The sequence below is a fragment of the Amycolatopsis sp. lyj-112 genome (genome assembly GCF_046549055.1).
Taxonomy (GTDB): domain Bacteria; phylum Actinomycetota; class Actinomycetes; order Mycobacteriales; family Pseudonocardiaceae; genus Amycolatopsis.
Genome location: NZ_JAJPWS010000003.1, coordinates 387,716 through 444,475, shown reverse-complemented (window position 1 = coordinate 444,475; position 56,760 = coordinate 387,716). Strand labels below are relative to the sequence as shown.

General features: G+C 69.3%; 55 protein-coding genes (2 of these 55 only partly in view). 41 read left to right on the top strand and 14 right to left on the bottom strand.

The features are described from left to right. From ACLJRL_RS14125 to truA, 11 genes are all read left to right on the top strand, one after another. Positions 1-348, top strand: partial view of an adenylate kinase gene (locus tag ACLJRL_RS14125; protein WP_410656585.1) — the 3' portion only. Its footprint begins 207 nt before the window's first position; 348 of the gene's 555 nt are visible here — the last part of the coding sequence; its start codon lies off the left edge, out of view; it ends in the stop codon at positions 346-348. A 44-nt stretch (positions 349-392) separates the two neighbouring features. Continuing rightward, positions 393-1,169: a type I methionyl aminopeptidase gene (gene map, locus ACLJRL_RS14120; protein WP_410656584.1), complete on the top strand. Its 777-nt coding sequence runs from the start codon at positions 393-395 to the stop codon at positions 1,167-1,169. A gap of 458 nt (positions 1,170-1,627) precedes the next feature. Beyond that, complete coding sequence (gene infA, locus ACLJRL_RS14115) at positions 1,628-1,849, top strand: translation initiation factor IF-1 (RefSeq protein WP_005166804.1); 222 nt, start codon at positions 1,628-1,630, stop codon at positions 1,847-1,849. 36 nt (positions 1,850-1,885) lie between these two features. Then, entirely contained in the window at positions 1,886-1,999 is a 114-nt protein-coding gene (rpmJ, locus tag ACLJRL_RS14110) for a 50S ribosomal protein L36 (RefSeq protein WP_004558882.1), read from the top strand. Between the two features lie 205 nt (positions 2,000-2,204). Continuing rightward, on the top strand, positions 2,205-2,585 hold the full coding sequence (gene rpsM, locus ACLJRL_RS14105; RefSeq protein WP_005166805.1) for a 30S ribosomal protein S13: 381 nt from the start codon (positions 2,205-2,207) through the stop codon (positions 2,583-2,585). Continuing rightward, on the top strand, positions 2,582-2,767 hold the full coding sequence (locus tag ACLJRL_RS14100; RefSeq protein ID WP_004558884.1) for a hypothetical protein: 186 nt from the start codon (positions 2,582-2,584) through the stop codon (positions 2,765-2,767). The genes rpsM and ACLJRL_RS14100 overlap by 4 nt, the downstream gene beginning before the upstream one ends. Before the next feature lie 18 nt (positions 2,768-2,785). Further along, positions 2,786-3,193 carry a 30S ribosomal protein S11 gene (gene rpsK / locus ACLJRL_RS14095; protein ID WP_020643222.1) on the top strand — a complete coding sequence of 136 codons (408 nt, stop codon included), beginning with the start codon at positions 2,786-2,788 and terminating at the stop codon, positions 3,191-3,193. A gap of 23 nt (positions 3,194-3,216) precedes the next feature. Beyond that, on the top strand, positions 3,217-3,822 hold the full coding sequence (gene rpsD, locus ACLJRL_RS14090) for a 30S ribosomal protein S4 (protein WP_410656583.1): 606 nt from the start codon (positions 3,217-3,219) through the stop codon (positions 3,820-3,822). Between the two features lie 127 nt (positions 3,823-3,949). Further along, the gene (locus tag ACLJRL_RS14085) at positions 3,950-5,023 is read left to right on the top strand and encodes a DNA-directed RNA polymerase subunit alpha (protein WP_005166811.1); all 1,074 of its coding nucleotides are present in this window, start codon (positions 3,950-3,952) and stop codon (positions 5,021-5,023) included. A gap of 75 nt (positions 5,024-5,098) precedes the next feature. Further along, positions 5,099-5,662 (top strand): 50S ribosomal protein L17, encoded by a 564-nt coding sequence (gene rplQ, locus ACLJRL_RS14080; RefSeq protein ID WP_410656582.1) that lies wholly within the window; start codon positions 5,099-5,101, stop codon positions 5,660-5,662. A gap of 73 nt (positions 5,663-5,735) precedes the next feature. Next, a complete protein-coding gene (truA, locus tag ACLJRL_RS14075) occupies positions 5,736-6,572 on the top strand; it encodes a tRNA pseudouridine(38-40) synthase TruA (RefSeq protein WP_410656581.1) in 837 nt (278 codons plus the stop codon). Positions 6,573-6,588: 16 nt separating this feature from the next. Here truA and ACLJRL_RS14070 read toward each other — a convergent pair whose 3' ends face one another. The 3 genes from ACLJRL_RS14070 to eccE form a co-directional block, all read right to left on the bottom strand. Continuing rightward, entirely contained in the window at positions 6,589-7,500 is a 912-nt protein-coding gene (locus ACLJRL_RS14070) for an endonuclease domain-containing protein (RefSeq protein ID WP_410656580.1), read from the bottom strand. A gap of 263 nt (positions 7,501-7,763) precedes the next feature. Continuing rightward, complete coding sequence (locus tag ACLJRL_RS14065; protein ID WP_101612183.1) at positions 7,764-8,486, bottom strand: hypothetical protein; 723 nt, start codon at positions 8,484-8,486, stop codon at positions 7,764-7,766. Continuing rightward, positions 8,483-9,664 carry a type VII secretion protein EccE gene (gene eccE, locus ACLJRL_RS14060; protein ID WP_410656924.1) on the bottom strand — a complete coding sequence of 394 codons (1,182 nt, stop codon included), beginning with the start codon at positions 9,662-9,664 and terminating at the stop codon, positions 8,483-8,485. The genes ACLJRL_RS14065 and eccE overlap by 4 nt, the downstream gene beginning before the upstream one ends. A gap of 597 nt (positions 9,665-10,261) precedes the next feature. On the opposite strand from eccE, the gene eccB reads away from it, so the two are divergent. The 3 genes from eccB (at position 10,262) to ACLJRL_RS14045 (ending at position 13,396) form a co-directional block, all read left to right on the top strand. After that, complete coding sequence (gene eccB, locus ACLJRL_RS14055) at positions 10,262-11,815, top strand: type VII secretion protein EccB (RefSeq protein ID WP_410656579.1); 1,554 nt, start codon at positions 10,262-10,264, stop codon at positions 11,813-11,815. 70 nt (positions 11,816-11,885) lie between these two features. Next, a complete protein-coding gene (locus ACLJRL_RS14050) occupies positions 11,886-12,200 on the top strand; it encodes a hypothetical protein (RefSeq protein ID WP_410656578.1) in 315 nt (104 codons plus the stop codon). 5 nt (positions 12,201-12,205) lie between these two features. Further along, positions 12,206-13,396: a WXG100 family type VII secretion target gene (locus tag ACLJRL_RS14045; protein WP_410656577.1), complete on the top strand. Its 1,191-nt coding sequence runs from the start codon at positions 12,206-12,208 to the stop codon at positions 13,394-13,396. Positions 13,397-13,493: 97 nt separating this feature from the next. On the opposite strand, the gene ACLJRL_RS14040 is transcribed toward ACLJRL_RS14045, so the two are convergent. After that, entirely contained in the window at positions 13,494-15,140 is a 1,647-nt protein-coding gene (locus ACLJRL_RS14040) for a S8 family serine peptidase (RefSeq protein ID WP_410656576.1), read from the bottom strand. A gap of 23 nt (positions 15,141-15,163) precedes the next feature. Continuing rightward, a complete protein-coding gene (eccD, locus tag ACLJRL_RS14035; RefSeq protein WP_410656575.1) occupies positions 15,164-16,528 on the bottom strand; it encodes a type VII secretion integral membrane protein EccD in 1,365 nt (454 codons plus the stop codon). 462 nt (positions 16,529-16,990) lie between these two features. Between eccD and eccCa the strand changes: the two genes are divergently transcribed. The 5 genes from eccCa (at position 16,991) to ACLJRL_RS14010 (ending at position 24,268) form a co-directional block, all read left to right on the top strand. Continuing rightward, on the top strand, positions 16,991-20,998 hold the full coding sequence (gene eccCa / locus ACLJRL_RS14030; RefSeq protein WP_410656574.1) for a type VII secretion protein EccCa: 4,008 nt from the start codon (positions 16,991-16,993) through the stop codon (positions 20,996-20,998). A 68-nt stretch (positions 20,999-21,066) separates the two neighbouring features. Next, entirely contained in the window at positions 21,067-22,995 is a 1,929-nt protein-coding gene (locus ACLJRL_RS14025) for a type VII secretion-associated protein (protein ID WP_410656573.1), read from the top strand. An 18-nt stretch (positions 22,996-23,013) separates the two neighbouring features. Further along, a complete protein-coding gene (locus tag ACLJRL_RS14020; RefSeq protein ID WP_410656572.1) occupies positions 23,014-23,376 on the top strand; it encodes a hypothetical protein in 363 nt (120 codons plus the stop codon). Positions 23,377-23,607: 231 nt separating this feature from the next. Then, positions 23,608-23,928, top strand: coding sequence for a WXG100 family type VII secretion target (locus tag ACLJRL_RS14015; protein ID WP_410656571.1), 321 nt, complete (start codon positions 23,608-23,610; stop codon positions 23,926-23,928). A gap of 55 nt (positions 23,929-23,983) precedes the next feature. Next, entirely contained in the window at positions 23,984-24,268 is a 285-nt protein-coding gene (locus ACLJRL_RS14010; RefSeq protein ID WP_410656570.1) for a WXG100 family type VII secretion target, read from the top strand. Positions 24,269-24,402: 134 nt separating this feature from the next. Here the strand turns inward: ACLJRL_RS14010 and ACLJRL_RS14005 are convergent, their stop codons facing one another. Continuing rightward, positions 24,403-25,143 (bottom strand): DUF4333 domain-containing protein, encoded by a 741-nt coding sequence (locus ACLJRL_RS14005; protein ID WP_410656569.1) that lies wholly within the window; start codon positions 25,141-25,143, stop codon positions 24,403-24,405. 47 nt (positions 25,144-25,190) lie between these two features. Continuing rightward, positions 25,191-26,084: a hypothetical protein gene (locus ACLJRL_RS14000; protein WP_410656568.1), complete on the bottom strand. Its 894-nt coding sequence runs from the start codon at positions 26,082-26,084 to the stop codon at positions 25,191-25,193. A gap of 275 nt (positions 26,085-26,359) precedes the next feature. Here ACLJRL_RS14000 and rplM point away from each other — a divergent pair, with 275 nt between their 5' ends. From rplM to ACLJRL_RS13970, 6 genes are all read left to right on the top strand, one after another. Then, positions 26,360-26,812 (top strand): 50S ribosomal protein L13, encoded by a 453-nt coding sequence (gene rplM / locus ACLJRL_RS13995; protein WP_101612195.1) that lies wholly within the window; start codon positions 26,360-26,362, stop codon positions 26,810-26,812. Between the two features lie 110 nt (positions 26,813-26,922). Beyond that, positions 26,923-27,375 carry a 30S ribosomal protein S9 gene (gene rpsI, locus ACLJRL_RS13990; protein ID WP_410656923.1) on the top strand — a complete coding sequence of 151 codons (453 nt, stop codon included), beginning with the start codon at positions 26,923-26,925 and terminating at the stop codon, positions 27,373-27,375. A 250-nt stretch (positions 27,376-27,625) separates the two neighbouring features. Further along, positions 27,626-28,960, top strand: coding sequence for a phosphoglucosamine mutase (glmM, locus tag ACLJRL_RS13985; protein WP_410656567.1), 1,335 nt, complete (start codon positions 27,626-27,628; stop codon positions 28,958-28,960). Positions 28,961-29,096: 136 nt separating this feature from the next. Beyond that, on the top strand, positions 29,097-29,405 hold the full coding sequence (locus ACLJRL_RS13980) for a type VII secretion target (RefSeq protein WP_410656566.1): 309 nt from the start codon (positions 29,097-29,099) through the stop codon (positions 29,403-29,405). Further along, entirely contained in the window at positions 29,405-31,687 is a 2,283-nt protein-coding gene (locus ACLJRL_RS13975; RefSeq protein ID WP_410656565.1) for a hypothetical protein, read from the top strand. Before ACLJRL_RS13980 ends, ACLJRL_RS13975 begins: the two co-directional genes overlap by 1 nt. A gap of 18 nt (positions 31,688-31,705) precedes the next feature. Then, positions 31,706-32,185, top strand: a complete 480-nt coding sequence (locus ACLJRL_RS13970) for a hypothetical protein (RefSeq protein WP_410656564.1) — start codon at positions 31,706-31,708, stop codon at positions 32,183-32,185. Between the two features lie 4 nt (positions 32,186-32,189). Here ACLJRL_RS13970 and ACLJRL_RS13965 read toward each other — a convergent pair whose 3' ends face one another. Continuing rightward, complete coding sequence (locus ACLJRL_RS13965; protein WP_410656563.1) at positions 32,190-33,122, bottom strand: cytochrome P450; 933 nt, start codon at positions 33,120-33,122, stop codon at positions 32,190-32,192. Between the two features lie 39 nt (positions 33,123-33,161). Between ACLJRL_RS13965 and ACLJRL_RS13960 the strand changes: the two genes are divergently transcribed. The 5 genes from ACLJRL_RS13960 to ACLJRL_RS13940 all read left to right on the top strand — a co-directional run bounded on the left by ACLJRL_RS13960 (position 33,162) and on the right by ACLJRL_RS13940 (position 38,655). After that, positions 33,162-34,847 (top strand): fatty acyl-AMP ligase, encoded by a 1,686-nt coding sequence (locus tag ACLJRL_RS13960; protein ID WP_410656562.1) that lies wholly within the window; start codon positions 33,162-33,164, stop codon positions 34,845-34,847. After that, positions 34,837-35,142 carry an acyl carrier protein gene (locus tag ACLJRL_RS13955; RefSeq protein ID WP_410656561.1) on the top strand — a complete coding sequence of 102 codons (306 nt, stop codon included), beginning with the start codon at positions 34,837-34,839 and terminating at the stop codon, positions 35,140-35,142. The genes ACLJRL_RS13960 and ACLJRL_RS13955 overlap by 11 nt, the downstream gene beginning before the upstream one ends. Positions 35,143-35,337: 195 nt before the next feature. Then, positions 35,338-35,595 (top strand): hypothetical protein, encoded by a 258-nt coding sequence (locus ACLJRL_RS13950; RefSeq protein WP_410656560.1) that lies wholly within the window; start codon positions 35,338-35,340, stop codon positions 35,593-35,595. Further along, entirely contained in the window at positions 35,595-38,024 is a 2,430-nt protein-coding gene (locus ACLJRL_RS13945; protein ID WP_410656559.1) for a hypothetical protein, read from the top strand. The genes ACLJRL_RS13950 and ACLJRL_RS13945 overlap by 1 nt, the downstream gene beginning before the upstream one ends. Before the next feature lie 28 nt (positions 38,025-38,052). Beyond that, positions 38,053-38,655 carry a hypothetical protein gene (locus ACLJRL_RS13940; RefSeq protein WP_410656558.1) on the top strand — a complete coding sequence of 201 codons (603 nt, stop codon included), beginning with the start codon at positions 38,053-38,055 and terminating at the stop codon, positions 38,653-38,655. 173 nt (positions 38,656-38,828) lie between these two features. On the opposite strand, the gene ACLJRL_RS13935 is transcribed toward ACLJRL_RS13940, so the two are convergent. Continuing rightward, positions 38,829-39,656: a dienelactone hydrolase family protein gene (locus tag ACLJRL_RS13935; protein ID WP_410656557.1), complete on the bottom strand. Its 828-nt coding sequence runs from the start codon at positions 39,654-39,656 to the stop codon at positions 38,829-38,831. Between the two features lie 183 nt (positions 39,657-39,839). On the opposite strand from ACLJRL_RS13935, the gene glmS reads away from it, so the two are divergent. The 8 genes from glmS (at position 39,840) to tsaE (ending at position 49,460) form a co-directional block, all read left to right on the top strand. Continuing rightward, positions 39,840-41,702 (top strand): glutamine--fructose-6-phosphate transaminase (isomerizing), encoded by a 1,863-nt coding sequence (gene glmS, locus ACLJRL_RS13930; protein WP_410656556.1) that lies wholly within the window; start codon positions 39,840-39,842, stop codon positions 41,700-41,702. A 14-nt stretch (positions 41,703-41,716) separates the two neighbouring features. Next, positions 41,717-43,162, top strand: coding sequence for an NAD(P)H-hydrate dehydratase (locus ACLJRL_RS13925; protein ID WP_410656555.1), 1,446 nt, complete (start codon positions 41,717-41,719; stop codon positions 43,160-43,162). A 233-nt stretch (positions 43,163-43,395) separates the two neighbouring features. Beyond that, entirely contained in the window at positions 43,396-44,211 is an 816-nt protein-coding gene (locus ACLJRL_RS13920) for a DeoR/GlpR family DNA-binding transcription regulator (RefSeq protein ID WP_410656554.1), read from the top strand. Next, a complete protein-coding gene (gene xylB / locus ACLJRL_RS13915) occupies positions 44,201-45,637 on the top strand; it encodes a xylulokinase (protein WP_410656553.1) in 1,437 nt (478 codons plus the stop codon). The genes ACLJRL_RS13920 and xylB overlap by 11 nt, the downstream gene beginning before the upstream one ends. A 4-nt stretch (positions 45,638-45,641) precedes the next feature. Next, positions 45,642-46,733 carry an ABC transporter ATP-binding protein gene (locus ACLJRL_RS13910; RefSeq protein ID WP_410656552.1) on the top strand — a complete coding sequence of 364 codons (1,092 nt, stop codon included), beginning with the start codon at positions 45,642-45,644 and terminating at the stop codon, positions 46,731-46,733. A gap of 29 nt (positions 46,734-46,762) precedes the next feature. Next, on the top strand, positions 46,763-47,902 hold the full coding sequence (gene alr, locus ACLJRL_RS13905) for an alanine racemase (protein ID WP_410656551.1): 1,140 nt from the start codon (positions 46,763-46,765) through the stop codon (positions 47,900-47,902). Beyond that, positions 47,899-48,996: an alpha/beta fold hydrolase gene (locus ACLJRL_RS13900; RefSeq protein WP_410656550.1), complete on the top strand. Its 1,098-nt coding sequence runs from the start codon at positions 47,899-47,901 to the stop codon at positions 48,994-48,996. The genes alr and ACLJRL_RS13900 overlap by 4 nt, the downstream gene beginning before the upstream one ends. Next, entirely contained in the window at positions 48,996-49,460 is a 465-nt protein-coding gene (gene tsaE / locus ACLJRL_RS13895) for a tRNA (adenosine(37)-N6)-threonylcarbamoyltransferase complex ATPase subunit type 1 TsaE (protein WP_410656549.1), read from the top strand. Before ACLJRL_RS13900 ends, tsaE begins: the two co-directional genes overlap by 1 nt. A gap of 63 nt (positions 49,461-49,523) precedes the next feature. Here the strand turns inward: tsaE and ACLJRL_RS13890 are convergent, their stop codons facing one another. Both ACLJRL_RS13890 and ACLJRL_RS13885 read right to left on the bottom strand, forming a co-directional pair. Continuing rightward, positions 49,524-50,855, bottom strand: coding sequence for a carboxyl transferase domain-containing protein (locus ACLJRL_RS13890; protein ID WP_410656548.1), 1,332 nt, complete (start codon positions 50,853-50,855; stop codon positions 49,524-49,526). After that, positions 50,852-52,273 carry an acyl-CoA synthetase gene (locus ACLJRL_RS13885; protein WP_410656547.1) on the bottom strand — a complete coding sequence of 474 codons (1,422 nt, stop codon included), beginning with the start codon at positions 52,271-52,273 and terminating at the stop codon, positions 50,852-50,854. The genes ACLJRL_RS13890 and ACLJRL_RS13885 overlap by 4 nt, the downstream gene beginning before the upstream one ends. A gap of 233 nt (positions 52,274-52,506) precedes the next feature. On the opposite strand from ACLJRL_RS13885, the gene tsaB reads away from it, so the two are divergent. From tsaB to tsaD, 3 genes are read left to right on the top strand one after another with little or no spacing between them, the layout of a single operon-like run. Next, a complete protein-coding gene (tsaB, locus tag ACLJRL_RS13880) occupies positions 52,507-53,172 on the top strand; it encodes a tRNA (adenosine(37)-N6)-threonylcarbamoyltransferase complex dimerization subunit type 1 TsaB (protein ID WP_410656546.1) in 666 nt (221 codons plus the stop codon). Next, on the top strand, positions 53,169-53,651 hold the full coding sequence (gene rimI / locus ACLJRL_RS13875; protein WP_410656545.1) for a ribosomal protein S18-alanine N-acetyltransferase: 483 nt from the start codon (positions 53,169-53,171) through the stop codon (positions 53,649-53,651). The genes tsaB and rimI overlap by 4 nt, the downstream gene beginning before the upstream one ends. Further along, positions 53,651-54,697, top strand: coding sequence for a tRNA (adenosine(37)-N6)-threonylcarbamoyltransferase complex transferase subunit TsaD (gene tsaD / locus ACLJRL_RS13870; RefSeq protein ID WP_410656544.1), 1,047 nt, complete (start codon positions 53,651-53,653; stop codon positions 54,695-54,697). The genes rimI and tsaD overlap by 1 nt, the downstream gene beginning before the upstream one ends. On the opposite strand, the gene wecB is transcribed toward tsaD, so the two are convergent. The 3 genes from wecB to ACLJRL_RS13855 form a co-directional block, all read right to left on the bottom strand. Then, the gene (wecB, locus tag ACLJRL_RS13865) at positions 54,694-55,848 is read right to left on the bottom strand and encodes a non-hydrolyzing UDP-N-acetylglucosamine 2-epimerase (protein ID WP_410656543.1); all 1,155 of its coding nucleotides are present in this window, start codon (positions 55,846-55,848) and stop codon (positions 54,694-54,696) included. The two genes, tsaD and wecB, sit on opposite strands and share 4 nt — an antisense overlap. Positions 55,849-55,955: 107 nt before the next feature. Then, positions 55,956-56,135, bottom strand: coding sequence for an LPXTG cell wall anchor domain-containing protein (locus tag ACLJRL_RS13860; protein WP_044855691.1), 180 nt, complete (start codon positions 56,133-56,135; stop codon positions 55,956-55,958). Between the two features lie 21 nt (positions 56,136-56,156). Beyond that, positions 56,157-56,760, bottom strand: partial view of a choice-of-anchor P family protein gene (locus ACLJRL_RS13855; protein ID WP_410656542.1) — the 3' portion only. It continues 173 nt past the right edge of the window; the window shows 604 of its 777 coding nt (coding positions 174-777); the start codon falls outside the window, past its right edge — the gene reads right to left on this strand; the stop codon is at positions 56,157-56,159.

The following is a 56,760-nucleotide window of genomic DNA, read 5'->3' as shown; positions in this document are numbered from 1 at the left end:
CGCGAGCGCTTGGCCGAGCCGGACGCCAAGGTCGGCTTCCTGCTGGACGGTTTCCCGCGCAACACGAAGCAGGCCGAGGTTCTCGGCGAGATCCTGGGCGAGGCCGACACCGAGCTCAACGCCGTCATCCAGCTTCAGGTCTCCGAAGACGTCGTCGTCGAGCGGCTGCTGTCCCGCGGCCGCTCGGACGACACCGAAGAGGTCATCCGCCGCCGTCAGCAGATCTACGTGTCGGAGACGGCTCCGCTGCTCGAGTACTACGTGGAGATCCTGGTCAGGGTCGACGGCGTCGGCACGGTCGACGAGATCTCCGCCCGCGTGCTGGAAGCGCTGCGCGACCGCACGTGAATCTCGGAGGACTGCGTGTACTGCAACGGCTTCGTCGTGGACGCATGATCGAGCTCAAGACACCGGGTGAGCTGCAGGCGATGCGGGCCGCCGGTCTGGTGGTCTGGCGCACCCTGACAGCGGTGCGCGAGATCGCCAAGCCCGGGGCCACGACGGCCGATCTCGACGAACTCGCCGAGCAGACGATCAGGTCGGCGGGCGCGGTGCCCTCGTTCAAGGGGTACCACGGCTTCCCGGCATCGATCTGCGCTTCGGTGAACGAGCAGATCGTTCACGGCATCCCGTCGAACACGAAGGTCCTCAACGAGGGCGACATCATCTCCGTGGACTGCGGGGCGATCCTCGACGGCTGGCACGGCGATTCCGCGGTGACTCTCGCGATCGGCGAGGTGTCGAAAGCGGATCTCGCGCTCTCGGCGGCCACTGAGGCCGCCATGTGGGCCGGGATCGCCGCGGTGTCGTCAGGTGGACGGCTCACCGACATTTCGCATGCCGTGCAGACGGCGGCCGAGAAGGCCGGCCAGGACGACGGCATCGAGTACGGGATGATCGTCGAGTACGGCGGCCACGGCATCGGCCGCCAGATGCACATGGACCCGTTCCTGCCGAACCTCGGCAAGCCGGGCAAGGGTCCGCGGCTCAAGACCGGGATGGCGCTCGCGATCGAGCCCATGCTGACCGGTGGCGGCGGCGAGACCGTCGAACTCGACGACGGCTGGACCGTGGTGACCGCGGACGGCTCACGCGCCGCGCACTGGGAACACACCGTCGCGATCACCGACGACGGCCCCTGGGTGCTCACCGCCCCCGAAGACGCCTGACCGCCGGATCGCGATTAGCCCCCTGAACGCAAGTGGGCGCCGGAGCGCACTTAGGCCGCTAAACGCAGGTCCGCCCGCTGGTCGGCGTAGTGCCCGCCCCGCTGATGGGGCCCCCGGCTGTTGCCCCCATCGGGTGCAGTCCGGCCGCCGGACGCGCCAGGTCACAGGCCGAACAGATCGCGTTTAGGCCGCTAAACGCAGGTCGGGCAGGCGTAGGATGGAAGACGTCGCTACAGGCGGGCTTCGGGGGCATCTAACACAGTCACCCCCCGTTTGGGGCTCACGACACGGGTTGCGTACACTGTCAAGTCGGTGTACTCATCGCGCCCGGATCCTGCGCGCTCGTGAATTCTCGCGAACGGACATTGGACCCGGGGACGAGTGTGCCGAAGCACCACCCAGCCAAGCACTCAAGCTCTGACTGATAACACAGCGTAGCGACAGGAAATGCGGAGGACATGGGCAAGAAAGACGGGGCCATCGAGGTCGAAGGCCGCGTAGTCGAGCCGCTCCCCAACGCGATGTTCCGCGTCGAGTTGGAGAACGGCCACAAGGTCCTTGCACACATCAGCGGCAAGATGCGGCAGCACTACATCCGCATCCTGCCCGAGGACAGGGTTGTCGTGGAGCTCTCGCCCTACGACTTGTCTCGTGGTCGCATCGTCTACCGCTACAAGTGATCACGACGAGTTAGCACAAGCAGGAGAGCAGGAGACGTGAAGGTCCAGCCGAGCGTCAAGAAAATCTGCGACAAGTGCAAGGTGATCCGCCGTCACGGCCGGATCATGGTGATCTGCGAAAACCTGCGGCACAAGCAGCGGCAGGGCTGATCACTCGCACTCGTTCAGAGTGGATTGACGGCTAAAGAATCTCCCCGCACCTGCCGGGCCGTGAGAACGGTCCGGTTCACCCCCGGGCTTCAGGCCGGGGCCGGGACACCCGAAGCGCGAGCCAAGGGCACGACAGGCGAGTCGGTCCCGGGACCGGACGGGGAGCAGACCTGAAGATGAATTCTATGAAGGAGCATCAACGCCAATGGCACGACTCGCTGGCGTAGACCTCCCCCGCGAAAAGCGGTTGGAGATCGCGCTGACTTACATCTACGGCATCGGCCGTACCCGCTCGAAGCAGCTCATCGCTGCTGCCGAGCTCAACGCGGACACTCGGGTCAAGGATCTGAGCGATGACGACCTCGCCAAGCTGCGGGTCTACATCGAAGAGAACTTCAAGGTCGAGGGTGACCTTCGCCGTGAGGTGAACGCCGACATCCGTCGGAAGATCGAGATCGGGTGCTACGAGGGCCTTCGTTGGCGTCGCGGACTTCCCGTCCGTGGTCAGCGCACCAAGACGAACGCCCGCACCCGCAAGGGTCCGAAGAAGACGGTCGCCGGCAAGAAGAAGGCTGGCAAGAAGTGAGCGTCCAGGGCAAGAAGGTCGTGCAGATGGGCGGCGTTCACCGTCGCGGCTCGGCTTGTGTCTCGCCCAAGGCGCTCTACGCCCGCCCGATGGCGCTGCGGAACCTGTACACCGACGCCGGTTCGATCATCCGGCGCGGCCAGGCCGAAGCAGTCGCCGCTCACCAAGAGAACGCGCGCTAACAGGAGAACCCTCAGAACATGCCACCGAAGTCTCGTACTGCGGCGGGGGCCAAGAAGGTCCGCCGCAAGGAAAAGAAGAATGTCGCGCACGGCCACGCGCACATCAAGAGCACCTTCAACAACACCATCGTCTCGATCACGGACCCGACCGGTGCCGTGATCGCGTGGGCGTCGAGTGGACACGTGGGCTTCAAGGGCTCGCGTAAGTCCACCCCGTTCGCCGCGCAGATGGCCGCCGAGAGCGCTGCCCGCAAGGCTGCCGAGCACGGCATGAAGAAGGTCGACGTCTTCGTGAAGGGCCCGGGTTCGGGTCGCGAGACGGCGATCCGCTCACTGCAGGCAGCCGGCCTCGAGGTCGGCACCATCCAGGACGTGACCCCGCAGCCTCACAACGGCTGCCGCCCGCCCAAGCGGCGCCGGGTCTGAGGAACGGGGAGGAGTAAGAAGAAATGGCTCGTTACACCGGCCCCGCGACGCGTATTTCGCGTCGCCTCAAGGTTGACCTCATCGGCGGCGACCAGGCTTTCGAGCGTCGCCCTTATCCGCCCGGCCAGCACGGCCGTGGCCGGATCAAGGAGTCCGAGTACCTCCTGCAGTCGCAGGAGAAGCAGAAGGCTCGCTACACCTATGGCGTTCTCGAGCGCCAGTTCGTCCGGTACTACAAGGAAGCCGTCCGGCGTCCCGGTAAGACCGGTGAAAACCTGCTGCAGATCCTCGAGTCCCGTCTGGACAACGTGATCTACCGCGCCGGCATCGCCCGCACCCGCCGTCAGGCGCGGCAGCTGGTGAGCCACGGCCACTTCGTGGTCAATGGCGTCAAGGTCAACGTGCCCTCGTTCCAGGTCAGCAAGTGGGACATCATCGACGTTCGGCCGAAGTCGTTCGCGATGCTGCCCTTCGTCGCTGCCAAGGAGTCGTTCGGCGAGCGTCCGATCCCCGCGTGGCTGCAGGTCGTTTCGTCCAACCTCCGTGTGCTGGTCCACCAGCTCCCGGAGCGCGCTCAGATCGACGTTCCCGTCCAGGAACAGCTGATCGTCGAGCTCTACTCGAAGTGATCCATCACCGGGCCGGAGATCCTCCGGCCCGGTATGGGTACGAGCGGCGGCGTCCTGAGTGCGTCGCCGCTTCGCCATCCCTTTCGGTGTCATATGGCGGGCGCCGTTTGGAAAGGAATTAGGAAAGATGCTGATTTCCCAGCGGCCGGCTCTCGGTGAAGAGACGGTCAACGAGACTCGTTCCCGGTTCACCATCGAACCGCTGGAGCCCGGCTTCGGTTACACGCTCGGCAACTCGCTGCGGCGCACACTGCTGTCGTCCATTCCGGGCGCGGCCGTGACGAGCATCCGCATCGACGGCGTGCTGCACGAGTTCACCACCGTTCCCGGGGTGAAGGAAGACGTCACCGACATCATCCTGAACCTCAAGGAGCTCGTGGTCTCCTCGGAAGAGGACGAGCCGGTCACCATGTACCTGCGCAAGCAGGGCCCTGGTGAGGTCACCGCTGCCGACATCGTGCCCCCGGCCGGTGTCACCGTGCACAACCCGGATCTGCACATCGCGTCGCTGAACGGCAAGGGCAAGCTCGAGATCGAGCTCGTCGTCGAGCGCGGTCGCGGTTACGTTCCGGCCCTGCAGAACAAGCAGGCGGGCGCGGAGATCGGCCGGATCCCGGTCGACTCCATCTACTCCCCGGTGCTGAAGGTGACCTACAAGGTCGAGGCGACTCGTGTCGAGCAGCGCACCGACTTCGACAAGCTGATCCTGGACGTGGAGACGAAGCCGTCGATCACGCCGCGGGACGCTGTCGCGTCGGCCGGTAAGACGCTGGTGGAGCTGTTCGGTCTCGCGCGCGAGCTGAACGTCGACGCCGAGGGCATCGAGATCGGCCCGTCGCCGCAGGAGGCGGACACCATCGCCGCCTACGCGATGCCGATCGAGGACCTGGACCTCACCGTCCGGTCGTACAACTGCCTCAAGCGCGAGGGCATCCACACCGTCGGCGAACTGGTCTCGCGCAGCGAGGCCGACCTGCTGGACATCCGCAACTTCGGTGCGAAGTCGATCGACGAGGTCAAGCTCAAGCTCGTCGGTCTCGGCCTCGCGCTGAAGGACAGCCCGCCCGGGTTCGACCCGACCGCGGCCGCGGCCAGCTACGACGGTGAAGGCTGGTCCGAGGGCGTCGACAGCATCACGGACGGAATTTCGGACAACGGTCACGACGATGGCCAGGATTACGCAGAGACGGAGCAGCTGTAAGGCCAGCTTCGGCTCCCTCCCCGGTAGGGGTGGGGGAGCCCCGGCCTCCAGCTGTGAGCTGAACGAGGAGAACCGATGCCCACCCCCACAAAGGGACCCCGTCTCGGCGGGTCGCCCGCGCACGAGCGACTGATCCTGGCCAACCTGGCCACGCAGCTGTTCGAGCACGGCAAGATCACGACGACCGAGGCGAAGGCCCGGCGGGTGCGCCCGCTGGCCGAGAAGCTGATCACGAAGGCGAAGCGGGGCGACCTGCACAACCGCCGTCAGATCCAGCGCATCGTGCGCGACAAGGACGTCGTGCACAAGCTGATCGCCGAAATCGGACCGTTCTTCGCGGAGCGTCCGGGTGGCTACACCCGGATCACCAAGACGATGGCGCGCAAGGGCGACAACGCCCCCATGGCGGTCATCGAACTGGTGGCCGAGAAGACCGTCACCGCCGAGGCCGAGGCCGCGCGCAAGACGAAGTTCGCCAAGGACGAGCCGAAGGCCGCCGCTCCGGCTGCCGAGGCCGCCGAGGAGACCACTGACGCCCCTGAGGCTGCCGACACGGCCGCCACCGAGGCTGCTGAAGCTCCTGCCGCCGACGAGGCCACTGAGGCCCCCGCCGCGGACGCGGACAGCAAGAAGGACTGACGTCCTGACGGCACCGATCACCCCGGACGAGCCCGCCACTCCCACTGCGGAGGGCGGGCTCGTTCGTCTGCGTATGGACGTCAGTTACGACGGCACCGATTTCTCCGGCTGGGCGCGACAGCCCGGCCGGCGCACGGTCCAGGGCCTTCTCGAAGAGGCGCTCGCGAAGCAGCCTCCAGGAGCTTCGGTCCCGAAGTCCGTCGTCGTCGCCGGCCGCACCGATGCCGGTGTGCACGCTTCGGGCCAGGTGGTCCATGTCGACGTGTCGCGTTTAGGGGGCAAAACGCGATCTGGTCGCATCGAGGTGGACGAGCAGGGCATTCCTGACCTGGAGCGGATGCGTCACCGCTGGAATCGGTACCTGCCGGGGGATGTGCGGGTGCTGAGCGCCCGGGTGGCTCCGCCGGGGTTCGACGCGCGGTTTTCCGCCGTGCGGCGGCACTACCGCTACCGCGTCTCGGATGCGCCCTGGGGTGTGGATCCCTTGCGGCGCCACGACACTCTGGCCTGGGGGCGGCCGCTCTCGGTCGACGCGATGAACGAGGCGTCAGCGTCCTTGTTGGGGCTGCAGGACTTCGCGGCCTACTGCAAGCAGCGCGAAGGCGGGACGACCATCCGTGAGCTGCAGCAGCTCATCTGGCGGCGTACCGGACCGTATGCCGTCGAGGTCGACGTCTCCGCGGACGCGTTCTGCCATTCGATGGTGCGCAGCCTCGTCGGAGCGCTGCTTCTGGTCGGTGACGGCCGTCGTCCGCTCGATTGGCCCGGTGATCTCCTGGAGAGCCGGATCCGGGACAGCGCGGTCGCTCCTGCGCACGGCCTCACTCTGCTGGCCGTCGACTACCCGCCGGACGCCGAGCTCGCCGCGCGCGCGGATCAAACACGCGCCATGCGCACCCCCACCTCGTGACCTCGTCGCCGCACAGTTAGCGGGCTAAACGCGCTCGCACGGCGCTATGGACCGCCGCGACGATGCCTTCGAAGTCGTTCGCCAGGTCGTCCGCGGTGACGATGACGAAGCGCCACCCCTCCGCCTCCAGCCGTTTTCGACGTCTTCGGTCGTGGGCGCGTTGTTTCGGCGTGTTGTGCCATCGCCCGTCGTATTCGACGGCGACTTTGAACTTCTTGACCGCGAGGTCCAGGCGAGCGAGGAACCGGCCGTTCCGGTCGAAGACCTCGAGCTGAGGTTCGGCGGCGATCCCACCGGCGACCAGTACGACTCGTACCTCCGATTCCGGTGGTGATTCCGCCCGGGGGTCCGAAAGCAGCAAAGCGTGCCTGGCCAAGCGGATTCCCCGATTTCGGCGGCCGTAGAACTCGGCTGTGAGACGCAGATCGCTCAGTTTTTCGGCGCGCAGGAACGCGTCCAAGTCCGGGACGCCGATGCGGAGTCGTCGTATCCACCCGGCTTTGCGAGGAGACAGCCGGAGAAGCAGGTCCAGCGCTATCCGGCTTTTGCGCGCGATACGGATGCCGTTCCACGGCCGCGACTCCTCCGGTTTGACTTCGGTACGCCGCACTTCGATCCCGTTGACCGGCCCGAACCGGAACTTCTCCGGCACCACCATTTCGACCGGGTCAAAGGGCCTGGCGAGTTCGACGCCTTGGACGGTCGCGGCCGATCGGCCGGTCAGCACGGCTTCCTTGGGGGCCAGCAAAGCCGCGCCACGGCACCGCAGCGCGTGCGTGACGAACACGTGAGCGGGCGTGTAGACGTCCTGGAACAACCGCCGGACGCCGGGGCCGCGTAACTGGCTCGCCGTGATGAGACCCGCTTTGCGTGCCTCGGAGCCGCGGAAGACGTCGGGGAGATGTGTTGAATCGAAGGGTTTGGTCATGCCGACACGGTGATCGACAAGACCGACAGGGCCCCGCCATTTCGGCCTCAGAGGGCCGAGTTGTCCACAACCCCCTACTTATCCACAGCCGGCGCGATCGCCCCTTGACACACCGCCGCAGCCCGAGCGCCGCCCGACCCCCGCACCGCGTCGCGTTTCGCGGCCTAAGTGCGATCTGCCGGGGACGCGAAACGGGAGCACCGTCCTGTGTGGACGGTGCCCCCGCGGAGCACACTTAGGCCGCTAAACGCGACGCGCCGGGATCAGTCGCCGCGGCGTACGGGGCCGAGGAGCTGCTGCTCTTTCGCCGTGGTGACCAGGCGAAGAGGACGCCACAGGTTGCGTCCCAGCGCGACGACCTGGTCGTCCTTCAACGTCGTGAGCTGCTTCATCATCTGCGGCGGGAGCCGCCAGATCCGCGCGGCCAGTTCGGCCTGCCCCGGCGGCAGCCGCTGCATCAGCACCAGGTCGGCCGCGTTCGCGGTCGCCCCGGCCTGCGGGTGCAGGTACGGCAGCACGTAGACCGTGGTCTGCCACGGCGAACGCGGCGGGAAGAGGTCCTGCGGCGTCGGGCCGCCGTCGGTCACCACCAGCAGCGGCGCGTCCTCCGACGGGCGCGGAAGGTCCACCGGCGACAGCCGCCGGATCTGCACCAGCGGCGACGGCCTGCCGTTGGGCTGGTTGCCCGCGGCCTGGGGGAGGACCTGCCACGCGGCCGGTCGCCCGGTCGCCACGACGACCCAGGCGCCGACGGCCATCGCCCGCAGCGCTACCTGGCGAGCCAGGTAGAGACCGCCCACCAGCACGATCCTGGTCGGCGTCGAGCGCAGCGCGGAGATCGTCAGCGGCTCACCCTTGAGTCCCGAGCCGAGCACGATCCCGCCTCGGTCACCCGAGGGGCTGATCGCGTCGAGCATCGCGGGGTCGACGGTGAATTCCGGTGCGACACCGGCGTTCTGGCCGGCGTCGCGCATACGTGTGCTCATGCCGTGCCTCCGATCGGCAGCGTCGCGGAGAACGCGGAGATCTGCAGGCCGCGCAGCGGCGTCAGCGTCACGCCCAGCCGGTCCGAGATTCCTTGCAGCCGCTGGTCGGCCGTGTCCAGTTCACGCGGGTTCCGGGCGCTCAGGCGCACGATGCCCCGCAGGCCGATCTTGCCCTCGTCGGCGGACGGCGAGATCGACATCGCCACCGTGGCCGACAGCGCGCGGACACTGGTCAGCGCGTTCAGGCTGCCGCTGATCTTGCCCTTCGGCCAGTTGGTGATGGCGTAGCTCGCGTGCCCGATGCCGGCCGCGGTGACGCCGGTCCAGCGCTCCTGCAGACCGACTTTCGCGGGCGAACCGGCGACAGCGGTCAGCTCGGCGGCCGAAATGCTGGCCCGCAGCAGTTCGTCCGGATCGAGCGGCCTGGTCGGCACCCCCTGCGATTCCAGGGCGTTGCGCACTCGCGACAGCGCACCGATCAGCGCGCGATGCGCACCGACGACGCCGCCGCCACGTTCGCGGATGGCCGCCGGGCACCGGCGCGGGTCGAGCCGGATGGCGACCCACGTGGTCCGCCGCGCGGCCGCCGGAAGCGGGCCGAGCACCTCCATGTAGGAGCTGAGCGCGGGCGAGTCCGACGGAAGCGCCGCGCTACCCGGGTAGCAGTGCCAGATCATCTGGATCGAGTCGAGGACCACACCGCGGTCTTCGAGGCAGGGCGCGAGCGAGGAAAGCGGCAGGCTCGGCGCACCGCCGGCCTGGGTGATCAACCCGGGCGCGGGTTCGACGAGCAGCACGGCCGTCCAGGTGCCGTCGTGCCAGGCGAGGCCGACCTGCTGGCGTTCGTGATCGACGCCGTGCGCGACGACCAGATCCGGAACGGCGAGGCGAAGCAGGTTCACCCGGGCGTCGTCGGGGCCGGTGACGGCGTCCTCTTCGGCGGCGAGCGTTTCGAGGCTGCTCGGCGGAAGCGGGTTCGCCACACGGTCGTGCGAACGGAACATGTACCGCATGGTGAGTCCAGCCCATTGGGTGAACCAGCGGCCGCCCCAGCGCAGGAACGCGATGATGATCGCGACCGCGAGCACGCCGATCGCGATGTACTTCAGCTTCATGTCGATCGCGAGCAGGACGAGCCCGATCGCGAGCCCGAGTTCGAGCGCGACGAGGTTCGCCACCGGCAGCGGGCCGAGGTTGATCCCGCCGGTCCGATGCCGGGTCGGGGCGGAGATCCGCACCGCCGGTGCCGGCGGAGGACCGGACTGCGGGCCGGGGTCACCGGACGGAGGACCGCCAGGACCACCAGGGCCTCTCGGGCCCCCAGGTCCGCCGGGACCACCTGGGCCTCCGGGTCCACCGGGACCTTGCGGGCCGCCAGGGCCGGGCCCCCCTGGGCCACCCGGGCCACCGGGTCCGCGAGGAACCCCAGGCCCTCCCGGACCACCGACCGGGCCACCTGGTCCGCCAGGCCTGCCAGGCCTTGGCGGCGGCCCCGGCGGGCGGCCTGGAGGTTGAGACCCCGGAGGGCCAGGCGGACGTGGAGGAGTGGTGACGGACATCCGCGCTTTCTCTTCCCCTCGTGCGTGCTGCGTACCCGGAAAGCCGGTCCCGAGGAACTTGACACTAGCTGGAGTTGGTAGAAACCCCACACCAGACGGTCCCCGTACGGCTATCCTGCGGAACCGTACCGCGACGGGGAGGACTGTAGGTCGAGAATGCCATCAACACCGACTACTAAGTCTCAAGTTCAGGCTTATCAGTTCGTTCTGCGCAGGATGCAATCCGCGCTGGTCCGTCGCGACGCCGTGATGCTCCACGATCCGATGCGCACGCACACCCGAGCCACCATCGTGGGTGTGGTGCTGGCCGCGCTGGGTGTGCTGGTCTTCGTGATCTGGGGCCTCTTGAGCCCGAAGCCGTCCGTTCCGGACGCGGGCAACATCGTCATCGGCGAGCAGTCCGGGACCGTGTACGTCGTCGCGGGGAATCCCAAGAAACTGGTCCCGACCTTCAACCTCGCTTCGGCACGCCTGCTGATCATCGCGCAGGCGAAGCAGTCGTCCCAGCAGGCGGGCACCAAGGGCGCGGCCGCTCCGGCGGCACCGGCGGAAGTGAAGAACCCCACAGTGGTTTCCGACGACCAATTGCGCGACATCCCGCGCGGAAGGCTCACCGGCATCCCGGACGGACCGCAGCTGATCCCGTCCGAAAGCCAGCGAGTGGCTTCCGACTGGGCGGTCTGCGACGAAGTCAAGCTGGAGCCGTCGCTTCCTCAGCCGGACAGCATCAACAAGACCGAAACCACGGTCTACGCCGGAGTGAGCAAACTCGGAGACCGGGAACTCGCCCAGGACGAGGCTTTGCTGGTGCAGGCCGACAACGGGAAGAAGTATCTGGTCTACCGCTTGAAGGCGAGCCCGAACCAGAAGAACGCGAACGCGGTGCGCGCGGAGATCGAGACCGGGTCCGACTCCGTGTCGAAGGCGTTGAAGCTGCCGGAGAAGGCGCGCAACATCACCCAGGGGCTCCTGAACGCGATTCCCGAAGTGGCGAAGCTGAAGGCACCGCAGGTCGACGGCGACGGTGAGACCCCGAACGTCTCCATCGACGGCATGAAGGTCGGCGAGGTCTTCTCCACCACGCCTTCCGAAGGCGGGAAGAACTTCTGGCTCATCACCAAGAACGGTATCCAGCAGGTTTCGTCGGTCGTCGCCGACATCATCCGTGTCGAGAAGAGCGGTGGCGCCGGCACGATCATGAACCTGGGGCTGGACAGGATCTCCTCGGCCAAGATCCTCAGCCAGGGCGAGCCCGGCTGGGTCGCGGTCGAGGACTATCCGCAGAATCCGGTCACGGTTCTCGACGCGACCAAGGGAACGCCGGTTTCGTGCCTGGGCTGGAACCTCGTCGGTGACCCGGGCGCGCAGGATCTGCACACCGCCGTCTTCGTCGGCGGCAAGCTGCCTGTCGACCCGGCTTCGATCGTGAAGATCGGTGTCCCCGGTCCGGACGGATTCCCGATCAACGGCTTCTACATGAAGCCCGGTTACGCCGCGGTGGTGCAGTCCGCCACCGGCAAGGAAACGTTCGGCAAGGGACAGATCCAGCTGATCTCCGACCGCGGTGTGCGGTACGGGGTGCCGGACGCGGCGACCGCGGACGGGATCGGGCTGAACAAGCGGGTGCCGGCACCCGAGTCGGTCATCAGGCTCCTGCCGACGGGCGCGTCGCTGAACACGCAGGACGTGATGCGCTCGTTCGACACCGTGCCCATCGACCCGAAGGCGGGCTCGTTCACGAGTTCGTCCCAGGCGCCCGCGGGGAACTGACGACGCGGAACCCGGCGAGCCGCCCGCGCGTCACAACGCCCGAGCACTATCGGGGTGAGTGGAGGCTGCTGTGGCCGGGTTGAAGATCGACGGCGTCGTCGTCGGGGATTACGCCAAGAAGGTCGACGCGGCCGCCGAGGAGATGAACCTGGCGGCCGCGGGGGTGACCGGCGAAGGCGTGACCGTGGAGTCCTATGGCGCGCTGGGGGAGGAACTCGGGCTCGGCGCTTCCTACGGCCGTGCCACGGAGGCGATCCGGCGCCAGCTCCTCGAAGGGGTGGCCGCGCTGCGTTCGGCCTCGGAGGCTCTGCATACCGTCACCGCCCGCCATTCCGGGCATGACGAAGAGGCCGCCCAGATGATCAAGAACGCCGTGGAGCTCTGAAGCGCATGATCGCCGAGTCGGAGAACCCGACCGATTCCATCCCGCACCCGCTCGCCTCCGCTCGGCCGGCCGCCCCCGTTCCCTTGCCTACGCCCACATCCGGCGACGGGAGCGCGATTAGCCCGCTGAACGCGACCGGCGAGGGGGACGACGTGGTGGAGGCGGCGAGGCCGCATCTCACGTTCCTCTCCGAGCTCGCCGGGCATCTCGGGGTGATCGACCCGGTCGAGACCTACCTGACGCCGTTGGTGGCGCGCTGGGAAGACCTTCGGGACGAAGCCGATGACCTGCGCAAGGCCGCGAACACGACGGGCACCGTCTCCAAGGAGCTCTCCGAGGACCTCGGTCGCCTCGACGCGGGCTGGGAGGGCAAGGACGCGGACGCGTTCGTCGTCTACCTGGGTGTGATCAACGCCGCGGGTGCCGACGTCGAGGACGCACTCAACACCTTGGCCGGCTCGCTGGACGAGCTGGTCCTCTCCCTTCGCCGCATCCTGACCGACCTCGTCGAGATCCTGGTCGACACCGCCGAGCTGACGTCCGAAACCGCGATGCTCCCGGTGGGCGGCGTCCGGCGGGCGCGAACCCAGGTGGAAGAGAGCCAGGAGTCGGCCAAGGCGCTGTTCGAGGCCGCTCGCGACGTCATCGAGGGGTTCGTCCGGTTGTGCGACGGCGTCGACGGTCCCGATGTGGCGTCCCGGAGCATCGAGATCACCCACCGGTATCCGCCGCAGCAGTTCAAACTGCACGAGAACTCCGCGTCGGCCGGGGCGCCGATGCCGGACGAGGCCGCTTCGGACTTCGCGGCTCCTGAGGCGGACGAACCCGCCGATCAGGACGCGGAGACGACGTCGCCCGCCGCGGCCGACGGCGATCCGGCGTCCGGCCGGAGGACGGGTGCGCAGGATCCCGCGATCGAACAGGGGCAGGCCTTCGTTCCCGAGGCGCCGCCGGTCCAGGCCGCCGCTACCGCTCAGGGGCATGCCACCGGCGGGATGAGCTCGGGAATGATGCCGATGGGCATGGCGCCCATGGGGGCGATGGGAGGGGGCGGCGGGTCGGTGCACCAGTCGAAGACGCGGCCCGCGAGCAAGCCGTCCGACGTGGTCGGCGAGCCCGGCCAGGTCGTTCCGCCGGTGATCGGCGAGGACGACGCTCCCGCGAAGCCCGCTCCGAAGCCGAAACCCGCCAAGTGACCCCAGACGCCTGACCTGCGTTTAGCGGCCTAAGTGCGATCCGGTGGCCGTCCTGGGACAGCTACGCCGGAGCGCGATTAGGCCGCGAAACGCAGGTCTACGGGGTCTTGCGCCCGGGGGTCGCGACCGCCCGGTTCCGCCGGATCGAGTGCACGACGAACAGCGTGATCAGCAGCGCCACCAGGCCGCCGCCGGTGCCGGCGAGCGCGACGATCATGGGCGTCTTTGCCCGGTCGTCCGCCGGGGGCATGTCCGACGGCAACTGCACCGGCTGCGCCTTCTCCGCCGGCACGCTCGCGGTGAGCGCGGCGATCGGGTCGATGACACCGAAGCCGACGAAGTTGTCCCGGCCACCCGGCGCCGCCGGGTGCTGGGCCGTCGCCTTGATCCGCTCCATCACGGCGCGGGCCTTGAGATCGGGGAACTTCGCCCGCACCAAGGCCGCGACACCGGCGACGTACGGCGCCGCGAAGCTGGTCCCTTGGATTTCCCCGGGCTTGCCGCTGCCGTCGAAGGTCAGGTTCGCCAAGCCGTCCGAGCCTGCGGCCGGGTCCAGCGAAATGATCTCCGTTCCCGGCGCCGCGACACTGATCCACGGGCCGTGCACGCTGAAGTCCGCGACACTGCCGTCCTTTTGGATGGCGGCGACCGAAAGCACGTCATCGGCGAACCAGGGCGGGGTGACGATCATCTTCGGCATGTTCGGGTCGGCCTGGTCGTTCTGCGGGCAGTTCTCACTGACGTTGCCCGCAGCCGCCACGACGACCACGTCGCGCTCGACGGCGTAGTTCACAGCCGCCTGCAGCTCCTTCTCGCCCTTGGAGATCGCGCCGGTCGCCGCACGGCAGTTGTCGACGGACATGTTGATCACTTTGGCTTGCTTGTCGGTCGCCCTGATCACGGCTTTCGCGAGCGTCGTCAACGTCCCTGCCGTGCCGCCCTGTTCCTGCTGCCTGCCCTTGTCCTGGCCGGGGGCCGTGCCGTCGGCGTCGGCCGGACGGCCGCCGACGGCCCCGTTCGACTGCGGCGGGAGCTGGGATCCAGGCGGGGCGGAGGAGGAAGAACCGGGAGGAGCACCGGACGACGAAGTCGCCGGAGGTGTGTCCTCTTTCTTCACCTCGTAGTTCTGGCTCGACTGCCGAATCGACAGGATCTTGGCGTCGGGTGCGACGCCCTTGAAGCCGGTGCTCGGATCAGGCGGGTTCCCGGCGATGATCCCCGCGACCTCGGTGCCGTGGCCGTCGCAGTCTTCGAGCCCTTCAGGGGTGTTGTTCGTCCTGGGGCCCACGTAGTCGCCGCCGGACTCGACCCGGCCCTGGAAGAACGGGTGCGGGGTGACGCCGGTGTCGATCACCGCGACCGTGACCCCGCCGCCCACGCTGTTGTTCGCGCCGCGCATCAGCTTGTGGACCGTGTCGATCTGCAGGTAGTCCTGGCCCCAAGGCCTGTTCTTGAGTTCGACACCCTTGTCGAGCTCGCTGCGCTTGACGCATGAGGTCTTTTGTTCGTAGGTCTTGTCCGGTTTGCCGTCGTCCGACGGCAGCGAGCCGGGGTCGACCGGCGGCGGTGTCGCGAAGTAGCCCCCGGCCTCCGGAGCGACGCTGCTTTGCTGCGCCCAAGCGGGCAGGGCGACCGACGCCGGCGACAGAACGCCGATACCGGCCGCCAGCAGCACCGTTCCGGTACGACCGGCGAGGCCTGTTCGGCGGACGCGCGTCCCCCTGGACTTCCGCGCTGGTGCCATCAGAACATCATCCGATCGGGTCGTCACTTGAAGTTGAGGTGGCGCAGCGTGGTGTAGAGATCCATGACGCCGAGCGCCAGCGGGAGCACCGTCGCGATGAAGATGGCCTCGAAGATCTCCACGGTCCGCCGCAGCGGCGGCGAGAAACGCTTGTTCGGGAAGATCACCCCGACGACGAGCGCGCCGGCGCCGATCACGATCAGCGCGCCGAACACGAACAGGACGCGGTTCAGCGGGCTGGCCGCCCACATCCAGCCGAGCAGGATCCCCGCGCCGGACACCATTCCGGTGGTCAGCAGCGCGATGGCCTGCGCGCCGTTCGCGTACGCCCGCGCCCGCAGCAGCAGGACCAGCGTGGCGATGACACCGAGAATGGGGCCGAAGACCGACGGCGACGTCGAGGCGATGATCGAGAACAGGGCCGTCGCGGCGCCGCACCCGGTCAGCAGACCGGTCATGTACTCGTGGGCGACCGCGGTGCGACGCTCGATGGCGCGGTAATCCGGGAAGCCCGAGTCTTCCTTCAGTTCCTCGGCGCTGCCGGGAACGTGCGGCGTCGGCAGGTTCGCGAGCTTGATGGTCGCGCGCGGCAGAATCGAGATGCAGGCCAGCGAGAACGCCGTCGCACCGGCGGCGATACCGGCGATCGGGGTGTCGACGAACGTCGCGACCAGGAACGTCAGCGCGGAGATCGTGGCCGTCGTCGCCGCGGCGATAAAGGTGGTGATCCCGTGACCCATGACGAGGATGCAGATCGCCGCCACGATGATCACCAGCGCGCTCGCGAGCAGAAGGTTCGCCCAGAGGGAGAGTCCCGGCACGATGTAGAACCCGCTGACGAACGCCAGCGGAAGGCCGCCTGTCGCGGCGATCAGGACCCCGGTCGCCTCGGCCTTGTAGGCCTTGCCCAAGGTCGCGCCGATCGCGACGCACGCGATGGCGCCGACACCGCCGGCGATCGCGGCGGCGAGCGCGTTGCCGCCGTAGAACGAGCCACTGGTGAACAGTGCGATGGCCGCGAAGACCAGCGCCAGCCCGCCCGCGACGTGCCCGAAGCGGCGCGCCGTCTCCTTCGTCCAGGGACGGAAGCTGTCCGGGGACGACTCGGCGATCGCGTCGACGACGTCGTCGTACAGCGGAGGCGGCGGGTTCTCGTTGCGCTTGCGCAGCTGCAACAGTTCGCCGTCGACCACGCCGAGGGACGCGAGCGTCCGGCTCGGGTCGAGGGGAGCGTCGCCCAGCTTCGCCAAAGCCCAGCCGCCGTGGCGGGCGCCGCCGTCGGGCGTCGCCTCCTTCGCCATTTCCAGCAACATGGGCAGCAGATCCGCCACCGCGACGTCAGCCGGCAAAGCCACGTCGATCCGGGTGCGTGGAGCGACCACCGTCACCCTGCTGAATACCGTCGTGCCCGTTGCCACTGCTCTTCCCCCTGCCCTGAGAGTCTGCTCCCGGGGGAACCTATACCGAACCCGGGTGCCCACATCATCGACTGTCGGAAAAAGACCGGCAAAAGTAGGCCACCCGACTCGGGCGACGTCCTCCCTCCGGCGCCCACGACTTGCGTTTAGCCCCCAAATCGCGACGCGTAGCGTCCCTAAGCATGTCGGGGGCTCCGATGGCCGCCGGATCGCACTTAGGCCGCTAAAGTCGACTTCCCGGGGTCGGCGGCCTGCGGGTTCGTTGGGGACTGTCGGCCCGGAGCCCTACACTCCCGAGCATGCGCACGGCCCCGGTCGGGGTCGTTCTCGGCGTTGTCCGGATTTTCACCGGTCACGTTCGATAAGTTGTCTCGCGCACCAGTACGCGCACCACGGTGGCCGCCATCGTCGAGTTTGAAGAGGGGTCCTTCGATGAGCACGCTGCAGTTCAAGAAGTCACCGCGCTTGGCGGCGCCGCGCCCGCCGGGTGGCGAGGTGCATCTCGAACCGCCGCCCGAGGTGCCGCGCACCATCCCGGGCAACGTCGTCATGAAGCTGCTTCCGGCGGTGATGATCGTCGCTTCCCTCGGGATGATGGTCTTCATGTTCACCACGGGTGGCCGCAACCCGATGATGATGATGATGGGCGGCATGATGGTGCTCAGCACCGTCGGCATGATGGCCGGTGGCGCGGGCAAGGGCGGCGGCGCCAAAAAGGCCGAGATGGACGAGGACCGCAAGGACTACCTGCGCTACCTCGGCCAGATGCGCGACAGGGCCCGTGAGGCCATGGTCGACCAGCGCGCCGCGCTCGAGTGGGTCCACCCCGACCCGCAGACCCTGTGGTCGTTGGCCGCGAGCCGCCGCATGTGGGAACGCCGCCAGAACGACCAGGACTTCCTCCACCTCCGCGTCGGCCGCAGTTCGCACCGTCTCGCGACGCGGCTCGTGCCGCCGCAGACCGGCCCGGTCGACGAACTGGAGCCGATCGCGACGCTGGCCCTGCGCCGGTTCGTCCGCGCGCACTCGATCGTCCCGGATCTGCCGACCCAGATCACCCTCCGCGGGTTCGCCGCGGTCAGCATGCAGGGCGACCGCGGCCTGACCCGTGGCCTGACCCGGGCGATGCTGGCTCAGCTGGTCGCCTTCCACAGCCCCGACGACGTCCTCATCGCGGTCGCGACGGCGGGCCGCGCCAAGGAGGAGTGGGAGTGGGCGAAGTGGCTGCCGCACGCCCAGCACCCGGCGCTCGCCGACGGTATCGGCCAGCTGCGGATGATGGCGGGCTCCCTCACGCAGATCGAGCAGTGGCTCGATGAAGAGTTCCGTGACCGCCAGCGGTTCTCCCGCAACGCGACGCCCGCACCGGACCAGCCGCACGTCGTCATCATCGTCGACGACGCGGAGGTCACCCGCGAGGAACAGATCATCCTCGAGGAGGGTCTCGTCGGCGTCACCCTGATCGACCTTTCCGACTCCATCGGCAACCTCGCGGCCCGTCGTGGCCTGCGGCTGGTCGTCGAGGAAGACCGCCTCGGCGCGCGCAGCGCCGGCGGCGTCGAGTGGTTCGGCCGCCCGGACACGCTGAGCGTGGTCGAGGCCGAAGCGCTGGCACGACTTCTCGCGCCGTACCGCGTCGGCACCGCCGCGCAGGACGCGAGCGAGGAAGAGCCGCTGCTGTCCAACCCCGGCCTGCTCGAACTGCTGGGGATCCCGGGCGACCCGATGACCTTCGACGTCCAGCAGGCCTGGCGGCCCCGCCCGGTGCGCGACCGCTACCGCGTCCCGTTCGGTGTCGGCGAGTACGGCCAGCCGGTCGAGCTGGACATCAAGGAAGCCGCGATGGAGGGCATGGGCCCGCACGGCCTGTGCATCGGGGCGACCGGTTCCGGTAAGTCGGAGTTCCTCCGCACGCTGGTGCTCGGCATGCTCGCCACGCACTCCTCCAGCACGCTCAACTTCGTCCTCGTCGACTTCAAGGGTGGTGCGACGTTCATGGGTCTGGACGCCGCGCCGCACGTCTCCGCGGTCATCACGAACCTCGCGGACGAGGTCACGCTGGTCGACCGGATGAAGGACGCGCTGGCCGGTGAGATGAACCGGCGTCAGGAAGCGCTGAAGAACGGCGGTAACTTCAAGAACGTCTGGGAGTACGAGAAGGCCCGCGAGAACGGCGCCGACCTCGACCCGCTGCCCGCGCTCTTCATCGTCTGTGACGAGTTCTCCGAACTGCTGGCCGCGAAGCCGGACTTCATCGACCTGTTCGTCGCGATCGGCCGGCTGGGCCGGTCGCTGCAGATGCACATGCTCCTCGCGTCGCAGCGGCTGGAAGAGGGCAAGCTGCGCGGTCTCGACTCGCACCTTTCCTACCGGATCGGCCTGAAGACGTTCTCCGCCGCGGAATCCCGCGCCGCGATCGGCGTGCCCGACGCGTTCGAGCTGCCGTCGGTCCCCGGTGGTGGCTTCCTGAAGTACGACACCTCGACGCTGGTCCGCTTCAAGGCCTCGTATGTCTCGGGCCCGTACCGGCCCGCGGGTATCAAGGCCGCCGGACCGGCCGCGACCGTGGTGCGCGCGGACAAGCGTCCTCAGCTGTTCGTCCCGGACTTCGTCGAACTGCCGAAGGAACCGGAACCGCAGCAGATCGAGGCCGCGCCGAAGGAACAGGCCAAACCCGAAGAGGCCGTCGAGCCCAGCGAGCTCGACGTGATCGTGTCGCGGCTGATCGGCCAGGGCCCGCCCGCGCACGAGGTCTGGCTCCCGCCGTTGAAGGAGCCGAACTCCCTCGACACGCTGCTGCCGAACCTGAACCCCACCGACGATCGCGGTCTCTCCCCGGTCGGCTTCTTCGGCAACGGCCGGATGCAGGTGCCGCTCGGCATCGTCGACCGGCCGTACGAGCAGCGCCGTGACCTGCTCTGGGCCGACTTCTCCGGCGCCGCCGGGCACGGTGTGCTCGTCGGCGGCCCGCAGTCGGGCAAGTCGACCATGCTCCGGACGCTGATCATGTCGATGGCGCTGACCCACACCCCCGAAGAGGCGCAGTTCTACTGCCTCGACCTCGGTGGCGGTACGTTGGCCGCTCTCCAGGGCCTGCCGCACGTCGGTGGTGTCGCCGTCGCCCGGCGCGAGCCCGACAAGGCCCGCCGGATCGTGGCCGAGCTGACCACCCTGCTGACCGAGCGGGAAGGCCGGTTCGGGGCGCTGGGCATCGACTCGATGAACGAGTTCCGCAACCGCAAGCGGCGCGGCGAGATCAAGCCCGAGGACGACGCCTTCGGTGACGCCTTCCTGATCGTCGACGGCTGGAAGGCACTGCGGGACGACTTCGACGAGCTGGAAACCTCGATCACGAAGCTGGCCACCCAGGGTCTTTCCTTCGGTGTGCACGTGATGATCTCGGCGAACCGGTGGGCGGACATCCGCCCGGCGATCAAGGACATGCTCGGTACCCGGTTCGAGCTCCGTCTCGGTGACCCGAGCGAGTCGGACATCGACCGCCGGGTCGCGGTGAACGTCCCGGCAGGCCGCCCCGGCCGTGGTCTGACCAGGGACAAGCTGCACCTGCTCACCGGCCTCCCGCGGATCGATGGATCGAGCAATCCGGACGACCTCGCGGCCGGCGTCGCCGACGCGGTGGTGAAGATCAAGGCGGCGTGGCGGGGCCGTCCGGCGCCGCAGGTCCGCCTGCTGCCCGAGATGGTCACCTACGACGAGGTGCTCGCCATCGACACCAAGCGCAACTCGAAGCTGGTGCCGATCGGTGTCAACGAGGAAGACCTCCAGCCGATCTATCTCGACTTCGCCGCCGATTCGCACTTCTACGCGTTCGCGGACGGCGAGTCGGGCAAGACGAACCTGCTGCGGCAGATCACTCGGGGTATCACCGAGCGGTACACGACGCAGGAGGGTGTCATCATCCTCGTCGACTACCGGCGCACGATGCTCGGCTTCGTCGGCGGGGACCAGCTGCTCGGTTACGCGGTGTCCGGCGCACAGCTGGACAGCATGATCAAGGACGTCCACGGGTCGATGACCCGGCGGCTTCCCGGCCCGGACGTCACGCAGGAACAGCTGAAGACCCGGTCCTGGTGGACCGGTCCCGAGCTGTTCATCATCATCGACGACTACGACCTGGTCGCCACGCAGACGAGCAACCCGCTGAAGCCGCTCACCGAGTTCCTCGCGCAGGCGAAGGACGTCGGTCTGCACGTCATCGCGGTGCGCCGCAGTGGTGGCGCGGCACGGGCGATGTTCGACCCGATCCTCGGCAAGCTCAGGGAGATCGCGGCGCCCGGTATGGTCATGAACGGCTCGCGCGACGAAGGTGCCCTGGTCTCCAACGTCAAGCCGAGCCAGATGCCGCCGGGCCGAGGCAACCTCGTGACCCGGAAGCACGGCAAGCAGCTCATGCAGGTCTCGTGGATCCAGCCGGACTGATGTCCCGCGGAGCCCAGTGAGGTTCCGGCGGGGCGTGGGGTGACGACGACGATCTGTGGGAGTGGCTTGTGACAGTGCGGGTTGCGGTGGACTTCGGGACATCGAGCACCTGCGTAGTCGCTTCGATCAACGGCCGCGAGCCGCAGGTCGTCGTGGTCGACGGGCAGCCTCTGATGTCGTCGGCGGTCTACGCCGCGCCGGACGGGACGCTGTTCGTCGGGCAGGAGGCGGAACGGCAGGCGGCGGTGGACCCGTCGCGCTACGAGCCGAATCCGAAGCGCCGGATCGACGAGGGCGACCTGTTGCTCGGCGACAACGTCCTCCGCGTGACCGACGTCGTGAACGCGGTGCTCAAGCGAGCGGTGACCGAGGCGCGCCGGCTGGCCGGTGACGCCGAGGTCGAGCTGCTGGTGCTGACCCACCCGGCCGATTGGGGCGCGACCCGGACCCGGCTGCTGCGGCAGGCGGCGGCCGGGCTCGCCCGTCAGGTCGCCCTGGTGCCGGAGCCGGTCGCCGCGGCGGTCTACCACGCCGCGACCTTCGCGCCCGCCGAACTCAACTCCGAGCGCACCGTCGAGTTCAGCGGCCGCCCCGGCGACGCTCTCGCGGTGCTCGACCTCGGTGGCGGCACCGTCGACGTCTCCGTGGTCCAGCGCATGCCCGGCAGCCCGGCGGATCGCAGTTCGCCCGCTAAACGCGCCGGGTTCCAGGTGCTGGCCACCCGGGGAGACCCGAGCTTCGGCGGGGCCGACGTCGACCAGGCGCTGCTCGAACACGTGGGCTCCCTGGTGTCGTCCGTCGACCCTCCGGAGTGGCGGAAGCTGGTCGAAGGCCGCGAGCTCACCGACAGGAGGCGTCGCCGCGTGCTGCGGCAGGACGTCCGCGGTGCGAAGGAAACGTTGTCGCGGCATGCGTACACCGACGTCCCGATGCCGCCGCCGTTCGCGGACGCCCACGTGACCCGGGAGGACCTCGAGCGGATCATCGCGGGCCCGCTCGGCCGCGCCGTCGAGCTCACGGTGGCCGCGATCGGCGAATCAGGGCTGCGACCGAAACAGCTGACGGCGATCTTCCTGGTGGGCGGGTCCAGCCGGATCCCGATGGTGTCGCGGCTCGTGCACGAGCGGACCGGTGTCGTGCCCACGACGCTGGACCAGCCCGAGACCGTGGTGGCGCGTGGCGCGCTGCGCGCGGTCCTGATCGACCCGGACCGGACGGGGTCCCTGGCCGGCTCCGCCGTCTCCCGTCTCGGCGGTGCCCCCGCGCCCGCCGAGACCCCCCGCCCGCCGTTCGCCCCGCCTCCCGGCCCTCGACAGCAGCAGGTCGCGTTCAGCCCGCAGAACGCAAGTCGGCAGGGGCCGCCGTCGCCGCCGAGAGGGCAGCAGCAAGGGGCACCGCCGCCGTGGCGGCCCGCCGAGCCGTCACGCGACCGGACGCCCGCCGAGCGCGGCGGCAAGTCCCGCAGGACGCCGTGGCTCATCGCCGGGGCCGTGGCCGTCGTGGCGGCCGTCGTCGGCGGAGTCCTTTTCGCGGTCAACAGCGGGGAGGACGAACCGGAAGGCAGGCCGCTCGCCCAATACGACTACCGCTTCATCGCGCCGCTGGACTGGACGCAGACCGACGATCGCGTCGCGGACCGCCAGGTGGTGATCCATCCGAGCGATTCGCTCACCGGGGACGACCTCGTGGTCGCCCAGGAGAACGTGATGGACTACGACGCGACCGCGGACAGGCAAAAACTCGTCGACGAACTGAGCGCCTTGGCAGCCGCCAAACCCGCGAAATACAGTGGTTTCAACGGTTCCGCGACCTACGCTGGGAAAACGGTCGTCTACTACCGCGAGACCAAGGAAAGAGCGCGCGTCGACTGGTACGTCGTCGCCCAAGGAAAGGTCCGCGTCCACATCGGTTGCCAGTACGGCACCGGCTCGCCGCTGGAAAAGCGGGTGAGCGCCGCGTGTGAGCAGGTCGTCAAAACGATGGTGGTCGTCACCTGAAGGGGGAGGCAAAGCATCATGCCACCCGAACCCGAGACCGCCGCGGAGAACTTCGCGCGCACAGGGCGCGACGCGGTCACCTATGCCCGTCAGGTCGCCCGCACGGCCAAAGCACGTTACGAACGCCGCCGGGGCGAGAACGCCGATCTGGCGAAGCAGTTCGGCAAAGGACGGCTGGCGGGCGCTGACACCGCTCCCACACCGAGCGTCGTCCGGAACGCCGCCAAGCGGTTCCGTGCGGGCACCGGTTTACCGGTCCCCACGCTGCCGCCGGCCGCCGATCTGGTTCCCCCTCGGCCGGAACCTGCTCCCCGCAGGCCACGTGTGAGTGATGACGACGAGGACTTTTCGCAGTCGCGAATCATGATGCGCGGCGATTGACAGATCGCTGTGCGATTGCGAAATCGCGTGGTGAGGGGCCGTTTTCGAGGGTGATTCGCGGTGGCGCGAAGCGTTGCCGTCGTTCGGTTCCCCTCCGGAGCGTTCACGCAAGCAACTACTTGAAAGTAAACCGCGACAAGGCGGAACCAGGCATGGCAATGTCTCCGTCGTAGGTCCGTACGAAACGAACACACCCAGTGCGGATAACCACGAACGAAGGGGGTAGCTCTCATGGCTGCTGGTTTTCAGGGAAGCGTCGAACAGTTCACCGAGGCGGAGAAGCGCGTGACCGAGGTCCGCGTCTCGATGGACCAGAACCTGGGCAAGCTTCGCGAGAACATCGAAGCCACCCGCGCCGGCTGGTCCGGCGACGCGGCGCTCGCGTTCAAGAACGTCATGGACCGCTTCGACACCGCGGGTAAGGGCCTCAACCAGGCCCTCCAGAACATCGGTGACCTGCTCGAGCAGGCCGGTTCGAAGTACAACGCCTCCGAGCAGCAGCAGCAGGAGCTCATCAAGTCGGTCAACTCCGGCTTCGGCGTGCTCGGCTGATCACGGCTCCACCCTCACCTAACCAAGACTTTTTTCTTATCTCACTGGAGGAAACATGGCCGAGATGAAGGTCGACTATGCCACGATTCACGCGGCTGCCGACGACTGCAAGTCCACTGGCGGCGAGCTCGAAGCCCTCTTTGGTCAGCTGAAGCAGGACCTTTCGCCGCTCGTCAACACCTGGGACGGTGACGCGAAGACGGCGTACCTGGCCGCCCAGCAGGAGTGGGACAACAAGTTCGACGAGCTCAAGCAGCTTCTGGCGCAGGTCGCCGGCGTTCTGCCGCAGCTGGCTGACGGCTACCAGGCCACGGAGCAGGGCGTTACCGGCCTGTTCTGAGTCTTCCGGCTCCGAACGAACAGCGGCGGGCAGGCACCTTCGGGTGTCGGGCCCGCCGTTTCGTTTTGCCCGCACGAAAAAAGCCGCGGCCCGGAATGCGGTTCCCGGCCGCGGCTTTCGCCGTTCCACGCTGGTCAGTGCGGGGCACCGACCTCGAATTCCGGAGTGGTGTTCAGGACCCGGACGGTGACTTTCTTCTGCTGTCCGGAGAGTTCGACGGAACAGTCGAACGTGGTCCCGTTTTCGACCGCTTGCCCGGACGGGCATTTCGCGTTCTTCACGTCCGGTTCACCGTAATTCTCGTTGAGCACCCGGACGACGCCGTCCTGGACCGACTTCTGGTCGAGGGTGTCCCCGGCGAACGCGCCGAGAAGCCACGCTCCGACGCCGCCCGCGACCAGGACGGCCGCGGCGATTCCGCCGATCAGCAACGTTTTCTTCGACGCCTTGGGCTTTTTCCCGGTTTCGCCGCCGAACGCGCCGAGTCCGCCGTACTGCGAGGACGGTGCCGGCTGGAATCCTCCGCCGTACTGCCCCTGCGGAGGCGTGCCCGGAACCTGGTGCTGTGCCTGCCAATCCTGCTGAGGCGCGGGCTGCTGCTGTGGCGGCTGGCCGGGTTGCTGCCATCCGGTGCCCGGCGCGGGAGCCCCGGTCTGCTGCCACGGCCCGGAAAACGAGCCGGTGACGCCCGGCTGCGCGGACTGCTGCCACTGCCCGGTGTAGGAACCGGTGGCCGCCGCGTTGGGGTCGGCTTGCTGCCACTGACCGGAATGCGGCCCGGTGGCCTGCCCGCCCTGGTGCTGGTTCGCGGGATTCGCCGGCGGCTGCCACCACTGTTGTGGCTGGTGCGGCTGCTGTTCGGGAGGCTGGCTCATCGGTGGTCACCCCGGGGCGTCAAGGACTTCAGAGAATCGGTCATCGCTCAGACACCGTTCAAAGCGTCGAGACGGCGGTAGAAATCGTCCCGGGCGGCCTTGTCCGGGAGCACGGTGATCTGCGCGGCGTCGGCCGGCAGTTTCGGCATGTCCTGCGAACTCGCCTTGCCGGTGAAACGGAAGTCGTAGCGCAGCTCGACCTTGTGCCCGCCGCCCTCGATCTTGGCGTCCATCACGATCTGGTTCAGGGTGCCGTCCGCGTTGAGGGAGACGGTGGTCTTCACCGGCGCCTTCTTCAACTCGCCGGTGATCGCGCCGCTGATCGACGGCGGGAGGATCTCCACCCGGCGCTCGAGGAATTTGCCGAACGGGACGTCGGCGGTCAGCTCGATCCGCTTCTCCGGAAGGCTCCTGGCGCCCTTCACGATCTTCTTGTCCGCGTTGTAGGCGACGGCGATCGCGTCGGCCATCTTGCAGGCGGTGATGATCCCGCTCCACGCGCAGGGCTGGACCAGACCGGCGGCGGGCTTGAGCATCGAAATCCACGGGGTCGGCGCGAGGCTCTTGTAGGCGGGCCCGAGGTAGGCGTATTCGACGGTCCCGTCGGCCGGGGTGTACCAGTCGATGCTCTCGTCCGGGTTCTTCTGCGAACGGTGGCGGCTGACCCGGCTTTCCGGCGAACCGGTGCGAGCGGCGCTGATCGTGCTGCGGATGTACTTCTCGTCGAACCGGAAGTAGGCACCCGATTCGCTGGTGACGTCACGCAGATCGCCGATGGTGTCCTGCAGCTTGTTCATCGCCGTTTCGAACTTCGTGCCGACGTAGGTCGCCGCGTCGTCGCCCTTCGGCACGGCGCTGCCGGCACGTGCCTGGCCGCACGCGGTGGTGAGCGCCAGCACGGCGCCCAGCACGCACAAGATGGTCGTTGGCCGTTTGTTCATCGCCGTTCCCCTGAATCGAGTCCCCGCGCGCGGTGCGCGTCCGGATCGTCTCATCCTCTCCCGCCAAGGCCGATGCCGTGGGCGGTTCCGCCACACCGGCGGGGTACAGTTGCGAGGCGCCCGCCGGGCGCCGGCCCTAGTATGGGACCCCGGACCTACCCCGCTTCGCAGGCGGGTCGGGCGTGGGGGTATCTTCATATGTCGTTGTGCGCTGCGGCGCGTAAGCGCTAGGCCCGCACAGAACCCACACGCAATGTTGACGACGAGGTAGACCCTTGCCCACGTACAGCCCCAAGCCCGGCGACGTCACTCGTGCCTGGCACGTCATCGACGCCGAGGATGTCGTGCTCGGCCGGCTCGCGACAGAGGTCGCCACGCTGCTGCGCGGCAAGCACAAGCCGACCTTCGCTCCGCACGTGGACACCGGTGACTTCGTCATCATCGTCAACGCCGAGAAGGTCGCGCTCACCGGTAACAAGCGCGAGCAGAAGTTCGCTTACCGGCACAGCGGTTACCCCGGTGGTCTGCGCAAGCGCTCCTTCGGCGAGCTGCTCGACACCAAGCCCGAGCACCTGCTCGAGAAGGTCGTCAAGGGCATGCTCCCGAAGAACAAGCTCGGCCGCGCCCAGGGGAAGAAGCTCAAGGTCTACGCAGGCCCCGAGCACCCGCACGCCGCACAGCAGCCGCAGGCGCGCGAGATCACCAAGATCGCGCAGGTCGCGCAGTGAGTGAGGAACAGTCTGTGACCAGCACCGAGACCGCGACCGAGGCCGTCGAGGCCCCCGCGACCACGGAAGCCCCCGCCGTCTCGGAGGCCCCCGCGGCCACCGAAACCGCAGTGGCCCCGGTCGAAGCCGTCGCGACCAGCGAGACGCCGGGCGCCGCGCGCCCGTCGCGTGCCGCCGGTGGCAACGCCCAGACCGTCGGCCGCCGCAAGGAGGCCGTCGTCCGGGTGCGTGTCGTTCCCGGTACCGGTGAGTTCAAGCTCAACGGCCGCACCCTCGCGGAGTACTTCCCGAACAAGGTGCACCAGCAGCTCATCCGTGAGCCGCTGGTGACGGTCGACAAGCCCGACTCGTTCGACATCTTCGCCAACCTGCACGGTGGCGGGATCTCGGGCCAGGCCGGTGCGCTCCGCCTCGCGATCGCTCGCGCGCTCGTCGAGGTCGACGCCGACGACCGCCCGGCCCTGAAGAAGGCCGGCTTCCTGACCCGTGACGCTCGCGCCACGGAGCGGAAGAAGTACGGCCTCAAGAAGGCCCGTAAGGCTCCGCAGTACAGCAAGCGCTGATTTCGCGCTCTGGCGCAACCCACGGAAGCGCCCATCCGTCTCTCGGATGGGCGCTTCCGTGCTTCCAGGGTCCCGCCGTTCTCACGGGCCCTGCTGCCCCATCGGTCCCACCTGCCCCACGCGTGCGCCTTTAGCTGCCTAATCGCGCTCCGCGCGTCGCGATTTGCCCGCGAAAGGCGATCCGGGGGTATGGGGAGACACGGGCGTGAACTCGCTAGGTTGTCGTGGTGGTTTTCAAGGAGGTCGACAGATGGCTCGTCTATTCGGTACCGACGGCGTACGAGGCCTCGCCAACGAGGAGCTGACCCCGGAGCTGGCGCTTTCGCTCGCGGCCAGCGCGGCCCGAGTCCTCGCCGCTCACGACCGCTCGCACCGCCCGGTCGCCGTCGTCGGCCGTGACCCGCGCGTCAGCGGTGAGATGCTCGAGGCCGCCGTTGTGGCAGGTCTCACCTCCGCCGGCGCCGACGTCCTCCGCCTCGGCGTCCTTCCGACGCCCGCCGTCGCCTACCTGGTGGGCACGCTCGAAGCAGACCTCGGCGTGATGATCTCCGCCTCCCACAACCCCATGCCGGACAACGGCATCAAGCTCTTCGCCGCAGGTGGCCACAAACTTCCCGACGGGATCGAGGACGAGATCGAGGCCGGTCTCTCCGAGCCCGTCGCCCGCCCGACCGGTCTCGGTGTCGGCCGCGTCCACGACGTCGCCGACGCGGGTGAGCGCTACATCCAGCACCTGCTGACGGCCACCCCGCACCCGCTCGCGGGCCTGCGCGTCGTCGTCGACTGCGCCAACGGCGCCTCTTCCGTCGTCGCCCCCGAGGTCTACCGGAAGGCCGGCGCCGAGGTCATCGCGATCCACGCCGAGCCGGACGGCGTCAACATCAACGACCACTGTGGGTCGAATCACCCCGACGCGTTGTGCGCGGCCGTCGTCGAGCACGGCGCCGACCTCGGGATCGCCCACGACGGTGACGCCGACCGCTGTGTCGCCGTCGACGCCTCGGGTGAGCTCATCGACGGCGACCAGATCATGGCCGTCCTCGCCCTCGCGCTCGCCGAGTCCGGGGAACTGACCAAGAACACCTTGGTCGCGACCGTGATGAGCAACCTCGGCCTGCACCTGGCCATGCGCGCGCACGAGATCAACATCGTCACCACCGCCGTCGGTGACCGCTACGTCCTCGAGGAGCTCCGCGCGAGCGGCTTCGCCCTCGGCGGCGAGCAGTCGGGCCACGTCGTCCTCCCCGCGTACGCGACCACCGGCGACGGCCTCCTCACCGCGCTGCGGGTGATGAGCCGTATGGCCGTCACCGGCAAGTCGCTCGCCGACCTCGCCGGTGTGATGAACCGGCTCCCGCAGGTGCTGGTGAACGTCCCCGTGGCGGACAAGGCGGCGGTCGCCGTCTCGGTCGCCGTCCGCGATGCCGTCGATGCCGTCGAGGCCGAACTCGGCGAAGAGGGCCGCGTCCTGCTGCGCCCGTCGGGCACCGAACAGCTGGTCCGCGTCATGGTCGAGGCGCCCGCGCACGACACCGCACAGGCGGCCGCGGACAGGCTCGCGGGAGTCGTCTCCTCCGCCTCGTAAGGCGTCTCACGATCCTCTGAAGTCGCTGCGCCCGCGTTACCGGCCCGGTACATTCCGTGTGCGGGTCACGGCACCGAAACGGCGCCGCCCGCGTCTGATCATGGACTGGACGCGGGCACTCAGGGGAGGGTGAAGGGTGACGAGCAAAGGGCACAAGGTCGATCCTGCGCAGCTGAACGAGGCTGCCAAGGTTCTGCAGGATCTGCCTAAGCAGGCGTGCGAGGGGCCGATCGCGGCGGTGGAGCAGGTCACCCTGACGAGTGACAGCTTCGGGCCGGCGCACAAGGATTGCTTCAAGGGATATTCGGAGGGCATCCAGCGGCTGGCGAAGTGCGCGCGGAGCTACCTCGCGGCGTCCGACGAGTTCGGCCGGAAACTGGCGGCGTCCAAGGACCTCTATCAGTCCAATGAGGACGCGAGCGCCGGTGAAATGAGGAAGCACTGATGGCTCTCGGCAGTGAGACGTCGTCTGGAATGCCCGCCAAGCAGGACGTCGAGCAGATCCTCAACGACCCGGGCGTCGAGTCGGAGTTGAAGCGCAGGCTCGCGCTCCAATACATCGATCACCTCCGGGACGACAAGCCGCTGAATCACGATTTCCCCGACGTCAAGTCGCGCCAGGAATACGCGAGTCACCTCAAGTCTCTCAACGACAACTGGATCACCGAAGACGATCTGAACGGCAACAGCGGTAGTGCCTATTCTGTCTTGGACGCCTATAAAGACGCGAAGGCCGCGTACGACAAGGGTCAGGAAGCGAACAAGCAGACCGATCGGAAGACCCTCGACGAGGGAGCCGCCAAGACCCAGGAGATCGCCGGACGGGCGACCGAAACTGATCCCGGCTGCGCGAATTCGAACGAAATCCTGAATCCGGGACTTGCGGCCTTCAAGGTCTACGAGAACTTCCATCCGCTGTACGTGCAGGCGGTGCACCTGGTCGGCGGTGGCGCCGTGGTTTCGCTCGAGGAACTCCGGCGGCTCTACCATGAACAGGACAACATTCCGTTCGATCTGTTCAAGGCCAGTGCCGACGAGTTGATGGCCGTGAGCACCGCGATCAGTGGCTCGGCCGGCGATGTGTCGGGAAAGCTGAAGTCCTCACTGGGGTCTTGGGAAGGCATCGCGGCCGAACAGGCGCAGACATATCAGAAGGCCTATGCGGACAAGACCGCGCTGGTCGCCGACGCATTCAAAGCGGCGAGCGAAGGACTGCTTCGCGTCAATGGTTCACTCGGCCGGTTCTGTCAGGACAAGGTCGGCTGGCTCCAGCGGTGGTTCACCGAGACGGTGGGAGAAGCCACCGTTCACCACATCGCGGGCCTCATTCGGCTGGCCAAGGGCGAAGGCGGGCCGGCCGACATCATGCTGGCCATCCCCATCCTGGGCTTTTCCACCGACGAATTCATTTTCAGTGAAGAAGCCCGAAACGAAATACAGAAGCAGGCCAAGAGCTGGCTCAAGGAAGCCTTCGTTCCTTGGTTCGCCGAACACATCGGAAACTTCCAACTGGTCTGCCAGAACACGCGCGACGCGATCAACGGCGCGTGGAAGGCGTACTCCGATTCGCTCGGTCAGGTCGCCGAAAACCCCTATGGCGATTTGGGTGAAACTCCCGAGACAGGCGGCGAGAAGCCGGTCGAAAAGGGAGGCGGCGAAAAGGACACCGGCGGCAGTGGCCCTTCCACCGGTGGCGGCGGGAAAATGGGCGGCGGTGGACAGATGCCCCCGCCGAGCGCCGTCGAGTACAAGCAGCCCGAACCTCCTGAAATGCCGGGGCAGGAGAAGAACCCTGTCACCGACAAACCGCTCGACGTCGACCCGGTGACGGGAGAGCCGTATCCGATCGATCCCCGCACCGGCGAGGCGATCAAGGACGCCACCCGGCCCGAGACGATGACGGTCGAGCAAGGTGACCGCAAGATCTCCCTGGCCGAGCCCGGCGCCGACGGGAAGATGGAGATCTCCGTCCAGGACGGCGCGGGTCAGGCCAAGGACTACGACCTCGATTTCGGGGATGGCAAGGCGGTCCCCGGAACCGGGGAAGCGGCCGGTGGCCTGGTGCATCGGGACACCGCGGAGCGGCTGGATCAGCAGGCGGCTTCGCGACCGACCGCGGGCCAGACCTACCAGCCGGGGCCGGACGGCAAGATCCACATCGAGGACGGCGGCCTCAAGATCACCGCGGAACGCCCGGGAGGCCCGGAGGGGCCGACCTTGGTGACCGTCGACGACGGGTCGGGGCAGCCGACGAAGTACACCCTCGGCGAAGACGAGACAGCCGAAGACGAGGAAGCCGACGTCCGTCAAGCGAGTCCGGACGCCCCCGCCCAGGCGGGTGGCAGGCATGCCGCGGCGGCGGACGGAAGTTCCGAATCGACGAGCGCCCAGTCCTTGAGCGACCCGTTCGCCGGCGAGGACAACGGCCTCGGTGACGCATCCGACCCGGCTGGGACGGGTGGTGGCGCGGCCACTCCCGCGCAGCCGACCGGGCTCGGCTCGGCGCCTGGCGGGGGAGCCCAGGAACCGGCGGCGGCCGGGGCGGGAATGATGGGCGGCATGGGCATGATGGGCGGCGGAGGGGCCGGAGCCGGGCAGGGTTCCGGCGAGGACCAGCAGCGCACGTCCAGCGGATACCGCGTCGACGGAGGGCTTTTCGACACCGCGACGACGGGCAGCCGGATCAGCGGCTCGCTCGACGACGATGGCGTCATCGGCTTCCGTTAGCGGCCAGGGAGAGGGAACGTGAATCCTGAAGAGGATCTCGCGCGGCTTCGGCAGAAGCTGGCCGGGCTGGAGCGCGAGAACGGCGACCGGATGTACCTGGTCGACCAGCGGGCGGCCAAGGCCGTCGAGGAGAGCAGGGCCGCGGAAGACAAGCTCAAGCAGGACACGGGTGCGGCGTTGGACGCGCTGCGTGAGCAGAAGCGGCGGGCCGAGGCCGCGGGCGGCTGGGCGACCGAGTCGACCGTCGGCGACAAGGTCGAGGACGACGGCGACTTCGGGTTCGAGGAGGACGACGCGGAGAACGAGCGCCGAGCCGGGTATCGGGCGGCCGACGAGCCGCCGGTCGCTTACCGGCCGCCGGCTCCCGAACCGCAGGCGCCTCCGCCACCCCCGCTTCCGGTTCCCGAGCCCGAGGCACGACCCGCCGGGCGGCATCGGCGCGCGGCCGGACGGGGCGACGACGACGATTTCGCCGACACAGACTGGCTGGCGACCTGAGCCGTCAGGTTCGCAGCGCGACGATGGCCCGCTCGACGCCGTGGAAGACGGCGTGCGTCTTGTACCGCACGTCTTCCACGACGTGGCCGGGAGTCAGGATCTCGGCCAGGGCACGGAGCGCCACTTCGCCCTCGGAGACCGCGACCCGCGAGCCGGGGCAGGTGTGGCGGCCCAGGCCGAAGGCGAGTTCGGCGCCGGGGCCCAGCGGGATGGCCAGCTTGTCGCCCGGCGTGAAGTCCTTGCCGGACAAAGAGAACGGCGCGATCACGCGGCGGGCGGCGAAGCGGGTCGGGGCGACTTCGTGGATCAGGCCGCGTACGTCGTCGAGGAGATCCGGACGGCGTAGTAGCTCGAGACCGGCGAGGGCGAGGAAGTTCATGGAGTTCTCGTACGCGGCGTGCGCGAGCATCACCGGCGTGATCATCAGTTCGTCTTCGGTGATCCGGCCCGCTTCGTGCGCTTCGCGGAGCAGTGCCAGCCCGCCGCCCTCGACGGCCGTCGCCTTGAGGAAGAACATCGCCACTCTGAGCGCGGCGGTGTCGGCTCCGGCCGGCGCCCCCGACCAGACGTCCAGGTTCGCGGCCGTCTCGGACAGGTTCGTCAGCAGTTTCTCGTCGAGCGGCTCGACCGCGCCCAGCGCCGCCGTCGTCACCCTGGCCGCCACCGGCCTGGCGAAATCGGTCACCAGATCGAACCGAGAGCGCGACTTTAGCCCCCAAATCGCGATCCGGACGTCCGTGAGCACCTCGTCGGGCAGGGGCTCGACCAGGGCGATCACCTCTTTGACGACCGCTCGCAGCCGTCGATGGTCCGCGCCGTCCATCAGCAGGAGATTCGGCGTCTCGGCGGCGGCACCGCCCGGGTTCGAGCTGAGCTCGCGGTCGCGCAGGGCCTTGACGCGGTCCGCCGGATCGTCCAGCACGAAGAAGTCGTCCACGTTCGTATGATGCCCAGGCCGCGGCCGGAGGATGTGCCCGTGTCACCAAATCCGTCACCAGAAGTCCCCGAGGACGTTCTGCGGACCCCGCTCGTCCGGCGCCTTCTCGAGCGCGCCGACGTCACGCGCCCGGCATACACGCACCTCGACTGCTCGAACCGGCACGACCTCGTCGAGCGGACGCTGACCTGGGCCGAACTCCTCATTCACGTACGCGCTGTCGCGGCGAAGCTGCGCGAGCTGGTCCAGCCGGGGGACCGTGTCGCGATCACGGCACGACAGGACCTCTCGTACGTCGTCGCGTTCTTCGGCGCGCTCTACGCCGGGGCTGTCGCGGTGCCGCTGTCCGCGCCGGACGTCCGCGCGCACCGCGAGCGGCTCGTCGGCGTCCTGAACGATTGCGACGCCGACATCTGGCTCACGTCGGAGGCCCTGGTCGGGCGGCTCACGGAGTTCGCCGAGGCCGAGCCTGTCCCGGCGCCGCGCGCGATCGTCGCCGTCGATACCTTGGCGCTGGATCCGGCGGATACGTCCGCGCCGGCGCCGGTCGCGCCCGAAGACCCCGCCTACCTGCAGTACACGTCCGGCACGACGCGATCACCCGCCGGTGTGATCATCACGCATCGGGCCCTCGCGGCCTCGTGCTGGCAGATCTGCGACGCCTACGACGTCGACGAGCGCACCACCTGCGTCGGCTGGATTCCCTTCTTCCACGACATGGGGCTCGCGCAACTGCTGGCGGGGACGCTGCACAGCGGCGGCCGGTCGGTGTTCATCTCGCCGCTGGAGTTCATCCGGCGACCGGAGCGCTGGCTGCTGCTGATGTCGTCGTATCCGAACACGCTCACCGCGGCCCCGAACTTCGCGTATGACCTGGTGGTCGAGGCTGTGCCGGAATCGAAGCGCGCCGAGTACGACCTCTCGACGGTGGCGATCGCGCTCAGCGGCAGCGAGCCGGTCCGCGCGGCGACCGTCCGGCGGTTCCTCGACGCGTACGAGCCCCATGGCTTCCCTCGGGGTGCCTTCAGGCCGTCTTACGGGCTGGCCGAGGCGACCGTCTACGTCGCCAGCGGCGACGCGGACGGCCCGGTGCTGACCGAAGTGGACGGCCGCGAGGTTGTCGAGATCGGGTGGCCCCGAGGCCAGCGGGTCCGCATCGTCGACCCGGCGGATCGCGATTTGCCCGCGAATGTCGACTTGGGCGAGATCTGGGTGAAGGGGCCCAACGTGGGGGCCGGGTACTGGCGGCGCCCCGAGCTGACGGCCGAGGTGTTCGACGCCGAACTCGACGGCGAAGGCGGCTGGCTCCGCACCGGCGACCTGGGGTCGATCAGGGACGGAAGGCTGTCCGTGACCGGACGGCTGAAGGACCTGATCATCATCGACGGCCGCAACCACAGCCCGCACGACATCGAGGAGACCGCCGCCGCCGCGCACCCCCTCCTCGGGCCCGACCGGATCGCCGCGTTCTCGGTCGACCTCGACGACGGCGAGGGCGTCGTCGTGGTCGCCGAGCGCGCGCGGAAGGCGTCCGACTTCGACGAACACGAGGTCGAGCGGGTGGCCACCCGTGCCGTCGCCGAGCGGCACGACGTGCGGCTCGAGGCCTTCCTTCTGGTGAAACCCGGCGGGCTGCCCCGCACCTCCAGCGGCAAGGTCGCGCGTTCCGCGGCCAGAACGCGGTACTGGACGGCGCATGGGACAGAATCGCCCCATGGCAGCTGACGGGAGCGAGTACGTCGACGAGATCAAGGCCCTCGTCTGCGAAACCTTCAACGTCGATCCGGACACCATCGACGAGGACACGCCCTTCGCCGAGATGGGGGTCGACTCCCGGCGCCGCGTCCGGCTCCTGGCGACCGTCGAAGTGGAGTTCGGTATCGACATCGATCTCGACGAGCTCGACCGCCTTGTCGACATCCGAGGCGCGGCGACCGTTCTCGCCGAAGCCGTCGAAGCGGGTGCCAAGCCCCGAAAACGTGGTCTACCAGGCTTCTTGCGCCGTAATCGTTTGAGTTAGCAAAGGTGTGAATGTCCCTGCGGTCCGGATGACCGGTGGGTACATTCTGTGTGCATATGCGACGGCACCTGACGCCACTCGCGTGCGTCGTAGGTAGGTCAAGCAGGCGGATACAGCGGGATGAAGGGGGCACCGGCCATGCCGGACGGGGGCTACAAAGCCGATTCAGAGGCGATGCTCACAGCGTCGACGTCCTTGGATCGAGCGGCTGAGAACACGACGTCCGAGGCGGGCAAGGTCGGGCCGACCCAGGTGCAACCCGCGGACTTCGGCCGGGTGCACAAGGACCACCAAAAGGGTTATGCGACCGGCATTCTCGCCATCTCTGACGCGATGAAGGGCTATGCGGGCCAGCTCACGCAGCTCGCCGGCGGGGTCAGCACCGCGTCGACCCGCTACACCTCATCCGACCAGGCGAACGCCGCGGCCGCGAACAAGGCGGGGACCCAGTAATGAGCCAACCGACGGCTAAGCAGATCGAGGAAATCCAGAACGACCCCTACATCACGCAGGGCACCAAAGACGCCCTGCTGAATCCCTTCGGCAACAGGGAAGAGGCCTACAAAAAGGCCATCGCCGAGCGTGACGCGAACTCGACCGCGGACAAGCAGCAGAAGACGGCCGCAGCCAAGGCCGACAAGGACCTCGACTCCATGGCGCGGCCCGCCGCCGGTGGTTCCACGACCAAATCCGACCAGGTACTCGATCTCGGGAACCCGGCGCTGGACTTCTTCTCGGACTGGACCGAGCAGGTCTGGAACAAGATGCCGGACAAGCCGCACGAGATCAGCTACAAGACCGACATCTGGGACAAGTTCCACGAAAACCGCGAGATCAACTTCCAGGCGATGTTCGACGAGGTCGAAGACGTCGCCGACGCCAAGAAGGCGGTCGAGACGACGCGGACCGACGCGACTTCGGCGCTGACCACGCTCTTCCATGACTGGAAGGGCGAGGGCGCGACCGCCGCGAAGGTGAAGTACGAGCAGCGCATCCAGCCGGACGCGCAGGAGCTCATCGCGCAGATGGACGGCGTCGTCAAGCTGGTGCCCTCGACCGTCGACAAGATCTACAGCGCGCTCAAGCTGAAGGTCGACGAGACGCTGAAGCTGCGCGTCGACAAGGTCGCCACGGCGCCGCTGTATCTCGCGAAGCAGGTCGTCGAAGTCGCGAACGGCAAGATCGATTCCAAGGAAAAGCTCCTCGACATCGCGTACTGGCTCGATTCGCAGTGCCCGGGCAACAACCTCGCTTCGCGGCTGCGTTCCGACGACTGCGACCTGAACGACGGCAACAAGGAATACGCGATCGGGGCCGCGAAGCAGTGGCTGACGGGTTCGTTCGCCAAGGAATTCGGCGAGCGGTACGAGAACTTCAAGAAGCTCTGCAAGAACGCGACCGACACGATCAACACGCAGTACCACGAGCTTTCGCGGTTCATGGAGGACTACACCAACCCGTTCCCGGCGGCCGGGTCCGAAAAGCCTCCCGCTGAAAAGCCGCCTGTCGACGACGGTGGCGGCGGTGGAACCCCGCCTGGTGGCGGGGGCGGCACGCCTCCCGGTGGCGGAGGTGGCACGCCTCCCGGCGGTGGGGGCGGCACGCCGCCGGCGGCTTCGGTCCCGGAAGCGCCCGGGCCCGAGGACAAGCCCGCCGAGGGGACGAACCCGGTCACCGGGAAGCCGCTCGAGATGGACCCCGCGACCGGAAAGCCGTACCCGATCGACCCTGCGACCGGCGAGGCGATCAAGGACGGCCTCGACGGTCAGGACACCATGACCGTCGAGAAGGGCGACAACAAGATCGAGATGTCCGAGCCGGATAAGGACGGCAAAATGGACATCAAGGTCGACGACGGCAAGGGCAACGAGAAGGACTACAAGCTCGACTTCGACGACCCGAAGGCCGAAGACGGCAAGCCGGGCGAAGAGGGCAAGGACCCGAAGGACAAGGACGCGGACTTCGGCCCGAAGGGTGCTGTCAAGGAAGGCGAGCCCGGCGCGGACGGCGTCTACCGGCCCGGTCCGGACGGCAAGATCCACATCCAGGACGGCAACCTCAAGATCACCGCCGAGCAGCCGCAGGGCCCGAACGGCCCGACCGTGGTGACCGTCGACGACGGCAAGGGCGAGCCGACCTCCTACACCCTCGACGAAAAGGGTGAGAAGACCGAGCTCAAGCCGGGCGACGCCCTCAAGACCGACGACCTCAAGGACACGAACGGCCTCGACGACCGGGATCCCGGTAACCCGAAGCCCGAGAAGCTCGACGGCATGCGCACGATGCCCGCTCCGGGTGAGGGCCCGATGTCCGGCGGAGAAGGCTTCAGCGCGCCAGGCGGTGTGGACGTCGGCGCCTCCGCAGGTGGCAGCGTCGGCGGCGGTGCCGGTGGCGAAGGAATCGCCGCGGAAGCCGGGGCCTCCGGTGGGGCCGCGGCGGGTGGCGACGGCACCGTGCCGACCGCCAGCGGCGGAAGCGGCGGCGGCAGCTTCGAAGGCGCGCTCGGCGGCGTGGGCGACGGTGGCTCGGCGGGTTCGCTCAACGACGCCGGTTCGCTCGAGGCCGGCGCCCAGACCGGTGGCGGGGCCCAGCCGTCCGGGGCTGACAGCGGCCTCGGCATGGCACCGGGCGGAATGGATTCCGCTCCCGCGGGTGCCGGTGGTTCCGCCAGTAGTGCGGGTGGAATGGGCGGCGGCATGATGGGTGGAATGGGTGCGATGGGTGGCGCCGCCGGCGGCGGTGGTGGCGGGGGTGACACGCAGCGCGGGTCGAGCCAGTACCGCGTCGAGGGTGGCATTTTCGAAACCAGCGGTGCGGGCGGCCGGATCAGCGGGTCGCTCGACGATGACAGTGGCGACCGCTCGATCAGCTACGAACGATGATCGGTAGCGGGGGAACGAGGGAGGACCGATGAGCGCTGTTGACCGGCTGGCGGCCGCCATGTCCAGGCAGGACGCCGCCATCACGGAGCAGATGGAGCAGCGCGGGCTGCGGGAGCGGCATCTCGCCGAGGCCAAGGCCCAGGCGGTGGACACCATGCAGAAGGACGCCGCCGTCCACGACAAGTACGCCGCTCACATGGCGGAACTGGGGAAGCGGAGCAAGGAGTCCGGCGGCTGGCTGACCGGCAAGACGACCGCCGACCGCAGCCACATGATCGGCTTCGACATCGAGGACGACGACAAGGCGGCCGACCGGTTCGCCGAGTTCGGTGGTCACCAGGGCTTCGACGCGTCTCGGCCGGCGCCCCCGCCTCCTCCGCCCTCGCTTCCGCCGCCGTCTCCGGTCGGCCCAGTCGGCCCGGGAGTGCCAGGGGGCCCCGGTGTGCCCGGCGTGCCCGGGATGCCGGCGACGGTGGACGTCCCGCCGTCTGCGGTGCCCGCCGCCGGTCCGGGTGCCGGGGCCCCTGAAGCGCCGGACGCTCCGGCGCGGCGCCGGGGCCGTCACGCGGCGCGCGACGACAAGGGTTTCGACGACGACGACTTCTCGAACAACTCGTGGATGGTCGACTGACCGTCAGGCACACGACAGGGCCCGGCTCACCAGAGCCGGGCCCTTCTTCCTGCCCGCCCGACCTGCGTTTAGCAGCCAAACTGCGACGCGTAGGCATGCTAAGTAGCCGAGTGGGGTCGCCGAGCACAGATCGCGATTAGGCCGCGAAACGCAGGTCGGCGGGGGTGCGGGGGTCAGGCGGCGGGTTCGTCCTGGAGCTCGATCGGAGCGCGCTTGACGTCGGCGTCCAGCAGCGGCTGGTACTTCGTCGTCCCGGTCAGATGGGTGAGGAAGAACGCGGTGAACAGTGCCCGCGTCAACTGCTGGGTCCCGCGGTGCGGCTTCCCGTGCAGCAGCAGCTGGCTCCAGTGCTTGCCCTCGGTGACGCCGAGGTGCGACGACTTCCCGAGCGTCCGCAGCTGCACCGGCCCGGCCCACGCGTCCGCGATGGCCTCGGCGTGCCCGACCGGCGGCGCGACCAGGTCCTCGCTCGCCGCGAGGTGCAGCCCGGGCACGGTCACCGACTGGGCGGACACGGTCGCCGGCGGCAGCGTCTGCGCGGGCGTGATGGTCGCGACAGCCTGGATCCGCGGCCGCTGAGCCGATTCGTCCGCGGCCTGTGCCGCGGCGAGGACGGCCGAACCGCCACCGGTCGAATGTCCCGCGAGACCGAGTTTGGCCGGGTCGACGCTGATGCCGTCCGGTCCGAGGCGGACCGTCGTGATCAGTTCGAGCGTGGTGAGCAGGTCGCCCGCCAGCAACCGGTGCGAGGGCAGGGGCCCGCGCTGGGTGGCCGGGGCCGCCGCGACGATGCCCCAGCTCGCGAGGTGCCGGAGCAGATGCCGGTAGCTCCCGGTGGGCTGCAACCACCCGTGCCCGAACGCGATCGCGGGCAGACCGAGCCCTGAGCGGGGCGTGAACACGACACCGGGGAGTCCGACCAGGGCGAGATTGCCCCGCAGGACGTCGTGCGGACCTGGGTGGGACAGCTCCGCGAGCAGCTGCTTGGGCTTGCTGGCCATGCTCGTGACCTTACTGCCCGCGCCCCCGTCCGGCCCGCGCGCCGCCCCGCCGGTCGCCTCAGACCGGCCGACGGCGCTGCTTAGCCTGCCTAAGCGTCGCGTTTAGGCCGCTAAACGCAGGTGCCGGGGCCTGGGGGCGGAGCCGGGCGAAGGGCCTGGAAGTCCCTCGTTAGGCTGGCGGCCGTGTGTGGAATCGTGGGATACGTCGGACACCGCCCGGCCCTGGACGTCGTCATCGGCGGACTCCGGCGGATGGAGTACCGCGGCTATGACTCGGCAGGCGTCGCCGTTCTCGACGGCGCCGGCGCGCTGAACGTCGAGCGCAAGGCAGGCCGCCTGGCCAACCTGGAGACTCAGCTCGACACGGTCGGCAGGGACGCCTTCGGCGGCACCGCCGGCATGGGGCACACCCGCTGGGCCACCCACGGTGCGCCGATCGACCGCAACTCGCACCCGCACCGGGACGCCTCCCAAAGCGTCGCCGTCGTGCACAACGGCATCATCGAGAACTTCACCGCCCTGCGCGCCGAACTCGAGGCCGAAGACGTCGAGATGGCGAGCGACACCGACAGTGAGACCGCCGCCCACCTGATCGCCCGGGCCTACTTCCAGGGCGACACGAAGGGCGACTTCCCCGCCAGCGTCGCCGCGGTCTGCCGCCGCCTCGAAGGCGCGTTCACCCTGGTCGTGACCATCGCCGACCAGCCGGACACCATCGTCGCCGCCCGCCGGTCCTCGCCGCTGGTCGTCGGCGTCGGCGAAGGTGAGCACTTCGTCGCTTCCGACGTCGCCGCGTTCATCGAGCACACCCGCGAGGCCGTCGAGCTCGGCCAGGACCAGCTCGTCGTGATCACCCGCGAGGGTTACGAGGTCACCGACTTCCACGGCGACGCGGCGCAGGCCAAGCCGTTCACCGTCGACTGGGACCTCTCGGCCGCGGAAAAGGGCGGCCACGAGTACTTCATGCTCAAGGAGATCGAGGAGCAGCCGGAGGCGCTGGCCAACACGCTGCGCGGCCACTTCGACGGCGGCCGGATCATTCTCGACGAGCAGCGCATCTCCGACCAGGACCTGCGCGACGTCGACAAGGTCTTCGTCGTCGCGTGCGGCTCGGCGTACCACTCCGGCCTGGTCGCCAAATACGCCATCGAGCACTGGACGCGCCTCCCGGTCGAGGTCGAGCTGGCCAGCGAGTTCCGCTACCGCGACCCGGTGCTGGACCGCGCGACCCTGGTCGTGGCCGTGTCGCAGTCGGGCGAGACCGCGGACACCCTCGAGGCCGTCCGCCACGCGCGCGAGCAGAAGGCCCGCGTCCTGGCCGTCTGCAACACCAACGGCGCGCAGATCCCGCGTGAGTCCGACGCCGTGCTGTACACGCACGCCGGCCCCGAGATCGGTGTCGCCTCGACCAAGGCGTTCCTCGCCCAGATCGCGGCCAACTATCTGGTCGGCTTGGCACTGGCACAGGCCCGCGGCACCAAGTACCCGGACGAGGTCGCCCGCGAGTTCGCCGAGCTCGAAGCCATGCCCGCCGCGGTGCAGAAGGTCCTGTCCACTGTGGACCAGGTCCGCGACCTCGGCCGCCGGATCGCCGACTCGAAGGCCGTGCTGTTCCTCGGCCGTCACGTCGGTTTCCCGGTCGCCCTCGAAGGCGCGCTGAAGCTCAAGGAACTGGCGTACATGCACGCCGAGGGCTTCGCCGCCGGTGAGCTCAAGCACGGTCCGATCGCGCTGATCGAAGAGGGCTTGCCTGTGGTCATCGTGATGCCTTCGCCGAAGGGTCGCGCGGTCCTGCACTCGAAGCTGGTGTCGAACATCAGCGAAATCCAGGCGCGTGGTGCCCGCACGATCGTGATCGCGGAGGAGGGCGACGAGACCGTCCGCCCGTTCGCCGACGAGCTGATCGAGATCCCGGCCGTCCCGACGCTGCTGCAGCCGCTGGTTTCCACCGTTCCGCTGCAGGTGCTCGCCGCCGAGATCGCCCGCACGCGCGGGTACGACGTCGACAAGCCGCGTAACCTGGCGAAGTCGGTCACCGTCGAGTAAGGACCGGAGGCGTCGTGCAGGGAATCTGGACCACGGAACGGATTCGCGCGGCGGAAGACCGGTTGCTCGCCGTCACCTCGGACGGCGGGCTCATGCGGCGCGCGGCTTTCGGTCTCGCCGTGCACGCCGCCGAGATGCTGGCCGACCACACCGGATCGGTTTCCGGGCGGCGGGTGACGCTGCTCGTCGGATCGGGCAACAACGGCGGTGACGCCCTGTGGGCGGGCGCGTTCCTGCGCCGCCGCAATGTGGCCGTCTCGGCGATCCTGCTGAAACCCGAACGTGCCCATGGCCCGGGTTTGGCCGCGTTGAAGCGATCGGGTGGCCGCGTAGTGTCCGTCGAGGACGGTCCACAGTGGATTCGCCAGGCCGACCTCGTCCTCGACGGGATCGTCGGGATCTCGGCACGGGGTCCTTTGCGGGCGGACGCCGCCGCACTGCTGGAGTACGTGAGCGCGCCGGTGCTGGCCGTCGATCTGCCGAGCGGGGTGGACCCGGACACCGGCGCCGTCGACGGTCCGGCCGTCGTCGCCGATCGCACGGTCACTTTCGGCGCGCTCAAGCCCGTGCACGCCCTCGCACCCGCTTCCTGTGGCGAGGTCACCTTGGTGGACATCGGGTTGCGGCCCGAACTCGGCGAACCGGATCTGTGGCGGCTCGACACGGCCGACGTCGCCGCCGCGTGGCCGATCCCGGGTCCGGCGGACGACAAGTACAGCCAGGGTGTGGTCGGCGTGGCCGCGGGATCCGCGACGTACCCGGGAGCGGCCGTGCTCGCCGCAGGCGCGGCGGTGCGGGCGACGTCCGGGCTGGTGCGGTACGCCGGGCACGCCGCGGACATGGTGCGCGGGAGGTGGCCCGAGATCATCGCGACAGGTTCGGTGACCGACGCCGGCCGGGTGCAGGCGTGGGTGGTCGGGCCGGGGATCGGGACCGGGCACGAAGGGCGCGACGTGCTGCGGTTCGTGCTCGGCCGGGGCGTGCCGGTGTGCGCGGACGCCGACGCGACGACGATCATCGCGCGTTCGCCCGACGTGCTCGACGCGCGTGATCCGGACACGCCGCTCGTGCTGACGCCGCACGCGGGGGAGTACGAACGGCTGATGGGGACGCCGCCGGGAGCGGACCGGGTCGCGGCGGCGCGATCGGCGGCACGGAAGTACGACGCCGTCGTGCTCCTGAAGGGGCACTGCACGGTGGTCGCGGCGCCGGACGGGCGCACGCTGGTGAACACGCCGCGGGGCGCGTGGCTCGCGACGGCCGGGTCGGGGGACGTGCTGTCCGGTCTGGTCGGCGCGCTGCTCGCCGCCGGGCTCGACCCGTGGCTGGCCGCGGGGGCCGCCGCGCACGTCCACTCGCTCGCCGGGTCGCTGGCCGCCGACGGGGCGCCCACTTCGGCGTCCGGCATCCTCGGCGCCGTCTCGGACGCCATCCGGTCCGTCCGCTCACTCACCTCCTGACCCCGGCCCGACCTGCGTTTAGCCCCCATATCGCGCTCTGATGGCACCCGCCCGCAGAGCACGATATGGGGGCTAAACGCAAGTGGGGCGGGCCCAGGGGGAGGTGAGCGAAAATCAGGGAGTTACCGAGTTATGTGTTAACTCCGGGCGAATAATCTGGTAAGAAGCAGGTGTGAGCGCCGACACCTACCCCGCCGAGGCCCTGCCGCCCGGAGTCGTGAACGGTGTCGCCCATGTCTAAGACCAGGCCCTCGGACGCCGCCGTCGAGCACCGCCGCCAGGAGATCCTCGACCACGTCATCGCCACCGGCGAGGTCCGCATCGACGACCTCACCGCGCGCTTCGGCGTCAGCCTCATGACGATGCACCGCGACCTCGACGAACTCGCCGAGCGCCGCCTCCTCCGCAAACTGCGCGGCAAGGTCGAGGCCTACCCGGCGACGACCATGGAGTCGGCCGCCCGCTTCCGCGACACCTTCAACCAGGTCCAGAAGGACGCGCTGGGCGAGGCCGGCGCGGCGCACGTCCACTCCGGCCAGACGGTCTTCATCGACGACTCGACGACGCTCTTCCCGCTCGTCCGCCGCCTCGGCGCCATCGAAGACCTCACCGTGATCACGAACTCGCTCGAAGCCGCCCGCATCCTCGGCCCGGTCAAGAGTGTCGAGGTCGTCCTCGCCGGCGGCCGCTACCACCACGAGTTCGATTCCTGCGCCGGTCCGGACGTCCTCGCGTTCCTCGACCGCACGCACGCCGACATCGCGTTCGTCTCGGCCGCCGCGGTCGCGGTCGGCAGGCTGTTCCACCCGGTCCAGGACTACGCCGCGCTCAAGAAGGCCGCGCTGCGCACGGCGAGCCGCAACATCCTGGTGGTCGACAACTCCAAGTTCGGCCGCACCGCCACCTTCGCGCACGGCGACATCGGCGACTACGACCTCCTGATCACCGACAACGAGACCCCGACCGAGGAGATCGAGGCCGCACTGAACGCCGGTACCGCGATCGAACAGGTCGAATGCGACCCGGAGGGGCCGGAATATGAAATCTGACCTGGTGGCCGGTATCGATTCGTCGACCCAGTCGACGAAGGTCGTCGTCTGCGACGCGAACACCGGCGAGATCGTCCGCACCGGCCGCGCCACGCATCCCGACGGCACCGAGGTCGCCCCCTCGGCGTGGTGGGACGCGTTCCGCCAGGCCACGGACGGCCTGCTCGACGGCGTCGCCGCTCTCGGCATCGGCGGGCAGCAGCACGGCATGGTCACTCTCGACGAAGCCGGCGAGGTCGTCCGGCCCGCGTTGCTGTGGAACGACACCCGGTCCGCGAAGGCCGCCGAAGACCTCGGCGGCGAACTCGGCGCCGAGAACTGGGCGAAGTCCGTCGGCTCGCTCCCGGTGGCCAGCTTCACCGTCACGAAGCTGCGGTGGATGGCGGAGAACGAGCCCGAACTGGCCGATCGCGTCGCCCGCGTTCTGCTCCCGCACGATTGGCTGACCTGGCGGCTGCTGGGCGAGGGCGCCGAGCCGGTCACCGACCGCGGCGACGCCTCCGGCACCGGCTACTTCTCGCCCGCCACCGGCGCCTACCGCCAGGACCTCCTCGCGCACGCCTTCGGCGGACGCACTCCCGCCTTGCCCCGGGTCATCGGCCCCGCCGAGGCAGCGGGCCACACCCCCGACGGGATCCTGGTCTCGGCCGGAACGGGCGACAACATGGCCGCCGCGCTGGGCCTCGAACTAGCCCCCGGCGACGTCGTGGTCTCGCTCGGCACCAGCGGCACCGTGTTCGGCGTCTCCGAGACCGCGAGCGCTGACCCCAGCGGCATCGTCGCCGGATTCGCCGACGCCACCGGCCGTTTCCTGCCGCTCGCGTGCACCCTCAACGCCGCCCGGGTGCTCACCGCCACGTCCGCGATGCTCGGCGTCGAGCTCGCGGAGCTCGACAAGCTGGCGCTGGCCGCCCGGCCCGGCTCCGGCGGCCTGACCTTCCTGCCCTATCTCGACGGCGAGCGCACGCCGAACCTCCCGGACGCCAAGGGCACGCTCTTCGGCCTCACCCGGGCGAACATGACTCCCGAGAACCTCGCCCGCGCCGCCGTCGAAGGCATGTTGTGCGGCCTGGCAGCCGGGCTCGACGCCCTGCGTGACCAGGGGCTGGAAGTCCGACGGGTGCTCCTGATCGGCGGCGGCGCGCAGTCGGCCGCGGTCCGAGCGGTCGCGCCGCTCGTCTTCGGCGTGCCCGTCGTCATCCCCGAAGTCGCCGAATACGTCGCGGTCGGCGCCGCGCGTCAGGCGGCTTGGGCCCTCGCTTCCAGCACGGAACCTCCCCGCTGGCAGGAAGACCACGGCAAGACCCGGCTCGAACTGGCCGAGCCGACCGAGGCGGACCGCGCCGAGGGGCACCGGATACAGCAACGACATCTCGAGGCACGCGAACTCGGGCATGGCATTTCCGCGAAACCGAAAGAGGACTGAACCGATGGCCACGATCACCTACGACAAGGCGACCCGGCGCTACGCCGGTTCCGAGCGGCCCGCCGTGGACGCACTCGACCTCGAGATCGCCGACGGCGAATTCCTCGTGCTGGTCGGGCCTTCCGGCTGCGGCAAGTCCACCAGCCTGCGGATGCTCGCGGGCCTCGAAGACATCGACGACGGCGCCGTGTGGATCGGGGACCGCGACGTCACGCAGCTGCCGCCGCGTGCCCGCGACATCGCGATGGTGTTCCAGAACTACGCGCTGTACCCGCACATGACCGTCGGCCAGAACATGGGCTTCGCGCTGAAGATCGCGGGCCGCCCGGCGTCGGAGATCAAGCAGAAGGTGCTCGACGCGGCCAAGCTGCTCGACATCGAGGACTACCTCGACCGCAAGCCGAAGGCGCTCTCCGGTGGTCAGCGCCAGCGTGTCGCGATGGGCCGCGCCATCGTGCGTGAGCCGCAGGTGTTCCTGATGGACGAGCCGCTGTCGAACCTCGACGCCAAGCTTCGTGTTTCCACGCGTACGCAGATCGCCGCGCTGCAGCGCCGTCTCGGCGTCACCACCGTGTACGTCACGCACGACCAGGTCGAGGCCATGACGATGGGCGACCGCGTCGCCGTCCTCTCGGACGGTCTCCTGCAGCAGTGCGACACCCCGCGCGCCCTGTACGACCGGCCCGCAAACGCTTTCGTCGCCGGTTTCATCGGCTCGCCCGCGATGAACCTCGTCACCGCGAAGCTCACCGAAGACGGCGCCGAGCTCGGTGGCGCGCGTGTGCCGCTGACCCGCGAGATCATCGCCAAGGCCGACGGCGACACGGTCACCCTCGGCTTCCGCCCGGAGTCGCTCGAAGTGACCGCCACCGAAGACGGCACGCTGCCGATCAAGGTCGAACTCGTCGAGGAACTCGGCTCGGACGCGTACGTCTACGGCAAGCTGGCCGAGACCGACGCCGAAGGCACGAAGTCGAACGTCGTCACCCGTGTGGACCCGCGCAAACCGCCGGTCATGGGCGACACCCTGCACCTGCGGATCCGCTCCGACGAACTGCACGTGTTCTCCGCCACCACCGGGGCGCGCCTGTCCTGAGCCCGGTCCGTGGGAAACTGGCACTCGTTATGAGCGCCAGTTTCCCGCGTGCCGAGGTCGTCATCGACCTGTCCGCCATCCGGCACAACGTCGCCCTGCTCGCTTCACGCGCCGCCGGCGCCGAGACGATGGCCGTGGTCAAGGCCGACGGCTACGGCCACGGTGCGCTGGAAATCGGGCGGGCCGCCGTCGAGGCCGGGGCGACCTGGCTGGGCACCTGCTCGCTCGACGAGGCGCTCGCGCTGCGTCGTGCCGGGATCGGCGTCCGGCTCTTCAGCTGGCTGGACACTCCCGAAGCCGACTTCTCGCTCGCGGTCGCCGAAGACATCGACGTCGCCGTCAGCTCCCTCGACGAACTCGCCCGAGTCGCCGAGGGCGCGCGTCGAGCACGCGACTTTAGCGGCCTAAGTGCGATCTCCCGGGTGCACCTCAAGATCGACACCGGGCTCTGGCGAAATGGCTGTCCACCTGCGGAATGGCCGGCGCTCGTCCAGGCCGCGGCGGCCGCGAAGCCACTCGTGGACGTCGTCGCGATCTGGTCGCACCTGGCCTGCGCCGACGAGCCGGGCCACCCGTCCGTCGACGCGCAGGCGAAGCGGTTCGCGGAGGCCTACGACCTCGCCCGCGCGGCCGGACTGAACCCGATGCGGCACCTCGCGAACTCCGCCGCCGTGCTGACCCGGCCGGAGCTGCACTTCGACCTCGTGCGCACCGGGATCGCCATGTACGGCCTGAACCCGGTGCCCGCCGCCGAGGAGCTGCGCCCGGCGATGACCTTCCGGTCGTCGGTGGTGCTCACGAAGCGGATCGCGGCAGGCGAATCCGTGTCGTACGGGCACACCTGGACAGCCGGGCGCGACACGACGCTCGCCCTCGTCCCGGTCGGATACGCCGACGGGGTGCCGCGGACGCTGTCGGGCCGGATGGACGTGTGGCTCGCCGGACGACGTCGCCCGGTGGTCGGCCGCGTCTGCATGGATCAGCTGATCGTCGACTGTGGCGATGACGAACCGGCTGTCGGCAGCGAAGTGGTCCTCTTCGGCGAAGGCACGTTTGGGGAGCCGACGGCCCGGGAATGGGCAGACAAGCTGGGCACGATCGACTACGAGATCGTGACTTCGATGTATCGCCCGCGGATCCACCGGACGTATCTGGAGGCAGGCTCGTGACACCTTCACGACGACTGCTGGCCATCGTCGGCGGGGTCGGGGCGATCGCCACCGGCACCGCCGCCGCGATCGCCGTCGCCGCTCAGCAGCGGCGGCAGAGTGAGGATCCGTTCGTGGACGAGCCGTTGGGGGATCTTGAACCGGACCGGGTATCGACAGTCGCGGCGGAGGACGGCACGCCGCTTTCGGTCGAGGAGATCGACCCGGCCGATGGGGGCGAGCCGGAGCTGACCGTCGTCGGCGTGCACGGCTTCGCGCTGTCGAAGCGCTGCTGGCATTTCCAACGGCGGGACCTCGCGTCGCTGAAGCTGCCTCGCGTGCGGCAGGTCTACTACGACCACCGCGGGCACGGGCAATCCGGCGCCGCGACCGCGGAGACGAGCACGATCGAACAGCTGGCGCGGGACCTCGACATGGTCCTGCGTTCGGTGGTGCCGGAAGGGCCTGTCGTGCTCTTGGGGCACTCGATGGGCGGAATGGTGCTCATGGAGCTCGCTTCGGAGCGCCCTGCGCTGTTCGAAGACCGCGTAGGTGGCGTCGCGTTCATCGCGACCGCCGCGGGCGAGGTCGGCGCCCGGGGGCTGCCGCGATCGCTGCTCTCGAAGTACAACCCGCTCACCCGGGGCGTCGGCGGGCTGGCCGGCTGGCAGCCGGGACTCGTCGAGTTCGTGCGGGCGGCCGGCGGACAGCTGACCCGGCAAGCCGTGCGGCGGCTGGCTTTCGGCAGCCGGGACGTGTCGCCGCGGCTGGTCGACTTCATGCTCGAAATGCTCGAAGTGACGCCGGTGCGAGGGTTGGTGAACTTCGTCGACACCCTGGGCAGTCACAACCGGTACGCCGCGCTCGCCGGGTTGAAGCACGCGCACGTGCTGGTCGTCGGCGGCGATTCCGACCGGTTCACGCCGATCGCGCACGCGGAGCGGATCGCGGCCGAACTGCCGGACGCGGAGCTGGTGCGCGTGCGCGGCGCGGGGCACATGGTGCAGCTGGAACAGCCCGAACTGGTGAACAGCCACCTGATCGACTTGTTGCAACGGTGCACGGGCACCGATGGTGAAAATCCCGACCGGCGAAACTGGTGGTGGCAGCGCTGATGACCTACGTCTTCCCGACTCCCGAGCTGACCATGGACTTCGGGCGGGCCCTGGGGAGTTCGCTGCGCGCGGGCGACCTGGTGCTGCTCGCCGGGCCGCTCGGGGCGGGCAAGACGACGCTGACCCGTGGGATCGCGGACGGTCTCGGCGTCCGCGGCCGCGTCAGCTCGCCGACGTTCGTGCTGGCCAGGGTGCATCCGGCGGGCGAGTCCGGAGTCGCGCTGGTGCACGTCGACGCTTATCGGCTCGGCGGGGATCTCTCGCAGCTCGACGACCTCGACCTCGACACCGAACTGGAGCGGTCCGCTGTGGTCGTCGAGTGGGGTGAGGGGGCGGCGGAGCGGTTGTCGGACGACTACCTCGTCGTCCGGCTGGACCGCCGCGACGACGACGTCCGGGTGGTCACCCTGGAGCCGCACGGCACCTGGGAGTCCCGCGCCCCCGACCTGCGTTTAGCGGGCTGATCGCGATCCGGAAGCAGTGTCGATGAGTTCTCGCCTGCAGGGCCCGGACTTGCGTTTCGCCCCCTAATCGCGATTTGACCGGCCGACGACGGAGCGCGCGATTCCCAGGCTGACCAGGTCTTGGGGACGCAGGCGCAGCCGATCCGCGAGTGCCGGCACTTCGTCGGCCGGGAGCTTGAGGATCGCTGCGGCCGCTTCGGGCGTCGTCACCGAGAAATACGCGTCGGGCGTCACCCACGTCGACCCCGGCGCGGCGAACGCGAGTGCTCCACCGGACCCGCCTTCCCCGATCACCAGCGTCGTGATCGGCACGGTCGCGCTCGCGACGGCCTCGAACAACTCCGCGATCGCCGCGCCGGCCCCGGCCTGCTCGGCCGCCGCGTCGTTGGCCGCACCCGGGGTGTCGACGAGCGTCAGCACCGGGATCCCGAGCCGCGACGCGAGCCGCACCAGCCGCGCCGCCGTCCGGAAACCCGAGGGCAGCGTCGGCGTTCCGCACTGCGCGGCGTACGCGATCGTCCGACCGTCTCGCCAGCCGAAGCCGCACACGACGCCGACGTCGACTCCGCCGCACCTGTCGCCCGAGACGTCCTCACGCCAGTCGAAGTACGCGTCGAGGTACTCAGCCGCCCTCGGCCGTTTCGCCGCTCGTGCCGCCTGGACCGCCTCCCAGCCGCTCTCAGACAACTCCGCCGAGCCCAGCGCGAAGGGAGGCTCAGGGGCCTCCGCCGTCGACGACGTCAGCAGGCGCAACCACCGTTGCAAGGCGTCGGGGAGGTCGGCGGGCGGCACGATCTGATCGACCTGGCCCCACGCGAACTTCGCTTCGGCCGTGTACGCCTCCGCAGGCGCGTCAGCGGGCCGGACCCGGGAACCGGCGAACCCGACCTGCGCGCCGGGCAACGCGAGAACGACGTCGGCACTCGCGCCGAGCGTCGCCCATCCGCCGCCCGTGGCCGGATCACGCAACACCGAGATCTGCGGAACCGTCCGAGCCGCGGCCGCCGCCCGCGCGATGCGCTGCAACTGCGAAAGCGCCCGCATCCCGTGCTGCATCCGGCTGCCGCCGGTCGCGATCAGCGAAACCACCGGCAGCCCGGACTTCGCGGCCTGGGCGAACGCCGCTTCGACGCGGTCGCCGGTGCGCTGGCCGATCGACCCACCCAGGAAGCCGAACTCGAAGGCGATCACGACCGCCTCGACGTCGCCGATCCGGGCCGTCCCGCAGACGACGGACTCGTCCTCGCCCGACCGCTCCGCGGCGGCCTCGCGTGCCGCGCCATAGCCAGGCCAGCCGATCGGCCCGTTCTCCGGCTCGGCCGAACACTCGACGGCGAGGTCTTCGAAACCCGTCGAGATCTCCTTGATGACGGACCGGGCGGAAGGCCTGTTCACCCGAGGGCTCGCTTCAGGACCTTGCCCATGTCGTTGCGCGGCAACGCTTCCAGGTAACGGACGACCCGAGGCCGCTTGTGCGGGGACAGCAGTCGCGCGACGTGATCGGCCAGTTCCGATTCCGTCGGGCGTTCTCCCGACGGCACCACCCAGGCCACGATGCGCTCGCCAAGGTCGTCGTCCGGCTCGCCGGTCACCGCGACCTCGGCGACGCCGGGGTGCTCCATGAGCGCGTTCTCGATCTCGCCGGCACCGATCTTGTAGCCGCCGCTCTTGATCAGATCCGTCGCCTTCCGGCCGACGATCTTCACGTATCCGGCCGCGTCGCGGGTCGCCATGTCGCCGGTCCGGAACCAGCCGTCGTCGAAGGCGGCCTCGGTCGCGTCCGGGCGATTGAGGTACTCGGTGAACAGGTTCGGTCCGCGGACCTGGATTTCGCCGACGGTCTCGGTCTCTTCGACGGGTCGCCCGGCCTCGTCCACGAGCCGCAGGTCGACACCCGTCAGCGGTACGCCGACCGTGCCGGGGACGCGGTCGCCGTCGGCTCGGACGCTGGTGTTCATGAGGGTTTCGGTCATGCCGTAGCGCTCGATCACGCGCTGGCCGGTCGCGGCGGTGATGCGCTGGTGGTCGCGGACCGGCAGCGCGGCCGAGCCCGAGACGAGCAGGCGAGCGCCGCTCAGTGCGTCTGCGAGCGCCTGATCGTCGCCGACCTCGCCGGCGATGCGGTGGTACATGGTCGGGACGCCGAACATCATCGTCGCCCCGGTGGCGAGTTCGCGTGCGACGCCTTCGGTCGAGAACCGGCCGAGGTGCCGGACCGATCCGCCGCGCCGGAGCGGCCCGAGAATGCCGAGGATCAGGCCGTGCACGTGGAAGAGGGGGAGACCGTGCACCAAGACGTCGTCGGCGGTCCACTCCCAGGCGTCCTCGAGCGCGTCGAGGGTCGTCGAGATCGCCCGGCGGGGGAGGACGACGCCCTTGGGCGGGCCGGTCGTGCCGGAGGTGTAGACGATCAGGGCCGGGGCCTCGTCGTCCGGCTCGGCGGGGAGATCGCCTGGCGTGCCTTCGAGGGTGATGTCGCGGCGCGGTAGCCCGGCGAGGCCGCTGGGCAGGTCGACGCCCGGTTCCGCCAGCACGAGGACGGGCTCGCTGTCGGCGAGGATGTGCGCGAGTTCGCGTTCGCCGATCTTCGGGTTGAGCGGGATGGCCGGGACGCCGGCGAGCAGCGCGGCGATCACGGCGACGCTGGTGTGCACTGTCGGTGACGCCCACACCGCGACGCGGCCGCTCGGCAGATCGCGGGCCAAGGTGCCGGCGACCGCCGCGAGGCCGGTGTGGGTGAGGGAGACGTCGCCGAAGCGGAGGGCTTCCTTTTCGGACCCGCTCGCCAGCGTGGGGAACAACCGATCGGGCACCGCGTGACCTCCTGCTCGACTCCACTGGCCGGGGCGCGTGGATCCGAGGCGGGGCCCCTCTCCGAAACCGTACCGCGCTGGACGCCCCTACCCCTGCGACCTGCTTCACACCCGACGCCCGACCTGCGTTTCGCCCCCTAATCGCGATCCGGCGGCAGGTGGCTGGCCAGGACGCCGACTTGCGTTCAGCCCCCTAATCGCGATCCGGGGCGCTGGTCGTAGGCTGGGTAACCGTGCTGGTACTGGCCATCGACACCTCGACCCCGGCGGTCACCGCGGGCCTCGTCGCCCTGGAGGGCGACGCCCTCGAATCCCGCGGCGACCGCATCACGGTAGACCCGCGCGCGCACGGCGAACTGATCACGCCCCACGCACTCGAAGCGGTCAAGGCGGCGGACATCACGCTCCGCGACCTCGACGCCATCGTCTGCGGTGTCGGCCCCGGCCCCTTCACGGGCCTTCGCGCCGGCCTGGCCACGTCCGCGGCGCTCGCCCACGCCCTCGGCATCCCCGCCCACCCGGTCTGCAGCCTCGACGCGATCGCCGCCGACGTCGCTCCCGGCAACGAACCGTTCCTCGTCCTCACCGACGCCCGGCGCCGCGAGGTCTACTGGGCCGCGTACGCCGCCGACGGCTCCCGGACCGACGGCCCGAACGTCCAGCGCCCGGCCGAACTCGAGACCACCATCAAGGTCGCGGCGGGCGACGGCGCGCTCCTCTACGCGGACACCCTCGGCGTCCAGCCGATCGAGCCCCGGTTCCCGTCACCCGTCGGGCTGGTCAGGGCCGCTCGAAAAGCGCTCGAAAGCAGTGCCGAGCCTGAGCCGCTCACCCCGCTCTACCTCCGTCGTCCCGACGCCGTCGAGCCGGCCGCGCGCAAGAAGGTGACCACGCCGTGAGGCTGGAACCCTTGCACCGCAAGGACATTCCTCGCTGCGTCGAGATAGAGAAGATCCTCTTCCCCGGCGATTCGCCCTGGAACGCCTACGCCTTCCACAGCGAGCTCGACGCGGGCGGCCACTACCTCGTCGCACGTCCGGATGACAGCGACGAGGTCATCGGCTACGCCGGGCTCGCCGTCGTCGGCCGTCGCGGCGACTACGAGACGAGCATTCACACGATCGGCGTCGACCCGGGATGGCAGCGCAACGGGGTCGGCACCACGCTGCTGACGGCGCTGCTCACCCGCGCGGACGACCTCGTGGCGCCGGTGTTCCTCGAAGTCCGCACCGACAACGACGCGGCGATCACGCTCTACGAGCGGCACGGTTTCGAACGTGTCGGCCTCCGCAAGCGCTACTACCAGCCCTCAGGCGCCGACGCCTACACAATGGCCCGCCCGCCGCGGGCCCAGGTCCGAGACGAGGTGGCGGGCTGATGCCGCGCATCATCATGGGCATCGAGAGTTCGTGCGACGAGACCGGCATCGGCCTCGTCCGCCTGCACGACGACGACACGGTCGAACTCCTCGCCGACGAGGTCGCCTCCAGTGTCGACCAGCACGCCCGCTTCGGCGGCGTCGTGCCCGAGGTCGCGAGCCGCGCGCATCTCGAAGCGATGGTCCCGACCGTCGAACGCGCCTTCGCCACGGCCGGGCTGAAACTGTCCGATGTGGACGCCATCGCGGTGACCGCCGGACCCGGCCTCGCCGGCGCGCTCCTGGTGGGGGTCGCCGCGGCCAAGGCCTACGCCGCCGCGCTGGACATCCCCCTCTACGGCGTCAACCATCTGGCCGGGCACATCGCCGTCGACACGCTGCAGCACGGCCCGTTGCCCGAGCGCTGTCTCGCCCTGCTTGTTTCGGGTGGGCACACGCAATTGCTGCTCGTGGACGACATCGCGTCCGAGATCACCGAACTAGGGTCCACTGTGGACGACGCGGCCGGCGAGGCGTACGACAAGGTCGCCCGGGTGCTCGGCCTGCCCTATCCCGGCGGCCCGCCCATCGACAAGGCCGCCAAGAACGGCGACCGCGCGGCCATCGCGTTCCCCCGGGGCATGACCGGACCGCGGGACGCCAAGTTCGACTTTTCCTTCTCCGGCTTGAAAACCGCGGTCGCGCGCTGGATCGAAGGCGCCGAGCGCCGGGGCGAGGAGATCCCCGTCGACGACGTCGCGGCCTCGTTCCAGGAGGCCGTCGCCGACGTTCTCACCGCGAAGGCGATCCGCGCGGCGAAGGAACACGGAATCGGCACGCTGGTGATTTCCGGTGGTGTGGCGGCGAATTCACGGCTTTCCGAACTCGCCGCCGAGCGCTGCGCCGAAGCCGGGATCGAACTGCGGGTCCCGAGGCCGCGCCTGTGCACGGACAACGGCGCGATGATCGCCGCTCTCGGTGCGCACGTGGTCGCCGCCGGACGTCCGCCCGCGTCGCTCGACTTCTCCGCGAATCCCGCCCTGCCGGTCCAGACCGTCTCGATCTAGCGCACTTCGGCGGCGGGCTGCGGGGGCACCGAGGCGAGGTTGAGGAGTTCTTCGAGAGCGGCCACCGTCAGTGTGGCGGCATTGCCGTCGCCGTAAGGGTTTCCGACGTGCGTCGGGTGAAGATCGCCACGCAGGATCCGGGCCGCGGTGTCGGCGATGAGGCCGGTGTCCGTCCCGACGAGCCAAGCGCAGCCCGCCTCGACGGCCTCGCGCCGTTCGGTGACGTCGCGGAGCACCAGCACCGGCGTCCCGAAGGTCGGCGCTTCCTCTTGGATACCACCGGAATCGGTCAGCACGAGTTCGGCCAGGCGCAGCGCGCGCACGAGGTCGGGGTATTCGAGCGGCTCGGTGATCGTCACCCTCGGCGTCCCGCCGAGCGCGGCCACGACCTGCTCTCGCACCGCCGGATTGGGATGCACCGGGAGCAGTACCTGGACGTCGCCGTGTTCCGCGACGATCAGTTCGATGGCCGCGAGTGTGCGGCTCAACGGCTCGCCCCAGGACTCGCGGCGATGAGACGTGACCAGGACGAGGCGCTCACCCGCCTCGGCGATCTCCATTTCCAGCAGCGCGAGCGCGGTGTCCCTGGCCGGGAGGTCGCGTTCGGCGATCTCGATCACGGCGTCGACGACGGTATTACCGGTGACCGTGATCCGTTGGCGCGGAACACCTTCCTCGCGCAACGCGGCCGCGGCGCCCGCTGTCGGCGCGAGGTGCAGGGCGGCGATCCGTGAGATCATCTGCCGTGTGCCCTCTTCGGGGAACGGTGCCGCGAGGTCGTGCGTGCGCAGGCCCGCTTCGAGGTGCACCACCGGGATGCCCAGCCAGAACGCGGCGAGCGCGCCGGCCAGCCCGGTGGTCGTGTCGCCCTGGACGACGACGGCCGCCGGGACGACCTGGCGGAGCAGCCGGTCCAGCGCCGGCAGCAGACCGGAAACCAGTTCCGCCTGCGTACCCGTGGTGCGCGGCGGGGTGTCGAGCCAGGCGTCGACCGGCAGGCCGAACGGGACCAGTGCCTGCTCGACCATGCCCTGATGTTGTCCACTGTGGACGATAAAGGGCCGTAGGTGCGGGTGCTCCGCCAGCGCCAGGGCCAGCGGAGCGAGCTTGACCGCCTCCGGCCGGGTCCCGGCCAGCAACATCACATCCACGCGTGCGCGCTCCTCATCCACGATTTCGAGTGTCCCGGAAACCTTGGGTGACGGCCGCCGGCGTGCGAGGGTCCCACGCCGGCGGCCGTTCCGCTCCAGCGGAGCGATCAGCTCCCCACCTTGCCGAGCCGTTTCGTGCGGCGGTAGCCGGCGATGACCGCGATGGTTCCGAGAACCAGCAGGATCACGCCGACGGCCAGCCACCAGCCGACGTCGGCACCGGTGGCGGCGAGGGCGCCCACCCCGCCACCGGCGACACCGACTCCTGCGCCGGGCAACTTGTACATCTGGACGTCACCTCACCCAGGTCAGGAGGTGGCCGCGGAACGACGACCGCGGACGACGCGGATGCCGACCGGGACGGCGACGGCACCGAGCAGGCCGAGGCCGATCCACAGGCCGGCGCCGGAGGCGAGCGGCACGGGCAGGCCGGCCGGACCGCAGGTGGCCGACGAGACGATCACGTCGCCAGAGCCGAGCGCTCCGACGACCCCGCCCAGCAGCTTCACGTGGATCGCGTTGACCGTCAGGCTGCCGTCGCCGTTCTTGATCTGTTCGTTGAGGATGATCGTCGCCACGTTGACGAGGCCGATCCCGACCTTGATCTGGGTGTTCGGTGCCGGCGTCGCATCGACGGCTCCCGCGCTGCCGAAGTTCGCGCCGACCAGGTTGGTCGCGCCCTGCACTCCCTTCTGGGTCGCGGTGCAGGTGGCTTCGACGACCTTGACGCCGACATCGCCGAGGGCGCCCTTGAGCAGCGGCAAGCCGACATCGGCCGTGCTGGCCTTGGCTGTCACCGCGCCGGAGTTGTCGTCGCGTTTGGCTTCGGTGTTGATCGCGCCCGCGGTCAGCACACCGGTGAGGGCGGCCTTCGCGAGGCTGTTGGTGGTCGGCCCCGAGGTCTTCGCTTCG

Bases quoted from the DNA above. Each gene is read 5' to 3' on its own strand.
- map (WP_410656584.1), top strand. From the start codon at position 393: ATGATCGAGCTCAAGACACCGGGTGAGCTGCAGGCGATGCGGGCCGCC.
- infA (WP_005166804.1), top strand. From the start codon at position 1,628: ATGGGCAAGAAAGACGGGGCCATCGAGGTCGAAGGCCGCGTAGTCGAG.
- rpsM (WP_005166805.1), top strand. From the start codon at position 2,205: ATGGCACGACTCGCTGGCGTAGACCTCCCCCGCGAAAAGCGGTTGGAG.
- rpsK (WP_020643222.1), top strand. From the start codon at position 2,786: ATGCCACCGAAGTCTCGTACTGCGGCGGGGGCCAAGAAGGTCCGCCGC.
- rpsD (WP_410656583.1), top strand. From the start codon at position 3,217: ATGGCTCGTTACACCGGCCCCGCGACGCGTATTTCGCGTCGCCTCAAG.
- ACLJRL_RS14085 (WP_005166811.1), top strand. From the start codon at position 3,950: ATGCTGATTTCCCAGCGGCCGGCTCTCGGTGAAGAGACGGTCAACGAG.
- rplQ (WP_410656582.1), top strand. From the start codon at position 5,099: ATGCCCACCCCCACAAAGGGACCCCGTCTCGGCGGGTCGCCCGCGCAC.
- truA (WP_410656581.1), top strand. From the start codon at position 5,736: ATGGACGTCAGTTACGACGGCACCGATTTCTCCGGCTGGGCGCGACAG.
- ACLJRL_RS14070 (WP_410656580.1), bottom strand. From the start codon at position 7,500: ATGACCAAACCCTTCGATTCAACACATCTCCCCGACGTCTTCCGCGGC.
- ACLJRL_RS14065 (WP_101612183.1), bottom strand. From the start codon at position 8,486: ATGAGCACACGTATGCGCGACGCCGGCCAGAACGCCGGTGTCGCACCG.
- eccB (WP_410656579.1), top strand. From the start codon at position 10,262: ATGCAATCCGCGCTGGTCCGTCGCGACGCCGTGATGCTCCACGATCCG.
- ACLJRL_RS14045 (WP_410656577.1), top strand. From the start codon at position 12,206: ATGATCGCCGAGTCGGAGAACCCGACCGATTCCATCCCGCACCCGCTC.
- ACLJRL_RS14040 (WP_410656576.1), bottom strand. From the start codon at position 15,140: ATGGCACCAGCGCGGAAGTCCAGGGGGACGCGCGTCCGCCGAACAGGC.
- eccCa (WP_410656574.1), top strand. From the start codon at position 16,991: ATGAGCACGCTGCAGTTCAAGAAGTCACCGCGCTTGGCGGCGCCGCGC.
- ACLJRL_RS14020 (WP_410656572.1), top strand. From the start codon at position 23,014: ATGCCACCCGAACCCGAGACCGCCGCGGAGAACTTCGCGCGCACAGGG.
- ACLJRL_RS14015 (WP_410656571.1), top strand. From the start codon at position 23,608: ATGGCTGCTGGTTTTCAGGGAAGCGTCGAACAGTTCACCGAGGCGGAG.
- ACLJRL_RS14010 (WP_410656570.1), top strand. From the start codon at position 23,984: ATGGCCGAGATGAAGGTCGACTATGCCACGATTCACGCGGCTGCCGAC.
- ACLJRL_RS14005 (WP_410656569.1), bottom strand. From the start codon at position 25,143: ATGAGCCAGCCTCCCGAACAGCAGCCGCACCAGCCACAACAGTGGTGG.
- ACLJRL_RS14000 (WP_410656568.1), bottom strand. From the start codon at position 26,084: ATGAACAAACGGCCAACGACCATCTTGTGCGTGCTGGGCGCCGTGCTG.
- glmM (WP_410656567.1), top strand. From the start codon at position 27,626: ATGGCTCGTCTATTCGGTACCGACGGCGTACGAGGCCTCGCCAACGAG.
- ACLJRL_RS13975 (WP_410656565.1), top strand. From the start codon at position 29,405: ATGGCTCTCGGCAGTGAGACGTCGTCTGGAATGCCCGCCAAGCAGGAC.
- ACLJRL_RS13955 (WP_410656561.1), top strand. From the start codon at position 34,837: ATGGCAGCTGACGGGAGCGAGTACGTCGACGAGATCAAGGCCCTCGTC.
- ACLJRL_RS13945 (WP_410656559.1), top strand. From the start codon at position 35,595: ATGAGCCAACCGACGGCTAAGCAGATCGAGGAAATCCAGAACGACCCC.
- ACLJRL_RS13940 (WP_410656558.1), top strand. From the start codon at position 38,053: ATGAGCGCTGTTGACCGGCTGGCGGCCGCCATGTCCAGGCAGGACGCC.
- ACLJRL_RS13935 (WP_410656557.1), bottom strand. From the start codon at position 39,656: ATGGCCAGCAAGCCCAAGCAGCTGCTCGCGGAGCTGTCCCACCCAGGT.
- ACLJRL_RS13920 (WP_410656554.1), top strand. From the start codon at position 43,396: ATGTCTAAGACCAGGCCCTCGGACGCCGCCGTCGAGCACCGCCGCCAG.
- xylB (WP_410656553.1), top strand. From the start codon at position 44,201: ATGAAATCTGACCTGGTGGCCGGTATCGATTCGTCGACCCAGTCGACG.
- ACLJRL_RS13910 (WP_410656552.1), top strand. From the start codon at position 45,642: ATGGCCACGATCACCTACGACAAGGCGACCCGGCGCTACGCCGGTTCC.
- alr (WP_410656551.1), top strand. From the start codon at position 46,763: ATGAGCGCCAGTTTCCCGCGTGCCGAGGTCGTCATCGACCTGTCCGCC.
- tsaE (WP_410656549.1), top strand. From the start codon at position 48,996: ATGACCTACGTCTTCCCGACTCCCGAGCTGACCATGGACTTCGGGCGG.
- tsaD (WP_410656544.1), top strand. From the start codon at position 53,651: ATGCCGCGCATCATCATGGGCATCGAGAGTTCGTGCGACGAGACCGGC.
- ACLJRL_RS13860 (WP_044855691.1), bottom strand. From the start codon at position 56,135: ATGTACAAGTTGCCCGGCGCAGGAGTCGGTGTCGCCGGTGGCGGGGTG.